The organism is Monashia sp. NPDC004114 (assembly GCF_053603855.1).
In genome coordinates, this window is sequence record NZ_JBSGGK010000009.1 from 56,378 (window position 1) to 113,286 (window position 56,909).

Annotated in this window: 52 protein-coding genes, 1 other RNA gene and 1 pseudogene (2 of these 54 running past the window's edge); 20 read left to right on the forward strand and 34 right to left on the reverse strand. The window is 69.7% G+C overall.

Annotated features, from left to right (window positions below; translation table 11 throughout):
• From ACWEOW_RS13190 to ACWEOW_RS13200, 3 genes are all read right to left on the reverse strand, one after another.
• Window positions 1–538 carry the beginning of a bifunctional metallophosphatase/5'-nucleotidase gene (locus tag ACWEOW_RS13190; RefSeq protein ID WP_452269661.1) on the reverse strand. Its footprint begins 1,316 nt before the window's first position, so only the first 538 of its 1,854 coding nucleotides appear in the window; the start codon lies at window positions 536–538; the stop codon falls past the left edge of the window.
• A 251-nt stretch (window positions 539–789) separates the two neighbouring features.
• Complete coding sequence (locus tag ACWEOW_RS13195) at window positions 790–2,553, reverse strand: DEAD/DEAH box helicase (RefSeq protein WP_452269662.1); 1,764 nt, start codon at window positions 2,551–2,553, stop codon at window positions 790–792.
• Window positions 2,554–2,822: 269 nt separating this feature from the next.
• Window positions 2,823–3,779, reverse strand: a complete 957-nt coding sequence (locus tag ACWEOW_RS13200; protein ID WP_452269663.1) for a zinc metalloprotease — start codon at window positions 3,777–3,779, stop codon at window positions 2,823–2,825.
• A gap of 541 nt (window positions 3,780–4,320) precedes the next feature.
• On the opposite strand from ACWEOW_RS13200, the gene ACWEOW_RS13205 reads away from it, so the two are divergent.
• The gene (locus ACWEOW_RS13205) at window positions 4,321–4,773 is read left to right on the forward strand and encodes a lamin tail domain-containing protein (RefSeq protein ID WP_452269664.1); all 453 of its coding nucleotides are present in this window, start codon (window positions 4,321–4,323) and stop codon (window positions 4,771–4,773) included.
• 317 nt (window positions 4,774–5,090) lie between these two features.
• Here ACWEOW_RS13205 and ACWEOW_RS13210 read toward each other — a convergent pair whose 3' ends face one another.
• From ACWEOW_RS13210 to ACWEOW_RS13230, 5 genes are all read right to left on the reverse strand, one after another.
• Window positions 5,091–5,387 carry a DUF3039 domain-containing protein gene (locus ACWEOW_RS13210; RefSeq protein ID WP_452269665.1) on the reverse strand — a complete coding sequence of 99 codons (297 nt, stop codon included), beginning with the start codon at window positions 5,385–5,387 and terminating at the stop codon, window positions 5,091–5,093.
• Entirely contained in the window at window positions 5,384–6,157 is a 774-nt protein-coding gene (locus ACWEOW_RS13215; RefSeq protein WP_452269666.1) for a glutamate racemase, read from the reverse strand. The genes ACWEOW_RS13210 and ACWEOW_RS13215 overlap by 4 nt, the downstream gene beginning before the upstream one ends.
• 125 nt (window positions 6,158–6,282) lie before the next feature.
• Complete coding sequence (locus ACWEOW_RS13220; protein WP_452269667.1) at window positions 6,283–6,843, reverse strand: YqgE/AlgH family protein; 561 nt, start codon at window positions 6,841–6,843, stop codon at window positions 6,283–6,285.
• Window positions 6,844–6,871: 28 nt separating this feature from the next.
• A complete protein-coding gene (locus ACWEOW_RS13225; protein ID WP_452269668.1) occupies window positions 6,872–9,190 on the reverse strand; it encodes a DEAD/DEAH box helicase in 2,319 nt (772 codons plus the stop codon).
• Between the two features lie 287 nt (window positions 9,191–9,477).
• On the reverse strand, window positions 9,478–9,855 hold the full coding sequence (locus ACWEOW_RS13230; protein ID WP_452269669.1) for a VanZ family protein: 378 nt from the start codon (window positions 9,853–9,855) through the stop codon (window positions 9,478–9,480).
• 79 nt (window positions 9,856–9,934) lie between these two features.
• Between ACWEOW_RS13230 and ACWEOW_RS13235 the strand changes: the two genes are divergently transcribed.
• Window positions 9,935–10,555 carry an SIMPL domain-containing protein gene (locus ACWEOW_RS13235; RefSeq protein WP_452269670.1) on the forward strand — a complete coding sequence of 207 codons (621 nt, stop codon included), beginning with the start codon at window positions 9,935–9,937 and terminating at the stop codon, window positions 10,553–10,555.
• Window positions 10,556–10,627: 72 nt separating this feature from the next.
• A complete protein-coding gene (gene trxA, locus ACWEOW_RS13240; protein WP_452269671.1) occupies window positions 10,628–11,014 on the forward strand; it encodes a thioredoxin in 387 nt (128 codons plus the stop codon).
• A 98-nt stretch (window positions 11,015–11,112) separates the two neighbouring features.
• Here trxA and ssrA read toward each other — a convergent pair.
• Window positions 11,113–11,480, reverse strand: a transfer-messenger RNA (tmRNA) gene (gene ssrA, locus ACWEOW_RS13245).
• A gap of 194 nt (window positions 11,481–11,674) precedes the next feature.
• Between ssrA and ACWEOW_RS13250 the strand changes: the two genes are divergently transcribed.
• Window positions 11,675–15,049, forward strand: coding sequence for a pyruvate carboxylase (locus ACWEOW_RS13250; protein ID WP_452269672.1), 3,375 nt, complete (start codon window positions 11,675–11,677; stop codon window positions 15,047–15,049).
• A 52-nt stretch (window positions 15,050–15,101) separates the two neighbouring features.
• On the opposite strand, the gene ligD is transcribed toward ACWEOW_RS13250, so the two are convergent.
• The 8 genes from ligD to prfB all read right to left on the reverse strand — a co-directional run bounded on the left by ligD (window position 15,102) and on the right by prfB (window position 25,019).
• A complete protein-coding gene (gene ligD / locus ACWEOW_RS13255; RefSeq protein ID WP_452269673.1) occupies window positions 15,102–16,715 on the reverse strand; it encodes a non-homologous end-joining DNA ligase LigD in 1,614 nt (537 codons plus the stop codon).
• Window positions 16,716–16,782: 67 nt separating this feature from the next.
• Complete coding sequence (locus tag ACWEOW_RS13260; protein WP_452269674.1) at window positions 16,783–18,780, reverse strand: DUF2207 domain-containing protein; 1,998 nt, start codon at window positions 18,778–18,780, stop codon at window positions 16,783–16,785.
• Between the two features lie 124 nt (window positions 18,781–18,904).
• Complete coding sequence (gene smpB, locus ACWEOW_RS13265) at window positions 18,905–19,378, reverse strand: SsrA-binding protein SmpB (RefSeq protein WP_452269675.1); 474 nt, start codon at window positions 19,376–19,378, stop codon at window positions 18,905–18,907.
• A 96-nt stretch (window positions 19,379–19,474) separates the two neighbouring features.
• Window positions 19,475–20,959: a peptidoglycan DD-metalloendopeptidase family protein gene (locus ACWEOW_RS13270; RefSeq protein WP_452269676.1), complete on the reverse strand. Its 1,485-nt coding sequence runs from the start codon at window positions 20,957–20,959 to the stop codon at window positions 19,475–19,477.
• A 182-nt stretch (window positions 20,960–21,141) separates the two neighbouring features.
• Window positions 21,142–22,047 (reverse strand): permease-like cell division protein FtsX, encoded by a 906-nt coding sequence (gene ftsX / locus ACWEOW_RS13275; RefSeq protein WP_452269677.1) that lies wholly within the window; start codon window positions 22,045–22,047, stop codon window positions 21,142–21,144.
• Between the two features lie 18 nt (window positions 22,048–22,065).
• On the reverse strand, window positions 22,066–22,977 hold the full coding sequence (ftsE, locus tag ACWEOW_RS13280; RefSeq protein WP_452269678.1) for a cell division ATP-binding protein FtsE: 912 nt from the start codon (window positions 22,975–22,977) through the stop codon (window positions 22,066–22,068).
• Between the two features lie 171 nt (window positions 22,978–23,148).
• Window positions 23,149–23,727: a hypothetical protein gene (locus ACWEOW_RS13285; RefSeq protein WP_452269679.1), complete on the reverse strand. Its 579-nt coding sequence runs from the start codon at window positions 23,725–23,727 to the stop codon at window positions 23,149–23,151.
• Window positions 23,728–23,906: 179 nt separating this feature from the next.
• Window positions 23,907–25,019, reverse strand: coding sequence for a peptide chain release factor 2 (gene prfB, locus ACWEOW_RS13290; RefSeq protein ID WP_452269680.1), 1,113 nt, complete (start codon window positions 25,017–25,019; stop codon window positions 23,907–23,909).
• 201 nt (window positions 25,020–25,220) lie between these two features.
• Between prfB and ACWEOW_RS13295 the strand changes: the two genes are divergently transcribed.
• The 3 genes from ACWEOW_RS13295 (at window position 25,221) to ACWEOW_RS13305 (ending at window position 26,849) form a co-directional block, all read left to right on the forward strand.
• On the forward strand, window positions 25,221–25,442 hold the full coding sequence (locus ACWEOW_RS13295; RefSeq protein ID WP_452269681.1) for a hypothetical protein: 222 nt from the start codon (window positions 25,221–25,223) through the stop codon (window positions 25,440–25,442).
• A gap of 327 nt (window positions 25,443–25,769) precedes the next feature.
• Window positions 25,770–26,423, forward strand: a complete 654-nt coding sequence (locus ACWEOW_RS13300) for an O-methyltransferase (protein ID WP_452269682.1) — start codon at window positions 25,770–25,772, stop codon at window positions 26,421–26,423.
• 207 nt (window positions 26,424–26,630) lie between these two features.
• Complete coding sequence (locus ACWEOW_RS13305; RefSeq protein ID WP_452269683.1) at window positions 26,631–26,849, forward strand: hypothetical protein; 219 nt, start codon at window positions 26,631–26,633, stop codon at window positions 26,847–26,849.
• Window positions 26,850–26,916: 67 nt separating this feature from the next.
• Here ACWEOW_RS13305 and ACWEOW_RS13310 read toward each other — a convergent pair whose 3' ends face one another.
• The 12 genes and pseudogenes from ACWEOW_RS13310 to ACWEOW_RS13365 all read right to left on the reverse strand — a co-directional run.
• Window positions 26,917–27,600, reverse strand: coding sequence for a Crp/Fnr family transcriptional regulator (locus tag ACWEOW_RS13310; RefSeq protein WP_452269684.1), 684 nt, complete (start codon window positions 27,598–27,600; stop codon window positions 26,917–26,919).
• A 371-nt stretch (window positions 27,601–27,971) separates the two neighbouring features.
• Complete coding sequence (locus tag ACWEOW_RS13315) at window positions 27,972–29,600, reverse strand: peptide ligase PGM1-related protein (protein ID WP_452269685.1); 1,629 nt, start codon at window positions 29,598–29,600, stop codon at window positions 27,972–27,974.
• Between the two features lie 13 nt (window positions 29,601–29,613).
• A complete protein-coding gene (locus ACWEOW_RS13320) occupies window positions 29,614–30,825 on the reverse strand; it encodes a response regulator (protein ID WP_452269686.1) in 1,212 nt (403 codons plus the stop codon).
• Window positions 30,822–31,211, reverse strand: a complete 390-nt coding sequence (locus ACWEOW_RS13325) for a response regulator (protein WP_452269687.1) — start codon at window positions 31,209–31,211, stop codon at window positions 30,822–30,824. Before ACWEOW_RS13325 ends, ACWEOW_RS13320 begins: the two co-directional genes overlap by 4 nt.
• Window positions 31,208–33,889 carry a GAF domain-containing protein gene (locus tag ACWEOW_RS13330; RefSeq protein ID WP_452269688.1) on the reverse strand — a complete coding sequence of 894 codons (2,682 nt, stop codon included), beginning with the start codon at window positions 33,887–33,889 and terminating at the stop codon, window positions 31,208–31,210. The genes ACWEOW_RS13325 and ACWEOW_RS13330 overlap by 4 nt, the downstream gene beginning before the upstream one ends.
• 278 nt (window positions 33,890–34,167) lie before the next feature.
• Window positions 34,168–34,695 (reverse strand): pilus assembly protein TadG-related protein, encoded by a 528-nt coding sequence (locus ACWEOW_RS13335; RefSeq protein WP_452269689.1) that lies wholly within the window; start codon window positions 34,693–34,695, stop codon window positions 34,168–34,170.
• On the reverse strand, window positions 34,692–35,171 hold the full coding sequence (locus ACWEOW_RS13340; protein WP_452269690.1) for a pilus assembly protein: 480 nt from the start codon (window positions 35,169–35,171) through the stop codon (window positions 34,692–34,694). Before ACWEOW_RS13340 ends, ACWEOW_RS13335 begins: the two co-directional genes overlap by 4 nt.
• Window positions 35,168–35,539, reverse strand: coding sequence for a TadE/TadG family type IV pilus assembly protein (locus ACWEOW_RS13345; RefSeq protein WP_452269796.1), 372 nt, complete (start codon window positions 35,537–35,539; stop codon window positions 35,168–35,170). Before ACWEOW_RS13345 ends, ACWEOW_RS13340 begins: the two co-directional genes overlap by 4 nt.
• A gap of 137 nt (window positions 35,540–35,676) precedes the next feature.
• Complete coding sequence (locus ACWEOW_RS13350; protein ID WP_452269691.1) at window positions 35,677–35,889, reverse strand: hypothetical protein; 213 nt, start codon at window positions 35,887–35,889, stop codon at window positions 35,677–35,679.
• Window positions 35,890–35,958: 69 nt separating this feature from the next.
• Entirely contained in the window at window positions 35,959–36,936 is a 978-nt protein-coding gene (locus ACWEOW_RS13355; protein ID WP_452269692.1) for a type II secretion system F family protein, read from the reverse strand.
• Window positions 36,933–37,793 (reverse strand): type II secretion system F family protein, encoded by an 861-nt coding sequence (locus ACWEOW_RS13360; protein ID WP_452269797.1) that lies wholly within the window; start codon window positions 37,791–37,793, stop codon window positions 36,933–36,935. The genes ACWEOW_RS13355 and ACWEOW_RS13360 overlap by 4 nt, the downstream gene beginning before the upstream one ends.
• A gap of 8 nt (window positions 37,794–37,801) precedes the next feature.
• A pseudogene (locus tag ACWEOW_RS13365) lies at window positions 37,802–38,161 on the reverse strand (CpaF family protein); the annotation flags it as partial.
• Between the two features lie 136 nt (window positions 38,162–38,297).
• Between ACWEOW_RS13365 and ACWEOW_RS13370 the strand changes: the two are divergent.
• The 8 genes from ACWEOW_RS13370 to ACWEOW_RS13405 all read left to right on the forward strand — a co-directional run bounded on the left by ACWEOW_RS13370 (window position 38,298) and on the right by ACWEOW_RS13405 (window position 43,836).
• The gene (locus tag ACWEOW_RS13370; protein ID WP_452269693.1) at window positions 38,298–39,839 is read left to right on the forward strand and encodes a recombinase family protein; all 1,542 of its coding nucleotides are present in this window, start codon (window positions 38,298–38,300) and stop codon (window positions 39,837–39,839) included.
• Between the two features lie 103 nt (window positions 39,840–39,942).
• On the forward strand, window positions 39,943–40,101 hold the full coding sequence (locus ACWEOW_RS13375; protein ID WP_452269694.1) for a hypothetical protein: 159 nt from the start codon (window positions 39,943–39,945) through the stop codon (window positions 40,099–40,101).
• A gap of 141 nt (window positions 40,102–40,242) precedes the next feature.
• Complete coding sequence (locus tag ACWEOW_RS13380; protein WP_452269695.1) at window positions 40,243–40,518, forward strand: hypothetical protein; 276 nt, start codon at window positions 40,243–40,245, stop codon at window positions 40,516–40,518.
• Window positions 40,519–41,364: 846 nt separating this feature from the next.
• The gene (locus tag ACWEOW_RS13385) at window positions 41,365–42,267 is read left to right on the forward strand and encodes a hypothetical protein (RefSeq protein ID WP_452269696.1); all 903 of its coding nucleotides are present in this window, start codon (window positions 41,365–41,367) and stop codon (window positions 42,265–42,267) included.
• A 116-nt stretch (window positions 42,268–42,383) separates the two neighbouring features.
• Entirely contained in the window at window positions 42,384–42,668 is a 285-nt protein-coding gene (locus ACWEOW_RS13390; RefSeq protein WP_452269697.1) for a hypothetical protein, read from the forward strand.
• Window positions 42,665–42,949 carry a hypothetical protein gene (locus tag ACWEOW_RS13395; RefSeq protein WP_452269698.1) on the forward strand — a complete coding sequence of 95 codons (285 nt, stop codon included), beginning with the start codon at window positions 42,665–42,667 and terminating at the stop codon, window positions 42,947–42,949. The genes ACWEOW_RS13390 and ACWEOW_RS13395 overlap by 4 nt, the downstream gene beginning before the upstream one ends.
• Before the next feature lie 40 nt (window positions 42,950–42,989).
• Complete coding sequence (locus ACWEOW_RS13400; RefSeq protein WP_452269699.1) at window positions 42,990–43,421, forward strand: hypothetical protein; 432 nt, start codon at window positions 42,990–42,992, stop codon at window positions 43,419–43,421.
• A 250-nt stretch (window positions 43,422–43,671) separates the two neighbouring features.
• Window positions 43,672–43,836 carry a hypothetical protein gene (locus ACWEOW_RS13405; protein WP_452269700.1) on the forward strand — a complete coding sequence of 55 codons (165 nt, stop codon included), beginning with the start codon at window positions 43,672–43,674 and terminating at the stop codon, window positions 43,834–43,836.
• A gap of 83 nt (window positions 43,837–43,919) precedes the next feature.
• Here ACWEOW_RS13405 and ACWEOW_RS13410 read toward each other — a convergent pair whose 3' ends face one another.
• Window positions 43,920–45,443 carry an ApeA N-terminal domain 1-containing protein gene (locus ACWEOW_RS13410; protein WP_452269701.1) on the reverse strand — a complete coding sequence of 508 codons (1,524 nt, stop codon included), beginning with the start codon at window positions 45,441–45,443 and terminating at the stop codon, window positions 43,920–43,922.
• Window positions 45,444–45,752: 309 nt separating this feature from the next.
• Here ACWEOW_RS13410 and ACWEOW_RS13415 point away from each other — a divergent pair, with 309 nt between their 5' ends.
• Window positions 45,753–46,070 carry a hypothetical protein gene (locus tag ACWEOW_RS13415; RefSeq protein WP_452269702.1) on the forward strand — a complete coding sequence of 106 codons (318 nt, stop codon included), beginning with the start codon at window positions 45,753–45,755 and terminating at the stop codon, window positions 46,068–46,070.
• Between the two features lie 54 nt (window positions 46,071–46,124).
• Here the strand turns inward: ACWEOW_RS13415 and ACWEOW_RS13420 are convergent, their stop codons facing one another.
• The gene (locus ACWEOW_RS13420; protein ID WP_452269703.1) at window positions 46,125–46,760 is read right to left on the reverse strand and encodes a hypothetical protein; all 636 of its coding nucleotides are present in this window, start codon (window positions 46,758–46,760) and stop codon (window positions 46,125–46,127) included.
• 74 nt (window positions 46,761–46,834) lie between these two features.
• Window positions 46,835–47,866, reverse strand: coding sequence for a CpaF family protein (locus ACWEOW_RS13425; RefSeq protein ID WP_452269704.1), 1,032 nt, complete (start codon window positions 47,864–47,866; stop codon window positions 46,835–46,837).
• A 268-nt stretch (window positions 47,867–48,134) separates the two neighbouring features.
• Here ACWEOW_RS13425 and ACWEOW_RS13430 point away from each other — a divergent pair, with 268 nt between their 5' ends.
• The 4 genes from ACWEOW_RS13430 (at window position 48,135) to ACWEOW_RS13445 (ending at window position 54,080) form a co-directional block, all read left to right on the forward strand.
• Window positions 48,135–51,467: an FtsK/SpoIIIE domain-containing protein gene (locus ACWEOW_RS13430; protein WP_452269705.1), complete on the forward strand. Its 3,333-nt coding sequence runs from the start codon at window positions 48,135–48,137 to the stop codon at window positions 51,465–51,467.
• Between the two features lie 15 nt (window positions 51,468–51,482).
• On the forward strand, window positions 51,483–52,379 hold the full coding sequence (locus ACWEOW_RS13435) for a hypothetical protein (protein WP_452269706.1): 897 nt from the start codon (window positions 51,483–51,485) through the stop codon (window positions 52,377–52,379).
• 147 nt (window positions 52,380–52,526) lie between these two features.
• Window positions 52,527–53,477: an acyl-CoA thioesterase gene (locus tag ACWEOW_RS13440; RefSeq protein WP_452269707.1), complete on the forward strand. Its 951-nt coding sequence runs from the start codon at window positions 52,527–52,529 to the stop codon at window positions 53,475–53,477.
• A 123-nt stretch (window positions 53,478–53,600) separates the two neighbouring features.
• The gene (locus tag ACWEOW_RS13445) at window positions 53,601–54,080 is read left to right on the forward strand and encodes a hypothetical protein (protein WP_452269708.1); all 480 of its coding nucleotides are present in this window, start codon (window positions 53,601–53,603) and stop codon (window positions 54,078–54,080) included.
• 207 nt (window positions 54,081–54,287) lie between these two features.
• On the opposite strand, the gene ACWEOW_RS13450 is transcribed toward ACWEOW_RS13445, so the two are convergent.
• On the reverse strand, window positions 54,288–55,493 hold the full coding sequence (locus ACWEOW_RS13450; RefSeq protein WP_452269798.1) for a glycosyltransferase: 1,206 nt from the start codon (window positions 55,491–55,493) through the stop codon (window positions 54,288–54,290).
• Window positions 55,494–55,834: 341 nt separating this feature from the next.
• Window positions 55,835–56,909: the 3' portion of an FG-GAP-like repeat-containing protein gene (locus ACWEOW_RS13455; protein WP_452269709.1), read on the reverse strand. Its footprint extends 1,112 nt past the window's final position; 1,075 of the gene's 2,187 nt are visible here — the last part of the coding sequence; its start codon lies beyond the right edge, outside the window; its stop codon occupies window positions 55,835–55,837.

Below are 56,909 nucleotides of genomic sequence, written 5' to 3' on the forward strand. Positions count from 1 at the left end.
GCGGGAAGTTCAGCTGGCTCTCGAAGGCGCGCAGCGTCTCGATGCCGTAGTTGAACTCGTGGTTGCCCAGGGCGGCGGCGTCATAGCCGACCTGGTTCATCGCGGCAGCCATCGGGTGGGTGGAACCGCCCGTGATCGGGTCGATCTTGGCGTAGTAGTAGGCGAGCGGCGTGCCCTGGATCGTGTCACCTGCGTCGAGCGTGATGCACGAGCCGGCACCGAGGTCGGCGCGCCGCATCTTGATGATCGATGACGCCTTGGCGATGCCGATGTCGTTGCTCTTGCTGTCGTTGTACTCGGCGTTCTTGAAGTAGTCCCAGTTGTAGACGTTGCCGTGCAGGTCCGTGGTGCCGAGCACCGTGAGCGTGACGATCTCACCGTCGGTGCCGGGGCCGAGCCCAGCCGCCCCGGCCGGCGACGCGGCGGCGACCGTGGCGAGGCCGGCGCTACCGACAGCGGCCATCGCCAGGAGCTGGCGGCGGGTCGTCGGGGAGGAGATGAACGCTGGGGTCTGGTTGCTGTGCGGGTCGGTGGTCATGTCGTCCTTCGGTACGCGAGGGTGGTCGCGGGCGGTAGATGCAGACGGTTCTCGCCTGCCGTCCCCGAGTGCATGGCAGTGCCCCGCGACCGGGGCAGGCACCAGACCATAGCCCGCCCGACCATGAGTCTGGGGTCGTGGGGGCGACCGATTCGTGAACGGGACCTTCCACGCCGCAGAATCCCCGGTCGATGTACTGCCGCGTCCTATGCGTACCGGCCCTACATCGAAGGACGAGTCTCAGGCGAGCCCTAGCGGCGACCGACCAGCCACAGCCGGATCTTGTCGATCCGCTGGGTCACCTCGTCGGACGAGGCCGCGGCGAGATCGGGCCCACCGCAGGCGCGACGGAGATCGACGTGGATGGTGGCGTGCGGCAGCCCCTTCTGCCGCGCATACGCGGCGACGAGCTTGTTGAGCTCCTTGCGCTGCGCGGCCAGGGCACGGTGGGCCGCGATCGGCTGTGCACCAGCGGCACCGGCGTTCTTCGGGGCCTTGCGCACCTGCTTGGTCTGCCGCTCCTGGAGCAGCGCGGCGACCTGGTCGGGCTCGAGCAGCCCTGGCAGGCCGAGATACTCCTGCTCGTCCTCTGACCCGACCTGGGCGTGCATCCCCCACTGCTGCTTGTCGAACAGCACATGGTCGAAGTGCGCCTCGGACTCCAGCGCCTCGAACGAGCCCTCATCGAGGCCGACGGTGCCTGACTCGCGGTTGGCCTCGTCGATGAGGGACTGCTCCTCGGCCCACATCTCGCCGATGTCGTCGGGGTTGGGCCTGCGGTCGAGCGCGTGGTCGCGCTGCTCCTCGAGGCGGGCGGCATGGTCGAGGACGACCGGGACCGAGGGCAGGAAGACCGACGCGGTCTCGCCGCGGCGACGGGCCCGGACGAAGCGCCCGACTGCCTGGGCGAAGAAGAGGGGCGTCGAGGTCGACGTCGCATAGACGCCGACACAGAGTCGAGGGACGTCGACGCCCTCGGACACCATGCGGACCGCGACCATCCACCGCGACGCGCTTGCCGCGAACTCCTCGATCCGCTGGGAGGCGCCGGCGTCGTCGGAGAGCACCACCGTCGGGCTCTCACCCGTCAGCGCCCGGAGGTGGGCGGCATACGCCCTGGCCTGGGTCTGGTTGGAGGCGATGACGAGGCCGCCCGCGTCCTCGACATGGCGCCGCACCTCGGTGAGCCGGGTGTCGGCGGCCGCGAGCACGGCGGGGATCCACTCCCCCTTGGGGTCGAGCGCGGTGCGCCACGCGTTGGCGACGGTGTCTTTGGTCAACGGCTCCCCGAGCCTGGCCTCGAGCTCGTCACCGGCCTTGGTGCGCCACCGCATGGTGCCGCCGTAGGCCATGAACAGCACCGGCCGGACGACGCCGTCACGCAGCGCCTCGGCATAGCCGTAGGTGTAGTCGCTCGAGCTGACGAGCGTGCCCTCGTCGTCGAGCTCGTAGCGCACGAACGGGATCGGCGAGGTGTCCGACCGGAACGGCGTACCCGTAAGGGAGAGGCGCCGGGTCGCCGGCTCGAACGCTTCCCGTATGCCGTCGCCCCAGGTCTTGCTGTCCCCGCCGTGGTGGATCTCGTCGAGGATCACGAGCGTCGGCCGCGACGTGGTGAGCTCCCGGTGCAGCGACGGACGCGAGGCGACCTGGGCGTAGGTGACGGCCACGCCGTGGTAGTCCTCGCTGTGCCGCCCGACGCTGTTGCTGAACCTCGGGTCCAGGCTGATCCCGACGCGGGCCGCGGCATCGGCCCACTGGGTCTTGAGGTGCTCGGTGGGCGCGACGACGGTGACGCGGTGGACGATGCATGCGCTGAGCAGCTCGGTGGCCACGCGCAGGGCGTACGTCGTCTTGCCGGCGCCAGGCGTCGCGACAGCGAGGAAGTCGCGCGGCGAGGCTGCCAGGTAGCGGTCCAGGGCCTCCTGCTGCCACGCGCGCAGCTTGCTCGCGGTGCCCCAGGCGGCCCGCTCCGGAAAGGCGGGTGGAAGGTGGAAGGCGGCCCCTGAACTCATAGGCCGTCCACGGTAGCCGTTGCGCCCGGACGACATGCCGGGGCCCCGCCTGCTGGCGGGGCCCCGGTCGAGATGGTATGCGGCAGAACCAGTTTCACATGCTTTTGGCGCCTCGCTTCGCTGCGGCGCGTGCCGCGGCGCCCAGTAGGCGTTCCCTTCCTCCGCTCCGCTCGCTCGTTCCTCGCTCGCTGCGCTGCGTCCAGGCAACGCCGGCGCCACGGCATGCTTTTGGCGCCTCGCTTCGCTATGGCTTTGGCGCCGCGCTTCGCTCAGTTGCCGGCGCGGTAGGCCGTCCACTGGGCTTGCATGCGCGAGACCTGTCCCGCGGTGAAGGTGTTCATGCAGCTGTCGTAGGTGTAGTCCATGAAGTTCTTGATCGGGTCGAGGCCAGGGCTGGTGCAGGTGTCGCGGCCGGTCGGGCAGCCGTAGGCCGGGCTTGCCTCGGCAGGCGTGTCGGAGACGTAGTCTCCGTTGCCATGACAGCCACCCTGGAACGTGTGGTACAGGCCGACCCAGTGCCCGACCTCATGAGTTGCCGTGTCGCCCTCGTTGTAGTTGGTTGCGCTTCCGCCAGGCAGTGACGCCGTGAGCACGACGACGCCGTCCATCACGTCGTACGACTTCTTCGGGAAGGTCGCCCACCCCAGCAGTCCCTGCCCGATGTTCGCCGAGTAGAGGTTGAGGTCGGCCATGGTGCCCTTGCGCAGGGCCGTCTTCATCGCACGCTCGGTCGACGAGCCGGGGGTGACGGTGTACCACGACGCGTTGCTCGTCGAGTCGGAGCCGGCGAGGGAGAAGCTGAGGCCCGTGCCGCTGTAGGCGTTGTTGAGCACCGAGATCTGGCTGTTGATCGTGGAGCTGCTCACGGCTCCTTGCGAGCCGTTGGTGATGGTGTGCCAGTAGACCTTCACGGTCGCGGAGACGAAGGCGCCACCGCCCGGGCTGCCCTTGGACCCCATGGTGACGACGTTGCCCGCCGAGTCGCGGGTCAGGCCCTTGGCGGCGAGGGCCTGCGTCAGCGCCGCCTCGTTGGCCCTGACCTGTGCGTCCGTAAGCTCGTTGGGGTCCTTGGCGGTGCCGTGCATGCTCCGGGCGCCGACCGTTTCAGGGTCGAGGCAGGGGGAGGTGCCGAGGCCGTCGGCAACGGGTGAGGCGAGGGCCGGCGCGCCAAGCGTTGCGGCGGCCAGGGCAAGGGGCGCGGCGAGCGCCAATGAGCGGAACTTCATGAGTTGACCTTTCTCGACCGACTGGATCCCCCGGTCGGGGCGTCGTCCTTGGACTGTAGGAACGACGCGGTCAGCGCGAAGGCCACTGCAGGTAAAGGTTGCGTAAGAAAAGGCGCGGGCCTGGCAGATCGCGAGATCGCCGGCCGCACGTACGGGACGTGGTCACGGAAGCAGCTCGTCCTCACGCTTGCGAACCAAGAGGGCGGAGCGCACGTGGACGCATCCTCAACGACAGATATGAGGCGCTGGCAAAGAGGAACGGCATTGGCCGGGTCGGACCTGGTCCCGCTTTTCCGTCCTCTCGATCATCTGGGTGATAACGGCTCTGATGTCAACTCTCGCCCTCGACGGCATCGGCGGCTGAAGTGCCGTCGTGCCCATCCCCCACCACATGGCGATTGACCACCTGTGAGATTCACCACCAATTAGCCGAAACCGCCACCAAGATCGCAGATGGATCCATACGCTCCGCTCGACTGTCCAGAACAGTCCCTCGGGGGGAGGACCGCCCGAGTAGGTCGATATGGGAGAAGCACGCCACATGAAGAAGAGATGGATGGGCCCGCTTGCGGTCATGGCGATGGTGCTGGGGGGCATCCTCTCCGGTGCCGCGCCCGCGCAGGCTGCGACGGGGATGCAGATTACGCGGGTCTACTACAACTCGCCGGGAGCTGACACCGGGTCGAACACGAGCCTCAACGCCGAGTACGTCATGCTGACCAACAAGGCGAGTTGGCGGATGAACTTGAAGTACTACACGCTCAAGGACCGGTCGGGTTACACCTACCGCTTTAGCACGGACTTCATCATCTCGCCCGGGGCCAGCGTTGTCATCCACACGGGCAAGGGGACCAACACCAGCACCCACCGCTACTGGGGTCGCACCTGGTACGTCTGGAACAACACGGGCGACACGGCGTACCTGCGCAACGCCGCAGGCACGCTGGTTGACTCGTGCACCTGGGGAAGTACCGGGAGCTACACCAACTGCTGACACGGGTCGCGTCGAAAGCCCGGCGGTAGGGAGCCGCCGGGCTTTGACGTTGGCGCCGATCATCAGCACGCTGCGGCCACTTTGCCGTCGAACGGTGGCACTCCGCCGTCGTAGTAGCACAACGGAGTAGATCACCGTTGTACGGCCCGCTGCCCGTCTACCGGCTGACCATGGTGCCGCCCATCGCGTGTGTCTCGCTACTTTGTGGGCATGTCCTTACGCATGTACATCGCGTGGGACAGTACGTCACGCATCGACGAAACTCCCACCCAAAAGGGTGGGATATCCCGCACTCGTGGGACGAAGAGCCGGGGGCGTCAGTCGCCGTCCTCTGGCTGCCTCAATCCGTCGTAGATCTCCTTGCAGATCGGGCACACCGGGAACTTCTGGGGGTCGCGGTTGGGCACCCAGATCTTGCCGCACAGGGCCACGACCGGCTCGCCCGTCAGCGCGCTCTCGAGGATCTTTTCCTTGCGCACGTAGTGGGAGAAGCGCTCGTGGTCGCCCGGCTCCTGAAGCTCCTCACGGACCTCCTCGCGCTCGATCGTGGCCGTGCTGGTGCTGCGCAGCGGCTGCGGCTCGTTCTCGAAGGGGTCCGGAGGCATGGTGCTCATGTCGGGAGTGTATGCCGCTCGGCGACGGTTGCGAGGAGCCGCTCCCCCGCGGGGTACGCCCGCACGACCCGGGGCAGCGTGCCAGGCCGGCCACTGAGGAGCACCGCCTCGACCCCGCCAGGGTATGCCGTCTCGTCGGGTTCCAGCCCGATCCTCCGAAGCGTCTGGCGGGCTACAGCGACGGGCGAGTCGAAGATCGTGACCGCATCGCCGACAGCCCGCGCGATGCGGTCCGCGACGAGGCCGTAGTGGGTGCAGCCGAGTGCGAGGGCGCGAGAACCTTCGGGGGTCTGGGCAGCAGCCGCCGCGATGCAGGCGTCAACCTGGTCGAGGTCGCCGGCCTCGATGGCCTCGGCGAGACCGAGAGCAGCGACGGCATACGTCTCGGTGTCGGCGGCGAAGGCGTCGACGAGCCCGCGCAGGTAGGCGCTCGAGGTGGTCGCAGCGGTCGACCAGACGGCGACCGGCCCTCCGGACGCGGCGGCCGGGCGGATGGCGGGCACGGTGCCGATGACCGGCACCTCCGGCTCGAGCTCGGCCCGCAGCGCATCCAGGCCGTGCACCGAGGCGGTGTTGCAGGCGACGACGACGGCGTCCGGCGCGTATTCGAGCGTCGCACGCGCCGAGTCGAGGATGAGGCGCCTGACCTCGTCCGGTGTACGCGGGCCGTAGGGCATGTTGTCCGGGTCAAGCGCGAGGACCAGCCCGAGGTCGGGTCGAAGCGTGTGCAGGGCGTCGGCGTAGCTGAGCAGCCCGATCCCGCTGTCCACGAACGCGACTCGCCGCGCCGCCGCGCGGCGCCGCACCCGGATGGAGCCGGCGCTCTGCGCCTGAGGGTCAGCTCCCGATGGTTCTGGTCCGGAGTCTGCAGTGTCCGGGTGTGCCGCGGGAGGCATCAGTTCATCGACGGGTCGTCGGGGAAGTTCGCCACGAAGGCGAGGCTGTCGCGCTGGCGGCGCAGGACCTCGCGCCACAGGTGCTGCGGGTCGGCGGTGAACGCGTCACGCACCTCGGCGTCGACGACATACCAGTCGCCCCGCCGGATCTCGTTCTCGAGCTGTCCCGACTCCCAGCCGGAGTAGCCGGCGAAGATGCGCATCCCGGCGAGCTCGGCGGCGACGACCGGCGTCGGGACGTCGAGGTCGACGAGCCCGATCGAGCCGAACAGGCGCTTCACCCCGAGCGGCTCGGGCTCGTCGCCCGGCACGGTGACGATGCCCAGCGCCGAGGAGGTCGACACCGGCCCGCCCTGGAACAGCACGTGCGGTGCCGTCACGACGCGCTGCCAGCCGGGCAGCACCGAGTCGACCTCTGCCGACAGCGGTTTGTTGAGCACGACGCCCTGGGCGCCGCCGTCGTCGTGATGGAGCATGAGGATCACCGAGCGGTGGAAGACGTCGCCCCCGACGGACGGGGTCGCCACGAGGAGGCGGCCGGTGTGGAACGTCGAGCTCACGGCCCAAGCCTTCCACACCGGCAACCCATCAGAAGCGCGCCCCGCGGCGACCGCGCTCGTCGTCGCCCCAGCGCGAGACCAGCCGGTCGCCGCCTCGGTCGTGACGGCGCCCACGGCGCTCGTCGTGTCCGGCCCCGTGGTGCGGGCGGAAACCGCCGCGCGAGCCCTGCCGCGGCCCCCGGGCTCCGGCCGGGCCCCGACGGTGCTGCTTCGGTCCGGCCAGCAGGCGCTGGAAGTCCTCCTCGGCGATCGGCACGCCGGACGGGGCGGTGGCCCCGGTGGCCGCGATGATGTCGTCGCCCGGAGCAGCCTTCACCGGCGCGATGTCGAGCCCCGCGTCGCGCAGCTGCCGCTCCATCGTGCGCCGCTGGTGCGGCAGGGCAAGCGTGACGACGGTGCCCTTGTCACCGGCGCGGGCGGTGCGACCCGAGCGGTGGAGGTAGTCCTTGTGGTCTGCCGGAGGGTCGACCTGCAGGACGACCGACACGTCGTCGACATGGATGCCACGGGCGGCGACATCGGTCGCCACGAGCACGGGAAGGGTCCCGTCGCGGAAGGCGCCGAGCACGCGGTTGCGGGCGCCCTGGTTGAGGCCGCCGTGCAGCGCCGCAGCCATGACGCCCTGCTCACGCAGCTGGCCGGCGACCCGGTCGGCGCCGAGCTTGGTGCGGCAGAAGACCACCGTCCGGCCGGGTCGGTTTGCGACCTCGGCCGTGATGACCTTCTTGTGCATCGGGTCGATGAGCAGCACGTGGTGCTCCATCGTCTCGACCGAGGCCGTCGCGTCGTCGGTCGAGTGGACCACGGGGTCGGACAGGTAGCGCTCGACGAGGTTGTCGATGCCGTTGTCGAGCGTGGCGGAGAAGAGCAGGCGCTGCCCGCCCTCGGCCGGGATGCGGTCGAGGATCGTTGTGATCTCGGCCATGAAGCCCATCTCGGCCATGTGGTCCGCCTCGTCGAGCACCGTGATCCGGACTGAGCCCATCTCGACGGCGCCACGCTCGAGGAGGTCGTTGAGACGACCGGGGGTGGCGATGAGGATGTCGACGCCCTTGTTGAGCGCGTTGATCTGGGTCGTGTAGCTCAGGCCCCCTGCGACGAGCTTGTGGCGCAGGCCGACGACGTGGACGAGGGGCTCCAGCGCGTCGGAGACCTGCATCGCGAGCTCACGCGTGGGCACGAGGACGAGCGCGCGCGGGCGGCGCGCCTCGCGCTGGTGGCCGTCCTCGAGGAGGCGGGCGATGAGGGGCAGACCGAAGGCGAGCGTCTTGCCCGAGCCGGTCTGGCCACGGCCGAGGACATCCTTGCCGGCAAGCGCATCCGGGATGGTCGCGGCCTGGATCGGGAACGGCGAGGTGATGCCGTCGCGCGCGAGGCGCTCGACGACCAGCTCGGGCAGGCCCAGGGCAGCGAAGCCGTTGTCGGCCCCCACCTCGACAGGGCCCTCGGTCACCGGGGTCCGGGTCGCCTTGGTCCAGGTGTCGGCCTCGATGCGCTCGGCCTCGGCGTCCTCGAACGACGCCGGAGCGAACCGGTCAGCGTCGCGGTCGATGCGCGGCCGACCGAAGCCACGGTCGTCGCGGCGATCGGACGAGCCGCGGTCATCGCGCCGCTGGTAGCCACGGTCGTCGCGCCGGTCGAACGAGCGGCGGTCGTCGCGACGCTGGAACCCGCGGTCGTCACGGCGCTGGTAGCCGCGCTCGTCTCGCTGGTCGTCACGGCGCTGGAAACCGCGGTCGTCACGGCGGTCGAACGAGCGACGGTCGTCGCGACGCTCGAAGCCACGGTCATCACGGCGGTCGTACGAACGACGGTCGTCGCGGCGCTGGTAGCCGCGCTCGTCACGACCGTCGAACGAACGGCGGTCGTCCCGACGCTCGAAACCGCGGTCGTCGCGGCGCTGGTAGCCGCCGTCGTCACGACGGTCGAACGAGCGACGGTCGTCCCGACGGTCGAACGAGCGACGGTCGTCCCGACGGTCGAACGAGCGACGGTCGTCGCGACGCTCGAAACCGCGGTCGTGGCCGCGGTCGTCACGCCGGTCGTCACGCCGGTCGTCACGCCGGTCATCTCGGCGGTCGTCTCGGCGGCCATAGCCACGGTCAAAGCTGCGGTCGTCGCGGCGCTGGTCGCCGCGGTCGGACGAGCGGTGCTCGTCGCGCGGGCCGCGCCACTCACGGCCGCCGACGTGTGCCGTGGCAGCCGACGTGGGACGCGAGCTCTTGCCGGCGGTGCCGGGCTTCTGGCCGCGATGCGGCTTCTTGGCCGCCGCGGCGGCGCGAGCCTTCTTCTCGGCGGGGGTCCAGCGGGCCTTCTTGGGCGCGCTGGAGTCAGACTTCTTGGACATGCGTGTTCAACTCTTTCGACTCGAGCAGACTTCGTCTCGAGCCGTGAGTCACACCACGACCATGCAGACGAGCCTCAGGCGCAGTGACTGCGCCCGTGTGTACCGGTGCCCGGCATCTGTGCCGTCCGGTGATCGGATCCGCTCCGCGTCGGTGCCGGGCCGCGCCGGTGGCGCGATCTTCCGGTTGGGGTGTCACCTCGTCGGACGCCACGCCCACCGGGCATCAACCGGCGCCGTCTCGTCCGTCGTGATCCGAGGGGACCTCGGAGTCGGATTCACCGATTCTATCAGCGCCGGCGCGGTGCCCTGACCATCAGCGCGGCGGCCCCGAGGGCCACCCCGACCAGGTCGAGCACGGCGTCCCACACGTCGCCGGTGCGGCCGGGCAGCAGGAAATGCTGGATGAGCTCGCTGACCGGGGCGTGGATCGCGAAGACCACCACCGCGAGCCGCACGGACCCGAAAGCCCGCCCGACGGCATACGTCGGGATCGCGAACACGAGCGCATGGACGACCTTGTCGGTCCAGCTGACGGGTCCCTCGACGGTGACGACCGGCCAGTAGAGGACGAGGAGCTGGGCTACCACAGCGGCGACAGCGAGGCCGCGGGCGAGACGGCCGGTCGGGGCGGCCGTGGCCGACCTGGCGCTGGTGGCACTCGTCATGGGCTCGCAGTGTAGGTAGGTTTCCTTGGGACGGTCCGGCATTCCCCGCGACCGCGCGCCAGGAGCGAGGGGACCACTCATGGGCAAGCGAACCGTAACCGTCACCGGCACCGGAAAGGCGTCGGTCTCGCCCGACGTCGTGCGGCTCGACCTGCGCGTGGGCCATGACGCCAACGACGTCGCTGCCGCGCTGTCCGGAGCGGCCAAGGGCATCGCGGCCGTGGGCCGGGTCGTGCGGGACAAGGGCGTCGCCGACGCCGACATCCGCACCCTCGACGCCGGGGTCAACCAGCGCTGGGACAACACCGGCGTGGCCGTCGGCTTCACCGCTCAGCAGCGGATCGCGGTCACCGTGCGCCGCCTCGAGGCCGTCGGCGAGATCCTCGAGGCCGCCGCGGCAGAGATCGGCAACGCGCTGCTCGTGGACCAGGTCCGGCTCGACGTCGCCGACCGCAGCGAGGGGCTGGGCCAGGCACGTGACGCGGCCTTCGCCGACGCGAGAGCCAAGGCCGAGCAGTATGCCGCCCTGTCGGGTAGCGAGCTCGGCGCAGTTCTCGGGGTGGCCGAGTCCGGGGCGATGCCGCTGGCCGGCAGGCGGATGAAGACGATGGCGATGGCGATGGACGCGGGGGGCATGCCCGTGGAGGGGGGCGACCTCGACCTCGTCGCGTCGGTCACGGTGACCTGGGCGCTCGCCTGACGGCATACCCCGCCCGTACCGTGGTGAGCAAGGTCACGGAATAGCGCAACCGGCCCAACCGTTGGGAGATACATGGCTACGACTGAACTGACCGCTGAGACGTTCGAGAAGACCGTCCTTGACAACGACATCGTCCTGGTCGACTTCTGGGCGTCCTGGTGCGGCCCGTGTCGCCAGTTCGCGCCCGTCTACGACGCCGCCTCGACGAGCAACGACAACGAGGGAATCGTGTTCGGCAAGGTCGACACCGAGGCCGAGCAGGCGCTCGCGTCCGCGGCGAACATCACCTCGATCCCGACCCTCATGGCCTTCAAGGAGGGCGTGCTCGTCTTCGCCCAGCCCGGGGCGCTGCCGCAGTCGGCACTCCAGGACGTCATCGACCAGGTGAAGGCGCTTGACATGGCTCCGATCAAGGAGCAGCTCGCGACGCAGGGTTCCGGCTCGGCCGCGGAGGCCTGACCGACGCTGCGCAACGCACAGACACGAGAAGAGGGCGCCTCCCGATGGGGAAGGCGCCCTCTTGTCGTACAGCTGGGACAGCGCGATGTGGGCACAGGTGGTGGAGGTGGCGGGAATTGAACCCGCGTCCGATGGCAAGACACCAGGACTTCTCCGGGTGCAGTGCGCTATGGCTTTTCTCGGCCCCAGGGCTCGCGCGCACACGTTCCCTGACAGGCCCAGTTGAGTTGGAGTCCCACGCAGCCCCCCAAACATGACTGCGCAGCAAGTTTCCTAGCTGATGCCAGGCACTGAGTCGGAAACTACCTCAGGCTGACAGACCTCGGGGCTCGCTCAGGCGGCGAGGGCGAGGTCGGTGCGCTTAACGTTGGCACCTATTGGTTTGCAAGGAGCGTTTACGAGATAACCCTGCATCCTCGACCCGCTTCCCCTGATGCGTCGACCACCGTCGAAACCGATCACCCCCATGAGGGTGTCCACATCGCGCTGTTCACTTGTCAACTGGTTCTGCTGCTGCTGCGAACCACAGTATGCCTGAGGAACGTGTGGGCGGTCCAAGCCATTCCCGCAGGGTGCCGTCTCAGAATGGGTCGCTCCCCGCGGACGAGCGGCCCGCGCCACTAGGCTGCCAGCGCACGCCCCCACACCCCTGGAGGTCTGATGTTCCGCAAGGTCCTGGTCGCCAACCGAGGCGAGATCGCCGTTCGTGCCTTCCGGGCCGCGACCGAGCTCGGGGCACGCACCGTCGCCGTCTTCCCGTACGAGGACCGCAAGTCGGAGCACCGGATGAAGGCGGACGAGGCCTACCAGATCGGCGATGCCGGCCATCCCGTGCGCGCCTACCTGGACTACGAGGCGATCGTGGCCAAGGCCGTCGAGGCCGGCGCCGACGCGATCTACCCGGGCTACGGCTTCCTCTCCGAGAACCCGCTCCTGGCCGAGGCGTGCGACGCCGCCGGCATCACCTTCATCGGACCGCCGGCATCGGTGCTGCACCTCACCGGCAACAAGGCTCGCGCGATCGCCGCCGCCCGCGAGGCCGGCCTGCCGACCCTGCGCGGGTCCGCCCCGAGCACCGACCTGAACGCCCTGGAGTCGGCGGCCGACGGGATCGGGTTCCCGGTCTTCGTCAAGGCCGTGTCCGGCGGCGGCGGTCGCGGGATGCGCCGCGTCGAGACCCGCGACGGGCTGCGTGAGGCCCTCGAGGTCGCCAGCCGCGAGGCCGAGTCGGCGTTCGGCGACCCGACCCTCTACCTCGAGGAGGCCGTGGTCAACCCGCGGCACATCGAGGTGCAGGTGCTGGCCGACGGCACCGGCGAGACCGTGCACCTCTACGAGCGCGACTGCTCTCTCCAGCGGCGGCACCAGAAGGTCATCGAGATCGCTCCCGCGCCCAACCTGGACCCGGCCCTGCGCGAGCAGATGTGTGCCGATGCGGTGACCTTCGCCCGGTCCATCGGCTACGTCAACGCAGGCACGGTCGAGTTCCTCCTCGGAGAGGACGGCCGCTACGTCTTCATCGAGATGAACCCTCGCATCCAGGTCGAGCACACGGTGACCGAGGAGGTCACCGACATCGACCTCGTGGTCACCCAGATGCAGATCGCGTCGGGCGAGACGTTCGAGTCGCTGGGACTGCGGCAGGCGGACATCCGCACCAAGGGCTTCGCGATGCAGTGCCGGATCACGACGGAGGACCCCGCCAACGGCTTCCGCCCGGACGCCGGCACGATCACGACCTACCGCTCCGCCGGCGGCAGCGGCGTCCGCCTCGACGGTGGCACGGTGTTCGTCGGCGCCGAGATCAGCGCCCACTTCGACTCGATGCTCGTCAAGCTGACGTGCCGCGGCATGACGTTCCCGATCGCGGTCCGGCGGGCGCAGCGAGCCCTGGCCGAGTTCCGCGTCCGGGGCGTCTCGACGAACATCCCGTTCCTGCAGGCCGTGCTCGACGACCCGACCTTCCAGGCCGGGCTGGCCACGACGTCGTTCATCGACCAGCGGCCCGAGCTGCTCGGCGCGCGCGTCCCGGCCGACCGCGCGACCAAGCTGCTCACCTACCTCGCCGACGTCACCGTGAACCAGCCGAACGGTCCCGTGACGACGCGGATCCGGCCGCGCGCGAAGCTCCCGGCCCTGCCCGGCACGCCGGTGCCCGAGGGCGCCAGGGACCGCCTGCGCCGGCTCGGACCGGCCGAGTTCGCTGCCCAGCTGCGGGCGGCCAAGGACGTCGCGGTCACCGACACGACCTTCCGGGACGCCCACCAGTCGCTGCTTGCGACCCGCATGCGCACCCGCGACCTCCTCCACGTCGCCAAGCACGTGTCCTACCTGACACCGCAGCTGCTGTCGATGGAGGCCTGGGGCGGCGCGACCTACGACGTCGCGCTGCGGTTCCTCGCCGAGGACCCGTGGGAGCGGCTCGCCGCGCTCCGGGAGGCGATGCCGAACATCCCCCTGCAGATGCTGCTGCGAGGTCGCAACACGGTCGGCTATACGCCGTACCCGACCCAGGTCACCGACGCGTTCGTGCGCGAGGCCGCGGCGACCGGCCTCGACATCTTCCGGATCTTCGACTCCCTCAACGATGTCGCCCAGATGCGTCCGGCGGTCGAGGCGGTCCTCGAGACGAACACCGCCGTGGCCGAGGTGGCGCTGTGCTACACCGGCAACCTGCTGAGCCCCGACGAGACGCTCTACACCCTCGACTACTACCTGCGTCTGGCCGAGCAGATCGTCGCTACGGGCGCCCACGTCCTCGCGATCAAGGACATGGCCGGACTGTTGCGCGCCCCGGCCGCGACCCGCCTCGTGACGGCCCTGCGCGAGCGCTTCGACCTGCCGGTCCACCTGCACACCCACGACACCGCAGGCGGCCAGATCGGCACGCTGCTGGCGGCGATCAACGCCGGGGTCGACGCGGTCGACGCCGCGACCGCGACGATGGCAGGCACCACCTCGCAGCCCTCGCTGTCCGCGCTCGTCGCGGCCACCGACGGGACCGACCGCCCGACCGGCCTCGACATCGAGAACGTCTTCGCGCTCGAGCCGTACTGGGAGGCGGTCCGCCACCTCTACAAGCCGTTCGAGTCCGGCCTCGACTCCCCCACCGGACGGGTGTACTTCCACGAGATCCCCGGCGGCCAGCTGTCCAACCTGCGCCAGCAGGCCATCGCGCTCGGCCTCGGCGACCGGTTCGAAGCCATCGAGGACATGTATGCCGCTGCGAACCGCATCCTCGGCAACGTCGTCAAGGTGACGCCGAGCTCCAAGGTCGTCGGCGACCTCGCGCTCGCCCTGGTCGGAGCAGGCGCGGACCCGGACGACTTCGAGCAGGACCCGCAGAAGTACGACATCCCCGACTCGGTCATCGGCTTCCTCAATGGCGAGCTCGGCGACCCGCCCGGGGGCTGGCCCGAGCCGTACCGCACCAAGGCGCTCGCCGGCAGGCAGACCCGGCCGCGGCTCACCGAGCTGACGGCCGACCAGGAGAAGGCACTCGTCGACGACCCGCGCCGGGCGCTGAACCAGCTGCTCTTCCCCGGCCCCACCCGCGAGTTCGAGAACTCGCGAGAGTCCTATGGCGACCTGTCTGTGCTCGGCACGGTCGAGTTCCTGCACGGCCTGGAGCCGGACGAGGAGTACGAGGTCGAGATCGAGCAGGGCAAGCGGCTGCTGCTCGGCATCCAGTCGATCAGCGACGCCGACTCCAAGGGCATGCGCACGGTCATGTGCACCCTCAACGGCCAGTTCCGACCGATCCAGGTGCGTGATCGTTCGGTCGAGGCCGACGTGAAGTCGGCGGAGAAGGCTGACGCCGGAGCCAAGGGCCACGTCGCAGCGCCGTTCGCCGGGGTCGTGTCCCTGGCTGTCGCCGAGGGCGATGCCGTCGAGGCCGGGGCGGTCGTGGCCACCATCGAGGCGATGAAGATGGAGGCGAACATCACGACACCCACGGGTGGCACCGTGTCGCGCGTCGCCATCGGCACGCACCAACAGGTCGAGGGTGGCGACCTTCTGGTCGTCATCACCTGACCCACCATGACCGAACACCGCGTCCGGATACCGAGTTCAGCGCCGGTCGTGGTCAGTGCAGATGCGGCAGGGTCTGGTCGTGGAGCAGTGCTCCCCGGAAGAGGTCGCCCTCGCGCTCCAGGCGGTCCAGGATGGTGCGGATCGTGAAGCCGTCCGGCCGCAGGTCGGGGTCGTCGAGCTCGTCCCAGTCGATCGGGGCCGACACGGGCGCGCCCGGTGCCGGTCTCGGGCTGTACGGTGCGACCAGGGTCTTGTTCACCGCGTTCTGGGTGTAGTCGAGCCGAGCTCTCCCCCGGCGCTTGCTGGTCTGCCACTCCCAGCTCACGACCTCCGGCGCGACCGCGCCGACCGTTCGCGACACGCCCTCGACCCACTCCCGAGTCTCCTCGAAGGTCGGTCCCCTCGCGATCGGCACCCACACCTGTATGCCGCGCCGGCCCGTCACCTTCGGATAGGCGCGGACCCGGAGATGCTCGAAAGCAGCCCGGTGGAGCCGGGCGAGCGCGAGGACGTCCTCCCACGACGTCTGCTCCCCGGGGTCGATGTCGAACAGGGCGTAGGTCGGCGAGGCCGGCGCAGCCGTCATGGACGTCCATGGGTGCCACTCCAGGCCGCCGAAGCCCGCGGCCCACACGAGCGCGGCCGGCTCGTCGACAACGAGGTATGTCCGAGTCTCGCCCGGGTCGGCGTCGGGGTTCTCCCATCGCGGGAGCCACGACGGAGCGCGATCCGGAAGTGCCTTGTGCCAGAAGCCCTTCGACGCAGCACCGTCGGGATAGCGGTGGAGGTTGAGCGCGCGGCCACGCAGGTACGGCACGACGACGGGCGCGACTCGCGCGGTGTACGCCAGCAGCTCGCGTTTGGTCACCGGAGGCTCACCGTCGCGGCCGGGGAAGAGCTCCTTGTCGAGGTTCGTCACCCGCAGCCGACGCCCGAAGACGGTCCAGGTGCCCTCCCGCTCGAGCCGGCCCAGGGCCTCGAGCTCGTCCTCGCTCGGCCCGTCGACCGTCTCACCGATGACGATCTCGGCCTGCGCGGCAGGAAGATCCGAGCGCCAGAGCCGGTCGGGCGCGGCACGGACCTGCTCGTTGGTGCGTCCGCTCAGCACCGAGGTCGCGTGGTCCTCGGCATCCCACCCGCTGACGGCGAACCGGTCGTGCTTGTGGAGCAGGAGCCACTGGTCCTTGCCGCTCCGGTCCCCGTCACCGTCGCTGCGCACCAGGACGAAGCGGCCCCTGAGACGCTCCCCGTCGAGGTCGGCGTGGAAGCTGCCGTCGCGCACCGCGGCCGCGGGATCATCTGTGCCGTAGGGCTGCCAGGTCCCCCGGTCCCAGACGATGACATCTCCGCCGCCATACTCGCCCGCCGGGATGACGCCTTCGAACATCTCGTACTCGATCGGGTGGTCCTCGACGTGAACCGCGAGCCTGCGCACATCGGCGTCGAGCGTCGGGCCCTTGGGCACCGCCCAGCTGACCAGCACCCCGTCGATCTCGAACCTCAGGTCGTAGTGGAGCCGGCGGGCGCGATGCCGTTGCACGACGAAGCGCCGCGCGCCCTCCGCCGACGGTGCGACAACGCCCGCCGGCTCGGGAGTGCGGGTGAAGTTGCGCTTGCGCCGGTAGAGCTCGAGCGGGTCGTGCGGCGGGTCGCCGCTCCTGGGCATGCCTGACCATTACCCCAAGCCGTGCCCGGTGGCAACACACCCCGAGACCATCAGTGGCGGGCCCCGGTCACCACGAGCCGGATGACGAGCCGCCGCCTCCACCACCGGAGAAGCCGCCGCCGGAGAACCCGGACCCGCCCGATGAGCCGGGCGTCGACGTGAACGTGCCGGTCGAGGTCGTCGAGAACGAGTCGACGCCGCTGGCGATGCTCGTGAAGTCGGGGAACGTGGCGCCGCTCCACACGTACCAGGTGGGCATGAGCAGCGGCTGCCCGGCCGCCTCGGCCGCCGCGGCGACCTGGGCGAACGTGCGAGCCCACCGGTCCGCGACACCGAACACCACGGCATACGGCAGGTAGCGGCTGAAGATGTTGCTCGCCTCTTCGAACTCGATCTGCCCCGCCTCGGCCGTGGTGAGGTACTCCTTGAAGCCGAGCGACTGAGCGAGCACGGCCGAGCCCTCGGCCGTCTTGGCCGCCATCTTGCCGCCGAGGAACCACACGATGCCGCCCGCGACCACGAGACCGACTCCGAGCGCGATGCCGCCGGTGAACTGCGCGCCGAGGATCGCATCGAGAGCCGCACGGCCCCAGAAGAGGATGACGCCACCGATGACGGCAAGGATGATGCCGAGGCCCTGCCACACGCCGCGCTGCGCCTGCGGCGAGCTGCGGAACCAGTGGCGGGTGACGACCTCCTTGTACATCAGCGACTGGATCGACTTCAGCGTGCTCGCGAAGGTGTTCTTCAGCTCGGACAGCTGCACGACGTCGCCGCGGCTGCTGAAGATCCCGTCGAGCAGGCGCCGCTCATAGGGCAGCAGCCCCTCGTTCGCGGGTGGGGCCAGCCGCGTGAGGGTCCAGTCGGTCCGGCTGAACATGCCGCTCGAGTCGTTCTCCTCGATCCGCAGGAACCCGCGGACCGCCAGGTCGATGACGGTCGCGGAGACGTCGATGGGGTTGGCGGTCTCGTCGATGATGACGCCAACCAGACCCGGCTGGACCCCAGCCGGGGGCTGGAACTGCACGGCCACGGTCGGCCGGCCACCGCGGACCGTCGCCGCCGCGGGCGTGCCGTCGCCGACGGCTCCGGTGCCATATGCCGGAGACAGGCCCGGAGTGAGGTCGGCGTAGCGCTCGTCACGTCCGCGCGTCCACACCAGCGTGCCCATCACGGCCAGGGCCAGCACCGGTGCACCGATGCCACCGACCCAGGCGGCAGCGTTCGCGGCCGGTGCAGCGTCAGAACCGATCGAAGAGCTCGCGTCGCCCTCACGGACGTCCGGGTGCACGTTGCCGAAGGCCGAGGCCGGGTAGGACGCCACCACCGTCATGGCATCGCCCGATGCCAGGTTGCTCGCCGAGAACAGCGCGGGGCTGCCCGAGGCGGCCGAGCAGGGATCAGTCGAACCACTCGGGCCCTGGAAGCAGCGGACGGCCGTCGAGGCCGCCGGCGCGGTGACCGTGACGCGGACGTTCTCGCGCGGCGTCAGCTCGTTCGTGCCGAAGACGTTGTAGAACAGCTCGACCGTCTGCGCCGTCGCCTGGCCGGTCGCCGGCTTGCCGTCGGCCGTGATCGGGTTGAGGACGTTGTGCAGGGTGTACTTGACGACGTAGATCTGGGTGCCGCTCGTCAGCTCGTCGGGGTTGCCGATCCGGATCTGCTTGGCCGCGCCGATGTCGCTGACCGCGAAGTCGGCCGGCGCGCCGCTGGGGCTCGACGCGTCGACATCGGTCATGTCGAAGTAGCGGTACTTGCCTTCCTCGTTGTTGTAGCCCATCCGGACGACGATGTTGCGCACGATGCCGTGCCGCTGGGCCCCCTGCGGGAAGCGCCATGTGATCTGCTCCGTGACCGCGACGCTGCCGTCCGGCTTCAGCTCGAAGAGGGCGTCGTACTTCTGCATCGCCTCGCCGGTCGACTCCGCCGCGTGCGCCGCACCCGCCGGCAGGACGAGCAGCACCATCGCGGCGACCGCCAGGCCGAGCACGCCGAGCACGGCGAGAACCCCGCGTAGCCCGCGCTGGCGCTGGCGCTGCGTCCGCAATGCGGTCGATCCGGTCATCGGTACCCCTTCACGTCGAGGGATGTGGCGTCCGGCCCGAGGCGGTCGAAGCGCTGCACAGTGCATCCTGACACCGGACGCGCCAGACAGTCTGCCGGTTCCGCAGTCGGGCTCGGTTCGTGGCTCAGCGGCGGCGGTTGGCGGCGCTCATCGCGCGGTCGGCCTCGCGCCGGTCCTGCCGCTCGCGCAGGGCGTGCCGCTTGTCGTACTCCTTCTTGCCCGTCGCGAGCGCGATCTCGACCTTGGCCCGGCCGTCCTTGAAGTAGAGGGACAGCGGCACGATGGTGCGCCCGCTCTCGCGCGTCTTGTGCGCGATCTTGTCCAGCTCGGACCGGTGCAGCAGCAGCTTGCGCTTGCGTCTCGGGGCGTGGTTGTTCCACGTCCCGTTGAGGTACTCGGGGATGTGGACGTTCTCGAGATACAGCTCGTCGCCGGTGAACATCGCGAACCCGTCGACGAGCGAGGCACGGCCCATCCGGAGCGCCTTGACCTCGGTGCCGGAGAGCACGATGCCGGCCTCGAACGTGTCCTCGATGAGGTAGTCGTGGCGAGCCTTGCGGTTGCTCGCGATGAGCGACCGCCCCTTCTCCTTGGGCACCGGACCGTCCTTCCTGACTCGTGCGGCGTGACAGCGAGGCCAACCGTACCCCGAAGGTGCATGCCGCTCAGAGCCAGTTTCGCTGGTCGCGCCGGGTCAGAGCCACTTCAGCGGGTTGACCGGGGTGCCGTCCTCGTAGACGCCGAAGTGCAGGTGACAGCCGGTGGAGTACCCGGTCGTGCCTGAGTAGCCGATGAGCTGGCCGCGGTTCACGTGCCCGCCCCACTTGACGATGCTCGACAGGTGGTTGTAGGTCGTGACGAGGTCGACTCCCCGGTGGATGCCGTGGTCGATGACGACCTGGTTGCCCCACCCGCTCGCGCGCCAGCCGGCGCGGATGATGTCTCCCGGCGCGGCGGCATACACCGGCGTCCCGCAGGGGATGCCCCAGTCGAGACCGTCGTGGAGCATCCACTTGTGCAGGATCGGGTGCCAGCGCATGCCGAAGCCGGAGGTGGTCGGCCCGTTGGCCGGGCGGCTCAGGTAGTTCGAAGGGGTCGAGTCGCCGGGCACCGACGGCGGGATCCTCGGGACGTAGACCTGGCCCTTCCTGCGGGCCGCGGCCGCCTTGGCCTGCTCGGCGCGGATCTTGGCGGCCCGCTCGGCGCGCAGCTTGGCCAGGCGCTGCTGCTCACGGATCTTGGCCTGGCGGGCGCGCTCGACGAGGATCGCCTGCAGCCGGGCGGACTCGGCCTGCGCGGCGGCGAGATCCTCGGCCACGTTCTTGCGCTGCTGGGCGAGGTCGGCGGCTTGCGTCACCTGCTGCGCCTTGAGCTGCTGGAGCGACGTCTGGGCGGCGACCGCGTTGCCGGCCGCGGTCACCGCGTTGTTCTTCGCGACGATCGACTGGTTCTTGGCCTGGGTGGCTGCGGCGGACGCGGCTTCGGCGTTGCGCAGGGCCACCTCGGCCTGGCGCTTCAGCTCGGCGATCTCGGCACGCACGGACGTGAGGTAGGCGCGGGTCGAGACGTTGTCGGCGGTCATGGCCGCGAGCTTGTCGATGGTGTCGCTCGCGACCGCGCTGGCGGTGTCGGCCATGACGAGCCGGTTGGCGAAGTCCTCGGGCGAGGTCGAGCCGAACACCAGCCCGAGCTGGGACTCCTGCCCTGAGCCCTGGAAGACTTCAGCGGCATACGAGTCGAGGGCGTCTTGGCTGCTGACCAGGTCGGATGAGCTCTTGGCCAGTCTCTCGGAGGCGCGCTGCTCGTTGGCCTGGGCGACCGCGAGCTTCTGGGCGACGTCGTCGTTGTGTGCGCGTGCCCGGGCCTCGGCATCGATGGCACGGGCCTCGGTGGCCTCGGCCTGGGCCTGAGCGGCCTCCGCTTGGGCCTGCGCGGCCTGCGCGGCCGAGACGCGCTGCTGCGCGACGGGGAGGGCTGCGTTGGTGCGCTCGAGCTTGACGTAGGCGCGAGCGAGGGCGGCGTTGGTGCCTTCGAGCTGCTGGCCCAGGGCGGCGATCCGGCGGTCGGCCTGCTTCTTCTGGTCAGACACGTTGTCGGCGCGTGCGCTGAGCGCAGCTCCGGCCGAGATGGTGCACAGCATGACGAGGCTCGCGGCCGTCAGCTTGGTCGCGAAAGACAACCTCTCTCTACGCCTCAGGAGCCACATATGTTCCATTGGTACCACAGGTCACGTGAGTTGGGGAGAGTTCCGGGCAAATCACCCCGATCTGCCAGCCTGCGTCGAGACGACGACGACTGAGAAGAGTGGCCTGCGGGAGCGGTCGTTCACGCAGTGGTCAGGGCGATGCCGTGCAGCCGCTCTCAGACGCGCAGGTAGCGGCGCAGCGTGACCCAGGAGGTGACCGACGCGAGCACGATGACGCCCGCGATGATGAAGGGTGCCACGTAGTAGACGTCCGCGACCCCGATGAAGGCCGTGTCGGTGAGCGCCTGGGACAGGAAGCCCACGACGCCGTAGCGCACCGTCGCCCAGAGCATCACCATCGCGAGCACGGCTCCGGCGACGCTGGCGAGGACGGTCTCCATCACGAACGGGAACCGGATCGTGAAGTTCGAAGCACCGACCAGACGCATGATGCCGGTCTCGCGGCGTCGGCTGAAGGCGGTCTGCCGGATCGTCGTCGAGATGAGCATGACCGCGGCGAGCACCATGAGCGACGACAGGGCGATGGCTGCCCAGGAGACGGTGTTCATGAAGGTGAAGAACTTCTCGAGAAGCTTCTTCTGGTCCTGCACGTCGGCCACGCCGGGCATGCCCTTGATCGAGCTGGCAACGACGTCGAACTTGTTGGGGTCATTGAGGTTCACGCGGTAGGAGTCCGCGAAGTACGACTCTCCAGCGCGGGCGAGCGGTGAGTTCTTGTAGGTGTCCTTGAACCGCGAGTACGCCTGGTCGCGGGTCTCGTAGAAGACCTCCCTGACCGTCGGCTTGAGCGCCTCGAGCTCGGACTTGATCGCCTGACGCTGCGCGTCGGTCGTCGGCTCACCGGCGCAGTTCGCGTAGCGGGTCTTCTCGGCGCAGAGCAGCACGGTGACCTGGACGCGGTCGTACCAGTAGTCCTTCATCGTGTCGACCTGCCGCTGACCCATGAGGCCCAGGCCGAGCAGGTACATCGAGATCATCGTGACGATGACGACCGAGACGGCCATCGACAGGTTGCGCCGGAGGCCGTTGCCGATCTCGCCGAGGAGGAACTGGAGTCGCATGGGTGGGTCTCCTGGGGCTCAGCGGTGGCTCGGCTCGACGGCGTCGGTCCTGCGGATCCCGCCGCGTGGGCGTGGCAGGTCCGCGTCCCGCCCGATCGGGGGCAGCGCGTCGGGGTCGTCAGGCTCGTCAGTGTCCTCAGCCCTCCCCGCGTCGCCGGAGTCGACGCCCTCGCCGTATGCCGGGTCGTGACCGCTGGACTGCCCAGCGCCAGTTCCGTTGCCGTTCAAGCGAACTGGTGCGATCGACCCGGTCGTGTAGTCGCTGGCCTCGATGTCGCTGACCATGACGCCGTTGTCGAGACGGATCACGCGCTTGCGCATCGCATCGACAGTGACCGTGTCGTGCGTGGCCATGACGACCGTCGTGCCGACGCGGTTGATGCGGTCGAGTAGCTGCACGATCTCGAGGCTTGTGTCGGGGTCGAGGTTGCCGGTGGGCTCGTCGGCGAGCAGGATCTGTGGCCGGTTGACGAACGCACGGGCGATCGCGACGCGCTGCTGCTCGCCGCCCGAGAGCTGGTGCGGCAGGCGTTTCTCCATGCCTTCGAGTCCGACCAGCTCCAAGGTCTCTGGGACGGTCTGGCGGATGCGGGCGCGGCTGCTGCCGAGCACCTGCAGGGCATAGGCAACATTCTGGAAGACGGTCTTGTTGGGCAGCAGACGGAAGTCCTGGAAGACACAGCCGATCTCGCGGCGAAACGCCGGCACCTTGCGGTCCGGGAGCCGGTCGAGCTCACGCCCCGCGACCAGGATCCGGCCGGAGCTGGCGTCCTGCTCGCGCATGACGAGCTGCATCAGGGTGGACTTGCCGGATCCTGAGGTGCCGACGACGAAGGCGAACTCGCCGCGCGACACCTCCAGGCTGACGTCGTCGAGCGCCGGACGGGTCGTCCGCGGGTAGATCTTCGTGACGTTCTCGAAGAGGATCATGCGTCGGACCTCGACTCGTACACGGGTGCGGCTGGGTAGTGCTTGTGGGCTGGGACCCGGGCTGCCGGCATACGGCGTGGAAAAGCACTGGATCGGCTACGAGGCTACGGCTCCGACTGGTGGTTACCGGGGGAATTCGGGCGCGTGGGCGTGGCGCGCCGCCGGTGGGTGTCAGCAGACGAGCGTGGTCAGCCCCTGGGCTGACTCGCTGCCCGCGCGGAAGATCTTGCCCCAGCCCTGCGTGCACAGCTGGGTGGTCCGGACCGGGGTGCTGTAGCTGGTCTGCTGACGGTTGGCGCTCGTCGAGAAGCCACGGGCCTCGGGCTCGCCGCGCACGACGACGCCGGAGTAGACCCAGTAGCTGAACCCGCGGTTGTGGTACTGGTCCCACACGTAGACCGACGAGAAGTTCATCCACGCCTGGCCGCGCGAGTCGGAGCACCACCCGATGAACTGGCGGACGGTGAAAGCCTGCATGCCGAGGTCGGACACGACCTTCTTGTCGCCGATCTGCGAGATGTGGCTGCAGGGCACGACGGCGGCCTCGACAGCGAGAGCGGCGGCAGGGCCGGCGGCCGGCGCGGGCGCCATCGTGGCACTAGTGGCGGTAGTGGTTGGGGCAGTGGTTGCGGCGGCGCGTGCGGCGATGGGGGCGGCGGTTGGGGCGGCCGTGGCCGGGGCGACGGCGAGACCGGCTGCGGCGCCGAGGGCGGCGAGCGAGGTCAGGGTGCGGCGGAGCAGAGCAGACATGCGGCGAGTCCTTTCGGGGCGGTCGGAAGGGTGCATCCGACCGACACGAGGTCAGGGACCCGCCTCCCGCGGACCCCTGCTCGCCCGGTCAACCCACCCGACGCGGTAGTTCCGCGCACAGGTCTACCGGGTCACGGGCCCGTTGTCCTGTTGGATTCGCTGGACCAGGCCCGAGTTGCTCAGCCCTCGGACTTCTTCTGGGCGATCTGCCAGCGGATCCCGGCCTCGATGAACGCGTCGATGTCGCCGTCGAAGACCGCGGTCGGGTTGCCGGTCTCCTGCTCGGTGCGCAGGTCCTTGACCATCTGGTACGGGTTGAGCACGTACGAGCGCATCTGGTCACCCCAGCTGGCCTTGATGTCGCCGGCGAGCTCCTTCTTCGCGGCGGCCTCCTCGGCCTTGCGCTGCACCAGCAGTCGCGACTGCAGCACTCGCAACGCCGCGGCGCGGTTCTGGATCTGCGACTTCTCGTTCTGCATCGACACGACGATGCCGGTCGGGATGTGCGTCATCCGAACGGCGGAGTCCGTCGTGTTGACGCTCTGCCCGCCGGGGCCGGAGCTGCGGAAGACATCGACCTTGATCTCGTTCTCGGGGATGTCGATCGAGTCGTCGCTCTCGATGAGCGGGATGACCTCGACGGCGGCGAAGCTGGTCTGGCGGCGACCCTGGTTGTCGAACGGGCTGATCCGCACCAGGCGATGCGTGCCGCCCTCGACGGCGAGATGGCCGTACGCGTAGGGGACGTTCACCTCGAAGGTCGCCGACTTGAGGCCGGCCTCCTCGGCGTAGGACGTGTCCATGACCTTGGTCGCGTAGCCGTGACGCTCGGCCCAACGGAGGTACATCCGCAGCAGCATCTCGGCGAAGTCCGCGGCGTCGACGCCACCGGCGCCGGAACGGATGGTCACCACGGCCTCGCGGTCGTCGTACTCCCCCGACAGCAGGGTGCGGACCTCGAGCTCGCCGACGTCCTTGCGAAGCGACTGGAGCTCCCGCTCGGCCTCGTCGAGGGTGGCCTGGTCGCTCTCCTCCTGGCCCATCTCGACGAGCACCTCGAGGTCGTCGATGCGGGCGTCCATGCCCACGACCCGGTCACGCTCGGAGTTGGCCCGGGACAGGGCACTGGTCACCAGCTGGGCCTTCTCGGGCTCGTCCCACAGGTCGGGCGCGGCTGCCTGCTGCTCCAGGTCGGCGATGGTCTTGCCGAGGGCGTCGAGGTCGGTGACGCCGCGCACGGAGTCCATCGTCGTGCGCAGTTCCTTGATCTCCTGGGTGAAGTCCACAGCCACGAGGGAACAGCCTACGGCAGCACGAGCGTATGCCGTGCACGCGCCGGGCGAGCCCGGCCCTGAGTGTGCCCCGGCTCTGAGCGTGCGCCCGCTCTGCTGGGTATGTCGACTGATGCACCGGAGTCGCAGAAACAGTCGGGCGATCGCGCGACCCGGGGGCGCCGTCATCCGGGCGGCGCCGAGCCTCCACGAAAGGTGACCATGAGCGTCCGCACCAGTTCCCGAGTCAGCGTCGGCACTGTCGTCGTCCTGATCTGGCTCCTCATCGGCGTGATCGCGGCCTTCCAGCGCGGCTACTTCGGCTCGGCCTCACCGAGCTGCAGCCGCGTCGGGACGACCGCCGTCACGATCATCGCCGGTCCGCTCAACTATGTCGGCCTCAACCCGAAGATCGGCTGCACGACCCCGCAGCCGTCCGGCTGATCGGGCCGGTCCGGCTGAGCCGGCCGACCCGACCGAGGGCCCGTCCGAATCGGACGGGCCCTCGGTCGTGTCTACGTCGTGCTGGCCACCGGCCTTCAGCAGTAGCGGTACCCGGCGCCCTTGGTCGTCCAGGCGCAGGTGTCCATGAGGCGTCCCGACGCGTTGCGCAGGTATGCCGTGTCACCCGGGCGTGAACCCTCGGTGGCGGTATGCAGTCTTTGCAGAGTTTCGTGACGTTTTGGGAAAGTCTGTCTGGTGTCGAGTTGGCGGACAGACCGGCCGCCCTGCCACCTGCGCCGACCGCACCAGGTGTCGTAGCGTCGAGGGGTGCGTAGCTTTCTGGTGACAGACCAGGTCCGCTCGTATGCCGTGGACCACAGCAGCTGGAGACCGGACGAGGTGATGCGTGGGCTGCGAGCCGAGACCGCCGCACTCGGCGACCCGGCGACGATGCAGATCGGCGAGGACCAGGGCCAGCTCCTGACCATGCTGACGAGTCTGGTCGGCGCCCGTCGGGCCGTCGAGATCGGCACCTTCACCGGCTACTCCAGCCTCTGCATCGCCCGCGGCCTCGCCGACGGGGGGTCGCTGCTGTGCTGCGACATCAGCAGCGAGTGGACCGCGATCGGGGCACGTGCCTGGGCGGCCGCCGGCGTGGCCGACCGGATCGTGCTGCGCATCGGGCGGGCCCTGGACACGTTGCGGTCGCTGCCCGAGGACGACCTGTTCGACCTCGCGTTCATCGACGCGGACAAGCCGGGCTACGTCGCGTACTGGAACGAGCTGGTGCCGCGGGTTCGCCCGGGCGGCCTGCTGCTCGCGGACAACGTGCTGTGGAGCGGGCGCATCGCCGACCCCGCCGACACCGACCGCAACACCGAGGCGCTCCGTGCGTTCAACGACGTCGTCGCCGCCGACGACCGCGTCGAGGCTGTCGTGCTGACGGCATACGACGGCCTCACCATCGCCCGCCGCCGCTGACGCACGCTCACAACAGGCGAGCCCCGCCGGCGACGTGCCGCAGCGCCGCGCGTCGTCACGACGCGCTCGGCCGGGCGGCACGCCGGACGTGTCGCATGGTCTTCGGCGAACCTGCCCGTTGTGTAGCCGCGGGCACAGACTGGCGCACTCGATGGCGCGATCGTCGTGGTGATCAAGCAGTCCCACTCCTCCAGGAGGTCGATCCCCATGATCCCCACGACTTTTGGTAACAGCCCCGAACTGCTGCTGCAGGTGCTCGCCATGCAGAACGCCGAGGACATCGCACGAGCCCAGCGCGCGAGCCTTGCCCGGGCCCAGCGGGCCAAGAAGCGGGAGCACAGACGCCGGGTCGGGGCGTTCCGCTTCTGGGTGCACCGGTCGCGGCACGCCTCGGGAAGCGAGACAGCGTCGCAGCGTCTGGCTTAGCCGAACCCTGGGGCAGCGCAGCCGCCGCCCCGACAGGTCGTCAACGGCTGCATCCCCATTACTCCACTCAGGCCCGGGTCGAGCCATCCGCGGCGGCGCGCAGCGCCGCCGCGTCGACCACTGTGATCGTGCCGCGTCCCAGCTTGACGATCCCGGCGGACTCGAGGCGACGCAGCACGCGATTCGCCGTGGGTCGCGTGACGCCTGCCAGCTCGGACAGCTCGGTCTGCGTGATCGGTAGCGGGAGCGCGGTAGGTCGGCCGCCGTCGCGGGCGTAGAGGCCGAACAGGTCGACGAGCCGGCGCACGACGCGCAGGTCGGCGGGCGTGTGCAGCGCCTCCATGAGCGCCTCGGTGAGGCGTCCGACCCTCGCCGCCAGCAGACGGGTCAGCAGCCGTGCCACGGATGGCTGCTCAGCGCACAGCCTCTCGAAGTCGCTGAACGTCAGGACGAGAGTCGTCGTCGGCTCGATCGCCTGGATCGTCGCCGTGCGCCGCCCGTCGCGCGCGAGCATGGCGAGCTCGCCGAACGCCTGCCCGGGCCCGATGACGGAGTAGGCCACCCGGTCGCCCTCGGCAGAGAACCGCTTGGCGACCACCCGGCCCTCGACGAGGAAGTGGAGGGCGTCGGCGAGGTCACCCTCGTGAAACACCACCTCACCGGCGGCATACGTCCGGCGGCGCATCCGGGCCAGGACGCGCCGACGCTCCTCCGGCTCGAGGTCCGACAAGAGGCCGACGGAGATCGTCACGTGCCCGCTCCCCCGCGGATCACGTGCCCTGGAGCACGGACGGTGTGTCGCCCAGCGCACAGACGCGGAGCCCGTGATGGGAGATCGTCGAAGTGGTCAGTGAAAGTCCTTGCGGCACAAGGGAAGGAGCCCACGATGAGCTTCACGGAGAAGCCTCGGCATCGCACCGATCTCGCCCACCACCATCCGCGCGTGAGCCGCGTGGCGTCAGGCCGACGCACGAGTTGGACGTGGGAGTGCAGCTGCGGAGGAACCTCAGGACGCGCGTCCGCCACAGCCCTCACCTGGCACCAGGCCTTCGTCGGGGCCCTCATCCACTCGGCGTCGATCGCCCCGTGAGCAACGACGTACAGCCCGCGAGACATGGAGCATCACCGAGGCACGGGAAGGGGAGACAGGGAGTCTCGTGCCTCGGCGAGAAGCGCCGACTCCGCCCGGTCGAACAAATCCTGGGCGGAGTCAGGCATGTCCGCGATCGCCGTCATCCCGACCTGGCCGCACTCGGTGATGGAGCTGATCATGTGGAACACGACGCCCTGCTGCCGCGCATGGTCGTAGTGCAGGCCGGCTCGGGCAACCACATCGAAAAGGTCAGCGACACGCAGGCCATGAAGTGACTCGGCCTCGAGGTGGTCGGTCGCGACGAGGTACCTCACCGCCCCCGAGGGCGTGACGAAACGTCCCTCGTCGGGCTCGTAGCGGCCGTCGGTCAGGAACTGAAGCGTGAGGAACGGGTGCGTCGTCCCGCCCCTTCGCAGGTTCACCTCGATGGCATAGGCCTCCCACTCCTGGCCGTGCCGCACGACGACGAAGTCGAGGGCGAACCGTCCGATGACTCCCTTTCGCGCGAGCGCCATCCCCACGGCCTCCGCCGCGCGCGTGATGGACACCGCGTATGCCGGATCGGCCGGGAAGCGCGCACCGAGGTACAGCTGACCGGTGGGGCCACCAAGGATCTGGTCGTGCGTCGAAAGGATCTCCAGCTCGCCGCTAGGCAGAAGACGCATCTGGACGCTGGGACTACGCACCTCGTCGCCGACGATCCGCTCTTCGACGATCCCACCGCGCTCGGCCAGCTTGTCGAGGTATGCCCCGAGCGTTGCCGTGCTGTCCTCGAACGCCATCGCGCCGACGCGGTCCTCGACGCGTGCGCGGAGATCGTTGCCGTATGCCGGCGAGCTTGCTTGGCCGCCAGGCGTCCCCGCGTCGTCGGGTCCCTCGAGGCCACGCAGGTCGACCACGGCATTTCCCGATCCGGACGCGCCCTCGTTGAGCTTCACCATGGCCCACTCAGCCTGTGGCCGCTGCGCGTGCAGGTCGACGAGGGCGTCGACGAGCTCGCCGACACGGTGGATGTCCTCGGCACCGGCTGGGAACTGGACGCCTGCCTCGGCGAACAGCTGGCGGCAGCCGGACTTCGTGCCGAGGTGGAAGTGGCGCGGGTCGGCGGCATACATCGGGATGCCCAGCTGGAGCGCCAGGTCACGTTCACGCGTCGTGCTGGTGTACGGGATGAGGTGTGAACGGTTCCTGTCCGGCACCCGCGCCGAGATCTCGGCGAGCACCCGCGGACGAGCGAGCAGCTTGTCGGTCAACGGGATCGGTGAGGAGTCTCCCACCGCGATGAGGGACAGGCGGGCCCGGGCGTGGCTCGGGATGACTCCCGACAGGAGCGACAGGTAGTACTCGATGATCTGGGGGTCGATCGGCATCGAGGTCACATACACCATGCGCAGCCGTGGTTGGCGAAGGAGCAGCAGCAGGAACAGGAACCGTTCCTCGAGCGCCTGGTTCATGGCGGCGGCCCGGGGGCCGAGCCGGTCGACGGTCATCGACGGGACGACGACCACGGACTCGCCGGGCACGGCCCTGCCCTGCAGGCTCCACACGTCCGGAAGACGGGCCTGTAGCCGATCGAAGGCGTCGTACCTGCTCGCCTCGTCGAGATCGGCAAGCGTGAGGGCGAGGGCTGAATCTGATTGCTGGACAGGTGTGCTCATGTGTGCTCCTTGATCACTCCCCCATGACCCCTGACTCCTCGGCCATCGGCTCATCGGCGAGCGGCCGGTCGACTTCCGAGTCGAGAGTCGCGGGCTCTCCGTTGGGTGACTCCCCGATCACGGCGTGGACCTCGATGCGGCGCGCGAGGCCCCGAAGCTCGACAGCGCCGAGCGACTGTGTGGTGAAGCGGTCGCCGAGAGCGCTGCGTACGCGTGGAGTGACAAGGATCTGACCCGCCTTCGCGGCGGAGCACAGACGCGCCGCTACGTTGGTCACCGTGCCGATGGCCGCGTAGTCCCAGCGCCCTTCAAACCCAACGCGTCCCAGCGTCGCGTAGCCCTGGGCGATGCCGACGCCGAAGCCCAGCTCGTGCCCGCGGCCCTTCCAGGTCTGACCCAGCGCTGCGACGCGCGTGCGCATCTCGAGGGCCATGCAGACGGCTTGCTGCGGTGCGTCCGGGCACGGCGCCGGGTCGTTGAAGAAGACCATGAGCCCGTCACCCGCGAAGTGTTCCAGCGTGCCTTCGTACTTGAAGACCAGCTCGCCAAGCGTTGCGTGGTACTCCCGGAGCACCGTCATGATCTCTTCGGGCTCCGACGTCTCGGCAAAGGCGGTGAAGCCACGGAGGTCCGTGAACACCGTGGTGATCTCACGGCGGTGGCTCTCGAGGAAGGAGTCGTCGCCCGACTCGACGATGAGGCCCGCGATCTGGGGCGACAGGAAGCGGCGGAGCCGACCAAGCCGCTCGAGGTCTGCGACCTGCTCCGTGACTCGCGACTCCAGCTGCGCGTTCCACGCCTCCAGCGCGCTCGCCTGCTCGACGACGGTGTCGTGCAGCCGTTTCATCCGCGCGAGGGAGCGGACCCGGGCAAGGAGCTCAGCCTGGTCGAACGGCTTGGTGATGAAGTCGTCAGCGCCGACTTCGAGAGCCCGGAGCCTCTGCTGCTCCCCGCTGGCAGTCACCATGACGACCGGCAGCATCGCGGTGCGCGGGTCGGCCTTGATGCGGGCGCACGTCTCGTAGCCGTCGATGCCAGGCATGAGCACGTCGAGCAGGACGACATCGACCGTGCTGCCCTGGAGCACCTCCAGGGCCTGCTCGCCGGATGACGCCGACAGGACTGCGAACCCGCGTGGCTCCAGGACCGCGTGCATGAGCTTGACGTTCTGCGGCACGTCGTCGACCACCAGCACCCTGACCCCTTGGGCCATCGAGATGCTCACGGTCCCGCGCCGTCATCCGGCAGGTGCCGGCGCACCTGAGTTGGGAAGTCACGCACGCTGATCGGCTTCTCGAGGTACCCGTCGAAGCCCGAGGAGATGACTCGCTCGCGGTCGCGAGCCATCGCGAAGGCTGTGAGCGCCACGACGGGGATGGCCGCGGTGGCGCGGTTGCCGCGGATCTGCGCCAGAGCGGCATACCCGTCGATACCGGGCAGCTGGATGTCCATCAGGATCAGGTCGGGCATGACGGATGCAGCAAGCGCCACGCCGTCCTCCCCCGAGCTGGCGACCGCGACGGTGAAGCCTGCGTACTCCAGGACATCGCGGGCGAGCTTGAGGTTGCGCGGGTTGTCCTCGACGACCAGGACGAGGGGTCGATCGGTCATGGGACACCACCCGCGTCGGGCTGGTCCGACTCACCGGCGGAGGCCACCTCGGCGAGCCGGCGGGCCAGGCTCGCGAGGTCGATCCCGGCCTTCTCGGCGACGAACGAGATCCGTCCTTCGAGGCGCGATCGATCCTCGGGCGTCAGCGACTTCGCGGTGAGCACGACGATGGGCGGCCCGGTCGTCGTCGCGTCAGAACGGAGCTCGTCGATGACGGCGAAGCCGTCGACGTCCGGCATGAGCAGGTCCATGATCACGACGGAGGGGGCGATCGCCCGAACGAGGTCGGCTGCGTCGAGCCCACCTGAGCAGGTGTGAACCGTCCACCCGAGGGGTTCGAGCGTGCTCCGCACGAGCTTGAGCGCCAGAGGATCGTCGTCGACCACGACGACACTTCTCCCCTCCGGCACACTGCCGCCGAGTGCCGCGGCTCTGGACTGCGTCAGCGCCCGGCTCACGGCTGCGAGCAGGTGCTCGCCGCGGACGGGCTTGACGAGGTATTCCGATGCGCCCAAGGCGAATCCGCGACCTCTCTCGGGTTCGACGCTGACGACGACCACAGGCACCGCTGCGGTGGTCGCGTCGGCCTTGAGCACGTCGAGCACTTCCCACCCCGTCATGCCGGGCAGGTGAATGTCCAGTACGACTGCGGCGGGTCCCAGCCGCCTCACGGCTTCGAGGCCGGCCTCGCCGGTGCCGACGCTGACGGCGTGGAGTCCCGCTGCGCGCAGGTGCAGCTCGACGAGCTCGGCCGATCGGGGGTCGTCCTCGATGACGACGACGGTGGGCCCGGTGTGCGACAGGTCGTCGGCCAGCCACGACGCGTCCTGCGACGAGGGCTCGTAAAGGGCTTGCGGGATCGTGAGGCCGAAGGTGCTGCCCTCGCCTGGGGCGCTGTGGACCCAGAGAGAACCCCCGTGCAGCTCGACGATGCGCTTGCTCAGCGTCAGACCTAGGCCTGTGCCCTCCGCCGTCGACGCCGAACGGCCACCCTGCTGGAACGAGTCGAAGATCCGGCTCTGGTCCTCGCGCTCGATGCCGATACCGGTGTCGGTGACCGTGACGGTGATGTCGCCCGCGTTTCGCACCGCGCGAACAGTGACCGAGCCTCCGTCCGGCGTGAACTTCACCGCGTTGCTGAGCAGGTTGACGATCACCTGCTTGAGCCGGAGCTCGTCAGCCCTGATCGAGCCGAGTCCGTCGGGAGTCTCGAGCGTGAGCTGGATCCCGTGGACCGACGCCCGCTCGCGCACGAGTGACAGCGCCTGGCCGAGGATGTCCAGGATCGGGAACGTCGTGACGTCCAGCTCCATGCGGCCGGCCTCGATCTTGGAAAGGTCGAGGATGTCGCCGAGGAGGGCGAGCAGGTGATGGCCCGCGGCATGGATGTCCCTGAGGTAGTCCTCCTGGCGCTCGTTGAGGTCGCCGAACATCCGCTCGAGGAGCACCTCGGAGAAGCCGATGACCGCATTGAGCGGGGTGCGCAGCTCGTGCGACATGCTCGCGAGGAACTCAGACTTGTGCTTGCTTGCCTCGGCCAGCTCGACGCTCTGCTGCTCCAGCTGCTGGTAGAGGCGCGCATTCGTCAGCGCCACCGCGGACTGGTTGCCGAAGGCGGCGAGCAGGTCGCAGGTCTCGCCACTGAACGAGCCGGTGCGCTTGCGGCGCACGACCAGAGCGCCCACCACGCGGTCGGGCCTGGTGAGCGGGATGGCGACCAGCGACTTCCAGCCCGACCCGTGCAGGACCCGCAGGTGTGCGTCGAGCTCGAACTGGTCCAGGTCCGGGATCTGGAGGACCTGCCGGGTTCGCGCCGCCCTGCCGACCCACGTGCGGTCGATGTGGATTTCCGCCGCATGGAGCGCCGTGACGACGTCCTGGCTGGTGCCGTAGACCGTCCGCACCCGAAAGAGCCCGCTCGACTCGTCGTACTCCATGAGGGACCCGCCGTCCGTGCCGGACAGCTCCACGGCGTGGGTCACGATCGTGGTCAGCACCTCGTCAGGCACGAGGGTCGAGGTGATCGCGGCGCCTACGTCGGCAAGTGCCTCGAGCTGGTCGACCTTGCGGGCGAGCTCGGCGGACCGGGTCTCGAGCGCCGCGAAGAGGTCGACGTGACGGAGGGCCAGGGCGGCCTGCTCGGCGAAGGTGGCGAGGAGCCGCTCGTCCACGTCGTCGAAGGGGGCGACCTGGTTGCGCCAGACCGAGATGGTCCCGACCACCTCGTCGCCCACGATCATCGGGGCGCCCATCATCGATCGGTACCCGCCCACCCGCTGGAAGTCGGACCGGCCGTACTCCGGGTCGGTGAGCACGTCAGGGATGTGCTGGATGGTGCGGTCGATGGACACCCGTCCCACGAGGGTCCCGCGGTCGCGCCTGAGCGGATGTGCCTGGACGAACTGGAGCAGCTCCTCGGACATCCCGCTCTGCCGGGCGAGGACATACGTCTCACCCTTGACGAGGTAGATCTGCGCGACTGCGGCGTCGAGGAGACGGCGGGCGTTGTCGACGACCGCGTCGAAGACGCGACTCGGCTCCGAGGAGGAGCTCGTCAACACCTTGAGGATGTCGCTCGTGGCTCGGAACTGCTCCTTGACCTGTGCAAGACGGGTTGCGAGCGCGGCCCTGCTCATCACGGCGACGCTGTCGTCACGGACCTCCTCGAACCCGACCATGCGAGTCCCCCATCACCTGTGTGAACGCTGGATGCGTCTCTCGAAGTCTGCTCCGGTCGTATGGACGGTGGTCCCGAAACACCGAATCCCCACAGGAGGGTGCGCAGCCGCCTGAGTCTGCGCTCGGAACCGCCTCGGCCGGAGTCGCACGTCGTGCGCGATCGTCAGCGCAGCGGGGCCGTGCGCGATCGTGAGCGCAGCAGCGCTCTGCGCGCGAGCGTCAGAGCAGCAGCGCTCTGGGCGCGATCGTCAGAGCAGCAGCGCAGTGTGCGCGATCGTCACAGCAGCGGCGCCTTGGCGCGGGAGGTGACCGTGATCGTGACGCTGCCGCCGAGGGACTCCAGGATCCAGCCGGTCATCGGCAGGGTTGCCGTGCCCTGCACAGTGACCACGGCTGTGGCCGGGTCTGCTGCCCCGGTCGGAGGGACGAGCGACCATCCGGTGATGCCGGGCGGCAGCGCTGTCTGCGACAGGTGCGCCGCTGCGGCCGCGCGCACCGAGGTGTCGGTGAGCGTGAGCTTCTGGGGCAGCCCGTGAGCGTAGGCCTCCGGCTCGTCCAGCGCATCGGCGGCATCGAGCGCCATCGAGTCGGCCGCGTCCAGCAGGTGCATCCGGGCCAGCTGCGCCGCGGTGACGTCGATCGTCCCGAGGACGAGCACGGCCACGAGCGCGAACAGCCCCAGGATGAGGATGCTGATCTCGCCGGTGTCGGCAGGGCTTGTGCGTCGCCACGTCCGAGCGCGCCAGCGCACGTGCTCGAGCGCAGCGGCATACCCGTGGACGTAGCGACGGTGAGAGCGGCTCACCGCGCCACGAACCTGTCGACGGTGGACACGCTCGTCGACGAGACCGTCACCGAGCTCGGGACCTGGTCAGCCACGACGTCTGGGACCAGGGGGAGCCGCACCGTGATGGTCGCCGTGGTAGTCACGACGCCCTCGGGCCGCAGGCATGGAGTGCTGTCGCACGACACGCTGATGCGGCCCTCGGACCCGAAGTCGAAGTCCGCGAACGCCAACGCGGCTGCTGCCTGCGCCCGGGCCCGCCCGTCACCATCGGAGGCCGCAGTCACGAAGGCGCGGCCCGCTTCACGTCCCGCCAGCGAGGCCGCAAACGACGCGGCCTGGACACGCGCCGCCGTCAGGACGAGGTACGTCATCGGGAGCAGGAGCAGCACCCCGAGAAACACGAACTCCAGGATCGCCCTCCCGTCGTCGGCTCGGCCGAGCGTGCCAGACCGACAGCGGATCGGGCGCCGGCGGCGCGCCATGGCCCTGGTCACGGCGCTGCACCCGCGATCTGGTCCTCGGCGAACGCCCGGCCGGTCACGGCGAGCGCCCCCGATGGTCCCAGCGGTCCGACGACGGGGAGCGGGGCTCGCACGGTGATCTCGACCGCACGCACGCCGGACTGCTCGAGCACACGGCCTGCACTGACCTGTCGGGCGTACTCCTCGCCGATCGACGACGTGATGAGTGCCTTCGTCCGGCTGACGCCGTCGGCGGGAGCTGCATCCGCGCGCGCGGCCAACCGGGCACCTTCTGACGCGGCCGAGACCAGGGTGTTCCGGACGTAGAGGGCGAGCCCGAGCTGGAAGATGGCGAGTGCCACGAACAACAGCAGAGCAGCAACCATGACGAACTCGGCGATGGCAGAGCCATTTTCGCGATGGTCTGCCGCGAGCCTGCTGGGGAAGCCTGGTCCGGCCCATCGGGCGGCTCCCTGTCCGATGGCCACCCGGCGCGCCGACCGCGAAGAGGTCGTCCTTCCTCGCCCTGGTGGTTGGGTCACGGCCCCTTGACGCTGGAGATCGCGTCGGTGAACAGCTGACCCAGCTGCGGCCCGGCGATCGCCCACAGCGCAGTGACGAGGCCGGCGGTCATGATCGTGATGAGGACCCATCCCGGCACGTCTCCACGATCGTCCCGCCCCCCGAGCCGAGCGACCGCCCGGACCGCCGAACGACGGGCACGTGTGTGTGAGCTGATGATTCGATTCATTGACTACCCCTGACTTGGTGTGACTACTGGATCGACTGGATGACGGTGTTGGGGCGCGCGGGCGGAGCCTCACATCGTGAAGTGGAGGAACCTGACGCCCGGATAGATCGCGAACAGGACGGTGACCGGCAGAGTGAGGAAGACGATCGGGACCATCATGAGGATCTCTTTGCGGCCACCCTGGGCCATCAGAGTGCGACGTCCCTCCTCACGCACGTCCTGAGCCTGGGCACGAAGGACCTCGGCCAGGGGTGTGCCGCGCTCGACGGCGACGATGATGCCGTCCACGAACCGAGTGAGGCTCACGAGACCAGTGCGGTCCGCGAGCCCTTGGAGGGCGGTGGGGAGGTTCGCCCCGGCTCTGGCGTCGGCAAGACATCGCCGCAGCTCGTCCGACAGCTCACCCCTGGACAGCCGAACAACCCTTTCGAGGGCGCCGACGGCCCCCTCACCTGCGCTGACCGCCAGCGCGAGGAGCTCTGCGACGGTGGGAAACTCGGTGAGCATTCGCGCTTCCCGCCGCCCGGCCTCGCGGGACAGGAGGACGTCCCTGCCGGTGACGCCCGCCAGAACGCCGCACATCGCCATCGCGGCCAGCACGGGAACGGGGAACCGGCGCTGGGCTACCGCGACCGCGCCCGTGAGGAGGAGGCCGAGGAGACCACCGAGAGTCCCCCAGAGGACTTGTTCGGCCCGGAACCGCTCGACGTCGGCGGAGCGGCCCGCACGCAGCTGCCGCCGCGCGACGGAGGCGCCGCCCCCCGTGAGGTAGTCGAGAAGCCGACCCGCGCGGGCCGCATACGGGGCCAGGAGCTCACCGAAGCCGAACGGCCCGCGGGGCGCCTCCGGACGGGTCAGCAGGGTCGAAGGACGTGGCGTGTCGCGCAGGTACGGCTCGAGCCGGTCGTCGAGGCTGATTCGTCCGCGAAGTGGGAGCCCGGCAAAGGCCAGCGCCGCGCCCGCCAAGAGCAGGACCCCGGCCGCCGCACCAGTCCACGACCATCTGGACCGCACCAGATCATCAAGGGCCACGAGGACATGCGTCACCGAAGCACCCGGCCCTCGTCGGGAAGCCGACCGATGGAGACCATGAGCCGGTAGGCCACGACGCTTGCTGCAGCCCCAGCCCCCAGCACACCCCATCCGGCGGGCGAGGAGTAGGCCGACAGAGCCTCACCGTTGAACGCCAGGAACCCCAGCACCACCCAGGGGGCACCCGCGGCGAGGCGTGCGGCATTCACCGTCCAGCTCTGCCGGGTCTCGAGCTCGGCCCGGGTGCGGGCGTCCTCGCGCAGAAACGCCGACAGTGTGCGAAGCAGACGCCCGAGGTCGCTCCCGCCCACTTCGCGCGCGATGCGCAGTGACTCGACGATGCGGTCGCCGACTGGATCGCTGAGACGCTCCTTGAGGCGGTCGAGCGAGTCCTGGAACCGCCCACTCGTGCGGTAGTCGTGGGCGAACGCCTGGAACGGTTCCCTCAGCTCAGCCGGCCCACGGACCGCGAGCTGTGACAACGCTTCTGGCAGGGCGAGTCCGGCGCGCACCCCAGACGTGATGTTGTCGACGACATCGGGCCAGAGGTCCCTGAGCTTGCGTCGACGCGAACGAGCCCGCATGCGCACCAACGACACCGGCAGCGAGCCGGCCATCACCGCGAAGGACAGGGCGACGGGGGGCACCCCGGTCATCGCCAGGAGCAGGAGATGTGTGACGGCGAACAGGACCGCCGAGCCCACCAGGACATTGCCCGGCGTCACCGAGGAGTAGCCGGCCTGATGCAGGTGGTCGCCCAGCTCGACCAGGAACCCATGCCGCGGCCTGCGCTGCGGGCTGAGAACGTCTGGTGTCCAGCACGACCAGTAGACGAGGAACGCTCCCGCGCCCAGAGTGAGACCAACCACCATCGGAGAGGTCACGAGACCCCCTGAGCGAGAAGCGTGGTCATGTCATAGCCGGCCCGGTCGAACGCCTCCCGATGGGGTGGAAAGCCATCGGCTCGACGAAGACGGCCTTCACGTGTCGTGAAGAGATCTGCCGTCTCGATGACGTCGCCTTCTGCCCGACCTGGCACCGCGACGATCTCGCGCACTCGCCGGACGCCGTCACGCTCCAGCGCGACGTGAATGACGATGTCGACCGCCGCCGCGACCGTCGGCACGACGAATCGGCTCGACACGTTCTCGCCCGCGAGCAGGGGCAGCGTGCACATCTTGGTCACCGCCTCCCTGGCGCTGTTGGCGTGGATGGTGCACATCCCGGGTATTCGACGGTTCGTTGAGTGCGCTACTGCAGCGCACCTAGCCAGCAGTCGGACGCCGCACGGGGCTAGGTGCGCTTCCCTGTGAGCACGGTGCCCCCGACTCGCAGAGCTACCTAGCAACCCGCCCGCCTGGCCCTAGGAGCACTGCATGTCTCACCCCGCACGCGCCGCCCTCTACCTCCGCCTGTCCGTCTCCAAGGACGACTCCACCTCCCTCACGGTCCAGGAGAAGGACCTCCGGGCACGCGCGGCCGCGGAGGGGTGGGAAGTCACACACGTCATCCGCGAGGACGGCCTCAGCGGGGCCAAGAACGCCGAGTCCACGGCCCGCGCGCTAGACCTCATCCGCCGCGGACACGCAGACGTCCTCCTGGTCTGGAAGTTCGACCGCTGGAGCCGCGCGGGCATCCCGGCCCTGGGCGAGCTGGTGAGGACGCTCCGCGAGGTCCCCTCCGCTCGCTTCGTCGCCCTCAAGGACGCCATCGACTCCGCGATGCCCTTCTGGGAGGTCATCGCCGCGGTTCTCGCCACCATCGCGGAGCAGGAGCGCGAGAACGTCCGTGCTCGGGTCCGCGCATCCATCGCGGAGCGCGTCTCCGTCGGGCGCTACACGGGCGGCACCGTCGCCTACGGCTACACGTCCGCGCCCCACCCCTCCGGTGTCGGCCGGACCCTCGTCCTGGACGACGAGGAGGCGCCTATGGTCCGCGAGGCCGCCGAGCGTGTCCTCTCCGGTGAGTCGGTCTACACGGTTGTCCGCGACTTCAACGACCGAGCCATCCCGACGCGGCGCCCCGTGCGCAAGAGCGGCCCGCGAGCTGGCCAGCGCACCACCTGGACCGTCCAGGCCCTCGCCCAGATCCTCACGTCGGATGCCGCGCTCGGCCGCGTGACCCACTCCGGCCGACTCGTCCGGGACCAGCAGACTGGCGAGCCCCTCCAGGCATGGCCCGCACTCCTGGAGGTCGAGGACGTCCACCGCCTCCGAGCTCGGCTCCAGTACGCCGAGAAGAAGGTTCGGGCCGACGGCAAGAGGACGCGGCGCGCCCGCTCCTCGCGTCTCCTGGCCGGACTCGCGACGTGCGGGGCGTGCGGTATGCCGCTATACGCTCGGAGCAACGGCCAAGGCACCGTCTCCTACGGGTGCTCGGCTCGCTCCAATGGTCGCCCGTGCCCCGGCGTCTCGGTGTCCGCGGAGCGCCTGGAGGAGCACGTCGCGGAGCGCTTCCTGGCCCAGGTCGGCGAGCACGAGATCTACGAGCGCCTGGAGGTCACGACTGAAGACGTGGACCTCGCGGAGGTCGAGCGTTCCATCGGCCAGGTTAAGGCCGACATGGACGACGACGACGCCGACCTACCCGCACTCGCCGCGCAGCTCGGAGCCCTCAAGGCTCGGCGTGCCGAGATCGCCTCGCGGCCCGCGCGGCCGACGGTCCGCCTCGTGCCGACCGGGGAGACCTACGCCGCCGCATGGGCGCGCCTCTCCGCCGCTGGGGACGTCGATGGCCTCCGGTCGCTCCTGGCGCCCAACCTGGCCGTCCTCTCGATCACCAAGGGCAGGAGGGGCGCCCATGGGCTCGACCCGTCCCGCGTCGTTCTGATCTCGCAGCCCGCCCACCCGAAGGGCGCTCGCGCCGACGAGGATGCGCGACCTGGCCGCCTCGTCGTCACCGCAGAGGGCGCCGCGTGATCCCCATCAGGCGCTGAGCGCCGCTCTGCCGCAACGAAACCGGCCCGCCCATCCCAGAGGTGCGGCGGGCCGTTTCATGCCCTCCTGAGGCAGAATGGCGGCCATGACGGACCAGTCGCGCACTTACACGCCCGCCGAGCTCCTGACCTACGCCCGTCGCATCGCGGCGAACTTCGGCCTTCCCGAACCGCAGACCGCCGAGGACGTCGAGCGCATCACCGGCTTCCCATACGACGGCCCGCCGCCCGTCGAGGAACGCTGAGCGCCTCTCTCCCGCAACGAAACCGGCCCGCCCACCCCAGAGGTGCGGCGGGCCGTTTCATGCCCTCCATGCGCCTCCTGGAGCGTCTCCTGGCGCGGTCAGTGGCCGAGCAACCGGCCGATCCTCGCAGACCTCCATGGCATGACCCCACTTCAAGCCCTTGTGGCCCACCACACCGACCCCGAGGAGCGCGCCGAGCTCCGCGCCGCGATGCTCACCACCGGCCGCCTGCGCTTCGCCGCGTATGACCGCGCCGTCGCCGAGGAGGAGGCCGCCCGAGCTGGCATCGTGAAGCGGTGCGGCGCGTGTGAGCGCCTCTTGCCCGCGTCGAGCTACGGCCGCAACGCCGCCCGGCCGGACGGGCTCCAGACTTGGTGCAAGCAGTGCCGCCGCGGCCCGAGGCGGCCCGCGGAGTGAGGCGGGGCGGAGCGTTTACACGCCCTGGCCTCCAGCTCCAGACGCGGGGAGGAGGCCGGAGGCTCAGAAACTCACCCTCAGGGTGGGATTTGCTGGGTTTTTCTAGGTTGGCCTTATAAGAACCTCCTCCTTATAAGGGCAACCTCAGAGAAGACGGGAAATCCCACCCTCAGGGTGAGTTTCCGGCCCCGACGCCGTCCCCGGCCGCCCTGGCCCTGCTCTCTCGCTCTGGATATGACGCGCGTCACACGATTCGGGACGCTCGGAGTGAGCAGAACTGCGAGCGCTCGCAGACCTACAAGTCACAGGGCCGTTCTGCCCTGATCCCCACCTCTCACCCACGAGCTTGCACAGCAAGCACCGGGGTAGTGACGCAAGGATCACCCCGGAGCGGTGTCCCTGATGCTCATGCGGAGCAGCCCGCGCGACGTGCCCTACTGGTAGCCCTCCTCGGAGGAGGGCACGTCGCGCGCCCTCCGCACGCGAACCCAACAGCTCCGGCGCCCTCCTATGTCAGGCGCCGGGGGACGTGAGCGACGGCCTGGCATCCGTCGATTCCTGGGAAGGTCTGCCCGCGGCCTCTGAGCGCCCCTCCTCCTCTTACCTGGATGCCGAGGAGGCCGAGCGCCGAGGCCGCGGGCGACTACCCGGACCTCCTCGCCCCGCCTCTCCGCGTCGTCGGCAGGTCCGCCGACGCTTCCCCTCCCCTCGTCGTCCTGGGCAGGCCCCACGGACGACATGCACCCCACGACGACCTCCGGTGAGCAAGCGCCCCGTGAGTGACCGTCGCCGCGAGTAGCGGAACCCTCACTCACCCGAAATCGCTTCTCACACAAGGAGTTCCACATGCCTACCTCGTTTGACGTCTCCCACGCCGCCACCGTCGCCGCCGAGGCGATCACCCTGGACATGGGTGTCGCCAACACCTTCCGCCGCGACTTCGACGCCGCGGTCTCCGGCGTCGCCAAGGGCCGCACGGTCGAATACCAGATCCCCGGCGTCGTCCAGGCCAGCGTCCGCAACATCGACGACGTCACCAACCCGGTGACCGTCGCCTCCCTGGAGGAGGGCGCGGTGCCGATCACGCTCACAGACCACATCTACAGCGTCGTGGCACTCTCGGAGGGCCAGGTCGCCCTGGACCTCAAGAGCTACGCCGCCCAGGTCCTCAACCCCCAGGCCGAGGGCGTCGCCTTCGACATTGAGTCCAAGGCCATCGCCGCGCTGGAGGCTGAGCCGCTGCGAACCGGCTACACCTACGACGCGACCAAGCCCAAGGCCCTCCTGGTCAAGCAGCGCGCCGCGCTCCGTGGCCGCGGTGTGGCCGACCACCAGGTCATCCACTTCGTGGTGGGCACGGGCATCTACGGGGACCTCATCAACGCCGACGCGCTCGACGGTGAGGGCCTCAAGGGTGTCCCGAACACGAAGGTCATCGAGTCCAACCGCGTCGCCGCGGACCGCTCCTACGCATACGTCTCCGACGCCTTCGTCACGCTCATCCGCGTCCCGGCGCCGATGGAGGGCGCGGGCATGAGCGCCGCGGGCAAGACCAAGGACGGCGACTTCGGCATCCGCTACCTCATGGACTACGACAGCAACGTCCTCGCGGAGCGCTCCGTGGTCTCCACCTTCGCCGAGGTCGCAGCTCTGCCCCTGGTCGTGAAGGCCGCAGGCGCCGACCGCGCCGCGGGCAAGGCCACGCTCATCGTGGGCGGTGGCGTCGAGGCCGTCGACACGGCGGCCTGAGCCACCCCCTCCTGACGCTCCCGGCTGCGTCGCTCAGCCCCTCCTCGCGCTCCCTCTCGGCGCGAGGAGGGGCCTCTCCTTGCCTCTTCGTCCGATCAATCGGAAGGTCCGCCCTCATGCACTGCGCCCGCTCCTCCTGCCCCTCACACATCGCCGACGACGCCCACGCGCGCCGCGCCTTCTGCACCGACGCTTGCCGAGCTCGCGCCCTCCGTGAGCGCCGCGCAGAGGGTCTCGCACTCCTGACCGCAAGCACCACCGCCATGGAGCGTGGCGACGTCCCTGAGTGGCGCCGCCTGGCCGACGCGGGCATGGCTGTCCTCCGGTCGCTCCCCTCCAAGCCCCTCGCCCCCGAGGTCCGCGAGCTCCTGGACGAGCTCGCCCAGGAGGCCCGCGCGTGAGCCTGGTGGAGTACGGCGCCCACGTCATCCACCACGCCCAGGACCCCACGGACCACGGCGTCCCCGCCGCCCTGCTCCCGCGTCGCCGGTGCAGCTCGTGCCAGCTCGCCAAGGCGCACACGGAGTTCCCCCGCCTGGAGGGCGGTGTGCTCGGCCGAGCTCAGCGATGCATCGCCTGCGCCGAGCTTCCAGGCCACCGCCTCCCGCGGATCTACCGCATCGGCGGAGGCAATGGCTTCTGCTTCACCGAGTCGCCCTCGGTGACCGCCGACGAGCTCTAACCCCTTCTCCCGCAACGCCATCCACCACGAGAGGACCCACATGCGCCCCGCCCCTCCTGGCACCGTCGACCCACTCAAGCGCCCCCTGGACCCCGTCTGGCGCCAGCGCTACATCAACGGCAGCGACCCCCTCGCCCGCTTCCGTGGCGGCCTCTCCCGCGCCGCATGGCGAGCCCTCACCAACGAGGACCGTGCCCGCGTCCTGGACACCACCGCCCCACTCCCGGAGGGCACCCCTCGCCCCGACCCAGCCATGCCCGCGCCCGCTCCGACCGCCGCGAGTTCGACCCGCACGACGTCCGTTCTCCTCTGCCACGGGTGCGGGACCTACTTCCCCACACGGCACGGCCGCCGACTTCTGGCCTGGTGCCGAACCACCGCCGCCTGCCAGCCCGGCACCGGCCGCGGTCGCCGCCGCAGTCGACGCCGCAAGGCCGAGCTGGCCGAGGCGACCGCTTGGGCTCACGTCTGAGCTCTGCGTCTGCTGTAACGCTGGCCTAGACATGCGCGATTGAATCTATGGAAGGCGCCGTCGGACCCCCGAGCGACGGCGCCTTTCGACGTGCTGCGACTCGCTATGCCGAGGGGTGGGGGAGGACCCTCCCCCCGCCCCACCCTCCTAGCTCTGTCGGCATAGCGCCTCGGATTCCGTACGGGTCTGGGAAATCGCCTCGCGGCACGTACGGATCCCCAGATTCCACCCTCAAAGGAGCCCTCACCCGATGCTTCCGCCTGACGTCCGCGTCGTCCCGACGCGCTATAACGGCCGCCCCGCCTTCCTGATGATCTGTCCGGCCGATCACCGCTACGTCCGGGACACCGAGGAGCTCGCCGAGGAGCTCGCAGTCCAGCACGCGAGCTGCGGGCGGCGAGCTCGCCGCGTGTAAACGCCCCTGGTCCATACCGTCCCGGTTCTTTCCCAGCGCATGGGACACCGTCCCGGACACCGTCCGCTCCCCACTGGACCAACTCACCCGGCCCCGTCCTCCGCATCCTGGAGGGCGGGGCCTTCGCCGTTGTGGGCGAAGTTGTCCGCGCCACTCGTTACGGCCTGGTGCCTCTTCGCCCGCAGCATCGCCCCCGTGTCGCTCAAGAGGTCCGCATGGTCCGCTATCAACTTCGCCTCGGACCATTGCTGAACGCGCCGCTCGACAATCTCTTGTGCCTTCGGCCCGTCGAATCCGAGCACCATGTGCCACCGCAGATCGAAGAGCAGCTTCGAAATATGGGTCGCCACCACCAACGCACCGCTCGTCGAGCGCAGCACATCACCGGTCCGACCGTGAGTGATCGCGTTGCGCAGCGTCTCGACGTCGTCCGCCCACCCCTTTCCGGCGAGCTCGGACACGACACCGCCCGTCTCCAGATCGGTACGACGTAACCGCGCGGCGAGCGACGGGACGTGAGCGGTCTGAACGCCACGCCGCGCAGCTCGCCGTCGGCCAGAGTTCATGCCCGCCTCCGAGAGGGCAGCGTCGATGATCTCGGCAGCCTCTCGCTGCCATTCCTCCGCCACCTCCTCATGGAGTCCAGTGTCCAAAGCCTCAACCGCCTGCACCGCGTTGAGAAAGCCCGTCTCCCGGCCGGGCAAGCGCTCAGAGCCCGCCTCCGCATAGCGCTCCAGCGCATATCTGTGATGGTCCGCCGAATGAAAGAAAGCGGGGACCTGCGAGTCCAGGTCAAAGTCGCTCATTCGATGACGGCATTGATTGGTTGCCAGCTCCGATGTCTCCGTCGTCGTCCCGTGGAAGCGGACCTTTAGCCACTCCCTTCGATACGCCCGGTCACCCTCGTCGGTTTCGACGACCCATGCCGTGTTCCGGACGGACAGGTCCCGCATGGGCGCCGCTCGCCCAGTCGCTGTCGTGATGAGGAGTTCCAGGGGCGAGAACCACTGATACTGCAGCTCATCTATCGGCAACGCCTCGTCGAGCTCTAGCTCAAGCTGACACCCCGAGGTAAGTCGAAAGGCGTCATCGTCTACTAGCTGTCGCCAAGTCGCGTCGTCCGTGATGGCGAGTGTCCCGCCGTCGCAGCCGATTGAACGCCGCCGTAAGCCCAGATGCTCAAATCGCGGAATCCATGGAGTCTCGCCCTCGTACACCGCGTCCCAAGACTTCCAACCGGCCCAGGCCGCCAAGTCCCGCAGCGTGAACCTGGCTTGATCGAATCGGAGCTCGTGCTCCGCGAGGAGGAGGTCGCCCTCAAGCGCCAGCCACGGCGAAACCTCAATCCGAGACGTATTGCCCAGGCCAGGCAGGGAGGTATGTGCCACGTGCGCCTGCAGTAGCGTCACGGCATCACCCATGACGTCGCCGTGGAGCATGGGCACGGTGCCACCCGCGAGTCCCCTCAGTTCCCCTAGGTTCTTCTGCAACAGCGCTCGCGCCCCGCCGTTCTCTTCGACCCAATAGAGACCATCGACCCTCACTTCCGGCTCCGCTGGCAACCACCAGTGCGCCGGTCGAGCCTTAGAAATCGGAATCTCGTTCATACGCCTTCCCTGTAGACGGCATCGGTCCAACCGGGCGGACCGGCGGACTCGCTGACGTCTGCCCAGATTCTCACGAGGGCTCACGAGCATCCCGTCAAACGCGCCTAGACTCGTCGCGTCCCCGTCCTCGTCGCCTCGCAGGGCCTCCGAGGGCGGGGACGCCTGGAACCGCCACCGAGACGTTCTCGGTTGCAGCACAAGGGAATCCGCGCCTATTGTCACCACGCGGCCCTGAGACGCGGGGCCACAATCGAGAGGCCCTGCGAAGCCATGTACCAGACCGACGCATTCATCCCGACCAGTCCTATCGTGAGGTCGACCGGCAGGGAGGACGCCGAGGAGGCCGAGGCCGCCCTCCTCCTCGCCCGGCTCCGCGCCCGCTCACGAGCGGCCCTCGCCGCCGTCATACGGACCCAGGAGGCCGCCGTGGATCTCGGCCCGATCGGACTCGTCGTGTCCGACGACGGCATGACGCACGCGGCGCCCGACGGCTCCATGGACTCACTCTGCGGCGCCACGGGTACGCCCCTCAGCGCACCAGCCCACGTCGATTCCATCCAGTGTGCCGAGTGCCTGGAGCTCCTGGCGCGCACCGCGGAGCACGTCCCAGACCCGCCTCTCACCTGAGCTGGCCCGCGTGTAAACGGCCCCGTCTCCCATTCCGGGAGGCGGGGTCTTGCGCTACTCCTGCTCCCCGAGCAGAAGCTCCGCACGCTCCGCGCGCGCCTTGCTGCGGTCCACCCTGCCCTCACACCACTTCACTAGCGGAGCGTTGCTCTCGCGTGGTGCCGCCAAGACTTGCGACAAGAAGGCCGAAGTCGTCCTCGCGCAACCGGAGGCGTTGAAGGCTCGATACGCGACGAACCGCCACTCGGTCCCCGCGTCGATCAGCTCGTTGTAGATCGGCTCTCGCAGCTCCGCGGGTGGGTGGACCGCCCAGTCTCGATACTTGAAGATCTCCCGCACCGTCGCTCGGAGCGCCTTCCCTCCGGCGTTGCTGACGCGGAACGTGCGCCGAATCGACTCCGAGACGCGCTTATGCCGCGCGGTCCCGGCCGCAGCCCACTCCTTCTCCAGCGACTCGATCCCCGGCACGCAATCACGGATGCAGGAGAAGAAGTTGTCCAGAGCGAACGCTGCGGCGCAGATGCTCACCATGCCAGCCGTGCACTCTTCGACCAGGAGCGCGCCCTTACGGTCCTCGTCCATCCCAGGATCCGCGGCGAGCTCAGCCCTGAGCTTCTCGCGCGCATCGCGAGCGAGCACCGCGTGGTCTATTGCGACGTCGAGCCACATGGGCCAGACGTCGAGCAGCACTTCGAACGTCATGGGTGATGCGTCCGGAGTTCCATCGAGACCCACGGTGAGGCTGATCCCAGACAGACGGACGGTCATGCCCTCCGAGATGAAGACGCCCGGCACGATGGCCCCCTGTCACTCCGGCTCCGCTTCCGGTCGAGTATCGCCCGAGCCACGCCCCACCGTGACAAGCCACGCGGTGGCGACCGTGTACCGTACCTAGCACCGTCTGGCATGCCGCTGTTGAGGGCGATGAGCAGGTCGAGGCTCTCCTCCTGCCTCACCTCACCGACGATGATCCGGGACGGCCTCATCCGTAACGCCTCCTTGACCAGCCGGCGCAGCGGCACCTCGCCGGTGCCTTCGAGGCTCGGCTGGCGGCACTGCATCGACGCGACGTCACGCTGGGCGATCTTCAGCTCGAACACCTCCTCACACGTAATGACGCGCTCGCGCGGGGGCAGCGCGGCGGCGAGACAGTTCAGCAGCGTCGTCTTGCCTGCCTGCGTGCCGCCTGCGACAAGGATGTTGAGACCGCTCGCGGCTGCGGCATCGAGAAAGACCGCTGCCTGGCGGGTGAGGGTGCCGAGCCGGACCAGGTCGTCGAGACGGTCGGCCTTGACGACGAACTTGCGGATGTTGACCTGCCAGTGGGCGCGGCTGATGTCAGGGATGACGACGTGCAGCCGGGACCCGTCGGCAAGCGTCGCGTCGACGAACGGACTGCTGAGGTCGACGCGTCGCCCACTGCTCTTGAGCATTCGCTCGACGAGGTCACGCACGTCATCGGCGGTGAGAATGGTCGAGGTCAGCTCGGGGACGCCTCCACGTGCGACGAACACCTTGCTCGGCTCGTTGATCCAGATCTCCTCGACGGCAGGGTCGTCGAAGTACTGCTGAAGCGGGCCGTACCCGGCGACGACAGCGAGCACGGATTCGATTGCAGCCTTGGGGTCCCCGAGCGCAGGCATCCCGCCGTGGAGTGAGCGCTGGTCGTAGTCCGCGACGACCTCCTCGACCAGGTGCCGCACCGCCAGGGCGTCGGTGGCCGGATCGAAGCCAGACCGGCGGATGAGCTCACGCACCTCGCCTTCGACCTGGCTCACGGCCTGCTCAGTGGACATCCGCACCCCTGCTTCTGGTGACCCTCGGCCGAGGACGCTCAACCGACCGATCTGACCCGAAGGAACCTAGCGCAAACGCAGGCAATTGCGTGGGAATTGTCCACACCAGAGCGCAGCATGTGGAAACACAGTCACTACAAGGACAGCGCCTGTGGATGAGGCGAGCGAGCCGGTGACCGGCTGGGGTGGGATGGGCTCCCGGCCCCGCCACGTCAGCGGGGTTGCCCCAGCGATCCGAGGACGCACCCGCAGCCACCAGGAGGTAGCCGTGCAGCTCCGACTCACCGTGCTCGACCCGGCTGACCCGGCCAACGCGTCCTTGGAGATCGCCGTCGAGGCGCCAATCGACACGCCGTTCGGGCGTATCCGCCCCCAGCTGGAGTCCTTCACCCACGCGTCGACGTTCTGGGCCGACGGCCGCCCGTTGAAGGACACGGCTCTGCTGGGCCGTGAGCCCCTCGTGCGCGGCGTCACGATCAGAGCAGGTGGCGCACCCGACAGCTCAGCCCCGGCGGCCTCGACCGGCGTGGTGGAGCTCAGCGTCGTCGGTGGCCACGGAGCGGGCCGTACTTTCCAGCTGCGGCGGGGAGACCACGTGGTCGGGCGCGCTACGTCGGCGAGCGTCTGCCTCGATGACCCCGGCGTCTCGCGAGCGCACGCTGTCATCTCCGTCGGCCCGGACGCGGTCGCCATCCGAGACCTGGAGCCGACCAACCGTTCGAGCTTGGACGACGACCTCGTGCCCGAGGCGGGGGCCATCCTGAAGTCGTCATCGAGACTTCGTGTCGGGTCGACGACCCTTTCACTCGCCACGGAGCCCCGCGACGCGGGACACCATCGAGTCGCAGACGGACGGATCCAGGTGCACCGCCCGCCACGTTTCACGCAGCAGCCGGCTCCCGTGGAGATCCGCTTCCCTCGGGAGCCCCCGCGCCCGGACGCCTCTCGGGCGCCCATGCTCGCCGCACTCGCGCCCTTGGTGCTGTCGGCCGGCCTGGCTCTGGCGCTCTCGTCGCCGGCCATGCTGCTCTTCGCCCTTGTTTCTCCGGTCCTGCTCCTAGGCCAGTGGTGGAGCGACCGACGGGCCGGACGCTCGTCGTACCGACGGCTCATGCGGGATCACCGTCAGGAGCTGGAGACCGCGCGTGCCGCAGTGAGGTCCGCGGTGCTGGCCGAGGCTCGACAACGCCGTTCGGAGCAGCCAGACCTTGCAGCCGGGACGGCGGCGGTGCGGTGTCGAACCGCCGAGCTCTGGCAACGACGTCCGGGCGACGCGGACTTCCTGGTCTTGCGGATAGGCACAGCACGACAAAGGGCCCGGATCATGATCGACGGCGCGCCGGAAGAACCGGTTCCGGACGTCGATGACGTTCCGATCGCCGTCGATCTCCCGCGAGCGGGAGTCCTCGGCCTCGCGGGACAACGCGAAGCCGTCCTGTCCATGGTCGGCGCCATGATCGCGCAGCTCGCGGCATGGCACAGTCCACGGGATGTTCACCTCCGTGTCCTCGCTGCCTCCAGGTGCAACGCTCAGGACTGGACCTGGGCGGCCTACCTGCCGCACGCGGCTTCAAGCGACGGCGGAACAGCGGAGGTGCCGGCGCCCGGCGAGCGAACGTTCGCGGACGCGATCACCCACCTGGCTGCCCAGGTCGCGGCTCGGCAGGATGGCTCGGCGACGATGACGCACATCCCCGACCGGACGGTGCTCGTCCTCGACGGTGCGGGCGAACTGTCCGCAACCCCCGCGCTGGCCGAGCTGCTGGCCGGCGGCCCGGCAGCCGGGATACTCGTCCTCTGCATCGACCGGCAACGCGACGCCCTGCCGACCCAGGCCGCAGCCGTCGTCGAGCTCGCCGGCTCGGGCGCCACGGCCCTGTTGCGCACCCAGGAGCACGCCGTCGAGGGCATCATCCCGGACCTGCCGACGACCAGCTGGCTCCACGGGTTCGCCCGCCTTGCGGCGCCCCTCGTCGACCCCACACCGCGAGTCGGCACCGCAGCCATGCCCGACGTCGTCTCGTTCCGCGAGCTCCACGCAGAGTCGGGCCTGGATGTCACGACGTGCGACGGGATCATCGCCTCGTGGGCCTCGAGCCAGGGTCGGTCCAGCGCGTTGGTCGGCCGAACGGGCGACGGCCCCCATGAGATCGACCTCGTGCGCGACGGCCCGCACGCCTTGGTGGGCGGCACCACGGGTGCGGGCAAGTCCGAGCTGCTCCGTGCCCTTGTCGCCGGTCTGGCCGTTCGCTCCCGTCCCGACGACCTCACGTTCGTGCTCGTCGACTACAAGGGAGGGTCAGCCTTCGGTGAGTGCGCCGCGCTTCCGCATGTCCTCGGTGTCGTGACCGACCTCGACGAGGCGCTCACGAGACGTGCGCTCACGTCCCTCGACGCGGAGCTCCGTCGCCGCGAACGACTCCTCGCCCGCGCCGGCGCCAGTGACTACGCCGAGTATGCCGACGCGCCAGATGTATGCCGTTCCCGCCCGCGGCTCGCCCGCCTCGTCATTGTCGTTGACGAGTTCAAGATGCTGTCCGACGAGCTACCGGACTTCGTCTCGGGGCTGGTCCGGATCGCGACGGTGGGTCGGTCGCTCGGCCTTCATCTCGTCCTGGCGACGCAACGGCCCGCCGGTGCAGTGAGCGCCGACATGAGGGCGAACGTCGCGCTGCGCATCGCTCTGCGGATGCGGGACGGTGCGGACAGCAGTGATGTGATCGAGGCACCGGACGCGGCCTCGATCGGCGACCGGGCTCCGGGTCGGGCACTGGTCCGCGGCGGCGACGGCCGGCTCGTCGCCCTGCAGACCGCATACGTCAGTGGTCGGTTCGATGCGGGCGGGACCATAGGTGACGCGCCGGTCCGCGTGCGCGTCGTCGGCCAGTGCGGCCCCGCCCCTGACGGCGAGCCTCGCCCCGCCCCTGACGGCGAACGTCGCCCCGCGCGTGACGGCGAACATCGAAGCTACCCTCATCCGGCCGGGACCGAGCTGGGCGCCGTCGTGCGAGCGGCGCGAGAAGCCGCAGACAAGATTGGCGTCACGATCCCCGAGTCACCTTGGCTCCCAGCACTTCCCGACGTCATCGGCGCTGATCACCTCCCATCAGCCGATGGCTGGGCCGTTCCGCTCGGCCTGGCCGACGACCCGGCGCAGCAGCGGCAGGTCGTGCACGCCTGGGACCTGGACCACGGCAGCCTTGGTCTGGCTGGAGGCCCGCGAACGGGCCGATCCACAGCCCTGGTCTCCATAGCCCTGAGGCTCGCCGGACGGTATGCCGTCGACGACCTGCATATCCACGTCCTCCAGGGGTCACCCGGGCCATGCACCGCGCTGGCGCGCCTGCCACACGCGGGAGCCGTGGTAGACGGGTCAGACCCCGCCCTCGTGCGGCGCGTCGTCCAGCGGCTGGCATCGGACGAGGGCGACACGAACGCCCGGCGACGGACGCTGGTCCTCGTCGACGGCTGGGACGCGCTCGAGCACTCCGTCAGCACCATCGACCACGGGGTCGCGCTCGAGGAGCTGTACCACCTCGTCCGCGACGGTGGCCGCAGCGGCCTCCGATTCGCGATCACCGGCGGACGCTCCATGCTCTAGGGTCGGCTCCCAGGCATGCTGGACGACAGACTTCTGCTTCACCTGCCCGATCCGGTCGACCTCACACTGGCGGGCCTCGACGTCTCGGTCGGGAGGGCGAGGCGACCCCCGGGACGAGCGATAGACCTCCGCACCGGCCTGGACGTGCAGCTCGCGCTGCCCGGGTCCGTGCCATCGGCCGACTCGACGACCACGGCGATCGACGAGGTCGTCCGGCTGGCGTCCGACACGACCGGCGCCCGGCCATGGAAGGTCAAGCCCCTGCCGGACAGCGTCGCCCAGACCGACCTGAGGGTCTCGACCGAGCTGGTGACCGTCGGGCTCGGGGGCGACGACGCCCGCGCCGTCGGGTTCAGACCACACGCGGGCCAGCGGCGGATCCTGGTCGCCGGAGCCCCGAGGATGGGGACCAGCAACGCGCTCGCCGTCATCGGCACACAGCTCGTCGCCGCCGGTCGGGCCGTCGCTGTCGTCGCACGCCACCACGCCCGAATGCACACCTGGGCGTCGGAGAACGGGTGTCACGCCGTGCTGCCGGAAGACGCCGTGACGTTGGTCGAGCTGCGGAGCACGATCCCCGATCTGTGCCTCGTGGTCGACGAGGCCGACCGGCTCGACGGGACGCCGGTCGAACCGGTGCTCCTCGACCACGCGCGGAACCTCGCCGGGACCGCGGGGATTCTCGTCGCCGGTGCCGACCTGTCACGAGCCCTGGCCGCCTTTCGAGGGCTTGTGCCCGAGGTGGCCCGCGACGCGAACGGGCTCATCATAGGAGCGGTAGCCCCCACCGACGGGGACCTCTTCAGGATCCGCCTCGACGCGTCGGGACACCGCCGTCGAGGTCGTGGCTTCCTGGTGACCGACGGCGACGCGGTGCCGGTCCAGGTCGCGCTCGCGGGGCGGCCGCCGTGAGCACCAAGGTCAGCCCGCACCATCGGACGCTGGAGTGACCGTGCCAGCGGAAGCCTGGATTGAGCGGCCGGCCCGACCGACCGATGGCCCGGGCCGCCTGACGGACCATCCGGCGGCATGCCGTGCCCGTCTGTCACGCTGAGGGTCATGCGGGCCGATGCGCGAGAGGTCACCCTGCGGTTCCTCGCCGCCCCGACGGACGCGGGCTACTCGGGGACCGTCGGCGGGGGTCGGGTCCTCGAGTGGATCGACAAGGCCGGGTACGCCGCAGCCGCCGGCTGGAGCGGCACCTACTGCGTCACGGCATACGTGGGCAACGTGCGGTTCACCCGACCCGTGGAGGTCGGCGACCTCGTCGAGGCGACGGCACGGATCATCCACACCGGCACGTCGAGCATGCACATCCTCGTCACCGTCAGCGCCGGCAACCCCAAGGAGCGACAGCTCACTCCGACCACCGAGTGCCTCATGGTCTTCGTTGCCGTCGACGAGCAGGGGCGCCCCACCCGGGTCCCGCACTACGCCCCGCAGACCGATGCCGACCGCGCGTGGCAGGAGTCCGCCGTCACGCGGATCACCCTGCGCAACGACATCGCCCAGGCGATGGCCGCCCAGACCTACACCGACGACGGCACGGCTCCGCGGATCGTCCTGCGGTTCCTCGCCGCTCCGACCGACGTCAACTGGGGAGGCAAGGTCCACGGCGGCATCGTCATGCGCTGGATCGACGAGGCCGCCCACGTTCTCGCCACCCGCTGGACAGGCAGCGCCGCCAACGTCGCCGTGTACGCCGGAGGCGTCCGCTTCTACCGCCCGCTGCGCATCGGCGATCTCGTCGAGGTCGACGCGCGCCTGCTGTTCACCGGCACGTCGAGCATGCACATCAGCGTCCATGTCCGATCTGGCGACCCGGCCGCCCGCGCCATGGACCTGACGACGCACTGCCTCATCGTGTTCGTCCCCCTCGACGACGAGGGACACGCCGTCCCGGCCCGCACCTGGGAGCCCGTCAGCGACGAGGACCTCGCGCTGAGGGACCACGCCCTCGACCTCATCGAGCTGCGTCATCGTGTCGACGTCGAGCGCCACATCCCCTGAGCGACAGGCGAACTCAGTCCCAACATCGTCAGGCCACGGTAGCCACCGAAGCCAGCATGGACCAAACGGTTCACAGGCGATTGGACCGGGTCAAACCGCCGGGCCCGACGTACCGTCGACACCGTGAGCCACCAGCGGGACGGACGCCACGACTTCGACGACGAGATCGGCACGTGGCGTACCGCCCTGGCGGTGCTCCGGCCACCCCTCGGCGGGTCGGGCACGTGGGTCGAGTTCGCGGGGACGACCCACGTCAGCCCGGTCTGGGGAGGCGCAGCGAACCTCGTCCAGCTCGACGCCTCTGGCCCTGCGGGCGAGCTGCACGCGCTGAGCCTGCGGCTCTATGACGAGCAGACCTCCCAGTGGCACGTGCACTTCGCCTCACGAGGGGCAGGTGAGGTCGCGCCGCCCGCAGTCGGCTCGTTCGACGAGGGCGGGCGCGGCGAGTTCCGCTCGCGTGAGGTCGTCGCGGGCCGGGACGTGGACGTACGCTTCGTCATCGAGAGGCCAGCCGAGGACTCGTGGAGGTTCGAGCAGAGCTTCTCGACCGACGGCGGGGCCAGCTGGGAGACCAACTGGGTCGCAGTCGACACGAGGTCGTGACCGGCCGGTCGCTCCCCTCCCACCGCACTCGCAACGACGCACCATCCCGTCGTATGCCGACCGCGGCTCACCGCGCGCCGGCGGCAGGGCCCCCGACTACGCAACGAGCCCCACTCACAGGGCGGGCGTAATGACGCCACCCCCGGCCCGGGCCGCTGAGACGGAGTGACCACTCGACGCGGCAGCCGGTCCGAGACCCCAACCCGGTCAGCCACCTGCGGCGAGCCTCTCGATGGTACCGACGATCTCGGAAGTGCTTGGCAGAGAAGCGATCTCGGCCGCGACCGCGGCCGCCCCGGCCCGATAGTGTGCGTCCTCGAGAAGAGTCGAGACGGCAGACGCCAGGCCTCCCACGGCGGCAAGGCCACCGTCGAGCTGTAGGCCGGCCCCGACGTCCTGCACGTGAGCGGCGTTGACCGCCTGGTCGGTGCCGAAGAGTGGGACCACCGCCTGGGGCACCCCCGCAGCGAGAGCCGCAAGGGTCGTGCCGAAACCGCCGTGCCCGACCATCGCCGATGCGAGCGGCATGACGTCCTCCTGCGGCCACCACTGCTGCACCAGCGCGTTGTCCGGCCAGGGACGAAGCGACTCGGGGTCGACCGGGCGCCCGGTCGTCAGCAGCACCCGCACCGGAAGGTCGGCGAGCGCGTCGAGCGCCGGTCTAAAGACCCCGTTGAACTCGCGGAGCCCACCGGTCACGGAGCCGAACGTCACGTAGACCAGGGGCGCGTCGGGGTCGCCCCAGGAGCCCGGGAGCGAGCCCTCCCGGTCAGAGCCGTCGACGTCGCGATAGCGCCAGGTGGCCCGGGGTTCGGAGACAGCAGGCGCGACGGCCCCCGACCCGTCCGGGGAACCACGTCCTCCCGCCGTGTCGACGCTGGCCGGCACGGACGTGAGCACCGGTGCACCGGCCATCGCCGATGCCAGGCGGCCACGCTCGAGTCCCGTCAGGATGTCGAGCTCCGCGAGCGGCTCCGAGAGATACCCCCGGGCCCACTCGATCATGCTTCCCATCCCGATCGCCACCTCCACGTGCGAGATCCCCTCCCGCTCGGCCACTGCGAGAGAAGCGAACTCGCACGGCTCGCGCACGATCACATCGGGACGCCACGCGGACACGATCTCGCCGACACCGGGCAGGGCGGCCTGGGCATCGAGCCGCCCGAAGATCTCGCGCACGACCGTCGCGTTCGCGTCCTCCATCGTCATCGACCCGAGGCTGCCGAACACCGGCCCGATGACCTCCGGCGGCACGTCGGCGAAGGGCGTATGCACCAGACCCGCCGACTCGACCTGGTCGGCGAAGGACACCGGCGCGGCGACCCGCACCTTGTGACCGGCCGCAGCGCATGCGCGCGCGATGGGGGCGAGCGGACCGAAGTGACCGGCCCCGGCAGTCGTCGAGAAGAGCATGCGCACGTTGGCCTCCAACGGCCGGTGGACCTTGCGACGGTGTAAATTCCGCGACGCCCGACGCCAACGACTGCTTGCACGCGAAGAGCAGCGGCACGTCGTCGGCGACCTGACATCTGTGAGCAGTATCGCCGCTGTCGGGACAGGACACACGGAGTTCACCGGATGGCCAGCGGTGCACAAACCAGCGCGGCCGCACGCACGACCGCGCGCGAAGACGGCGTGGCCGACCAAGGACCGAGCGCGCTGCCGCACGTCCCCTGCACACGTATGCCGCCCAGCTCAGCGGGCCGGGCGGCATACGGTGCGATCGGGCGGGAGCCGCAGGGCTCCGCGGCCCGTCAGGAGGTCAGCAGGAACGGCTTCCAGCCGGTGCCTTCGTAGAGGTAGCCGCCGGACAGGAACTTGCCGTCACCGGTGACCACATAGCCGCGCAGCTCGCCGGCCGACGTGCGGGCCCAGACCTGGGTCGTGCCGTAGGTGACCTCCGTGGCCGTGATGGCGGTGAACCCGCTCCAGCCCGAGCCGACCTGGCGGCGGGCGAGGAACCCACCCTTGCCGTTGCCGGGGTAGAGCCACAGGCGGCCCGCCGTGTCGCGAGCCATGAGGTCGGCCTTGGCGTCGTAGTCGACGTCACCGGTGCCGATGATGGAGTTCATGATCCCCCATCCCGAGCCGATCTGGACGCGCGCCGACAGGGTGCCGCGGCCGGTGCCGGGGTACAGCCAGAGGACGCCCTTGCTGTCACGGGAGATGAGGTCGGCCTTGTCGTCCCCGTTGAAGTCGCCGGTGGCCACGAGGTAGAAGCTGTTCCACCCGGTGCCCAGCTGGGTGCGCGCATAGAAGCCACCGGTCGGCTTGCCGCGGTAGAGCCACAGCGTCCCAGCGGCGTCGCGCCCGACGAGGTCGGCCTGGTCGTCGCCGTTGAGGTCGCCGACGGCGACGACGGCGGTGAAGCCCTTCCAGCCCGAGCCGATCTGCGTGCGTCCGTTCAGGTCATACCCGAGGGAGTTGCGGTAGGCCCAGAGGACGCCGTTGGCGTCGCGTGCGACGAGGTCGTGGTTCGCGTCGGCCACGAAGTCTGACGTGCCCTTGCTCTGGGGCTGCCGGACGTCCCAGCCGAGGATGTTGGTGTCCTCGACCTCCCAGCCGATGCTGGTGATCGCGTCGTCGGCCGCGCCCGTCGCAGCGACCGTGTAGACGGCCATGCTGTAGGCGTTCGGGTCGACCGGGTCGGGCGTGTCCTTCTCGACGTAGAGCGTGCCGTCCGGTGCCACCCGCGGCCAGATGTACGAGTCGGTCGTCGATGAGCGCAGCGTTGCCACCGCGCCGCTCGTGGCCCGGCGCTTCAGCTCGCTGCTGGTGTCGCTGGCCGTCGTGAACCAGATCGTCCCGTCGATGCCGACCTCCGGCGTG

What these genes read in the sequence shown, in the direction of transcription:
- ACWEOW_RS13195 (WP_452269662.1), bottom strand. Translation starts at nt 2,553, where the DNA reads ATGAGTTCAGGGGCCGCCTTCCACCTTCCACCCGCCTTTCCGGAGCGG.
- ACWEOW_RS13200 (WP_452269663.1), bottom strand. Translation starts at nt 3,779, where the DNA reads ATGAAGTTCCGCTCATTGGCGCTCGCCGCGCCCCTTGCCCTGGCCGCC.
- ACWEOW_RS13205 (WP_452269664.1), top strand. Translation starts at nt 4,321, where the DNA reads ATGAAGAAGAGATGGATGGGCCCGCTTGCGGTCATGGCGATGGTGCTG.
- ACWEOW_RS13210 (WP_452269665.1), bottom strand. Translation starts at nt 5,387, where the DNA reads ATGAGCACCATGCCTCCGGACCCCTTCGAGAACGAGCCGCAGCCGCTG.
- ACWEOW_RS13225 (WP_452269668.1), bottom strand. Translation starts at nt 9,190, where the DNA reads ATGTCCAAGAAGTCTGACTCCAGCGCGCCCAAGAAGGCCCGCTGGACC.
- ACWEOW_RS13230 (WP_452269669.1), bottom strand. Translation starts at nt 9,855, where the DNA reads ATGACGAGTGCCACCAGCGCCAGGTCGGCCACGGCCGCCCCGACCGGC.
- ACWEOW_RS13235 (WP_452269670.1), top strand. Translation starts at nt 9,935, where the DNA reads ATGGGCAAGCGAACCGTAACCGTCACCGGCACCGGAAAGGCGTCGGTC.
- trxA (WP_452269671.1), top strand. Translation starts at nt 10,628, where the DNA reads ATGGCTACGACTGAACTGACCGCTGAGACGTTCGAGAAGACCGTCCTT.
- ACWEOW_RS13250 (WP_452269672.1), top strand. Translation starts at nt 11,675, where the DNA reads ATGTTCCGCAAGGTCCTGGTCGCCAACCGAGGCGAGATCGCCGTTCGT.
- ligD (WP_452269673.1), bottom strand. Translation starts at nt 16,715, where the DNA reads ATGCCCAGGAGCGGCGACCCGCCGCACGACCCGCTCGAGCTCTACCGG.
- ACWEOW_RS13260 (WP_452269674.1), bottom strand. Translation starts at nt 18,780, where the DNA reads ATGACCGGATCGACCGCATTGCGGACGCAGCGCCAGCGCCAGCGCGGG.
- ftsX (WP_452269677.1), bottom strand. Translation starts at nt 22,047, where the DNA reads ATGCGACTCCAGTTCCTCCTCGGCGAGATCGGCAACGGCCTCCGGCGC.
- ftsE (WP_452269678.1), bottom strand. Translation starts at nt 22,977, where the DNA reads ATGATCCTCTTCGAGAACGTCACGAAGATCTACCCGCGGACGACCCGT.
- ACWEOW_RS13285 (WP_452269679.1), bottom strand. Translation starts at nt 23,727, where the DNA reads ATGTCTGCTCTGCTCCGCCGCACCCTGACCTCGCTCGCCGCCCTCGGC.
- ACWEOW_RS13295 (WP_452269681.1), top strand. Translation starts at nt 25,221, where the DNA reads ATGAGCGTCCGCACCAGTTCCCGAGTCAGCGTCGGCACTGTCGTCGTC.
- ACWEOW_RS13305 (WP_452269683.1), top strand. Translation starts at nt 26,631, where the DNA reads ATGATCCCCACGACTTTTGGTAACAGCCCCGAACTGCTGCTGCAGGTG.
- ACWEOW_RS13315 (WP_452269685.1), bottom strand. Translation starts at nt 29,600, where the DNA reads ATGAGCACACCTGTCCAGCAATCAGATTCAGCCCTCGCCCTCACGCTT.
- ACWEOW_RS13325 (WP_452269687.1), bottom strand. Translation starts at nt 31,211, where the DNA reads ATGACCGATCGACCCCTCGTCCTGGTCGTCGAGGACAACCCGCGCAAC.
- ACWEOW_RS13330 (WP_452269688.1), bottom strand. Translation starts at nt 33,889, where the DNA reads ATGGTCGGGTTCGAGGAGGTCCGTGACGACAGCGTCGCCGTGATGAGC.
- ACWEOW_RS13350 (WP_452269691.1), bottom strand. Translation starts at nt 35,889, where the DNA reads ATGAATCGAATCATCAGCTCACACACACGTGCCCGTCGTTCGGCGGTC.
- ACWEOW_RS13360 (WP_452269797.1), bottom strand. Translation starts at nt 37,793, where the DNA reads ATGGTGGTTGGTCTCACTCTGGGCGCGGGAGCGTTCCTCGTCTACTGG.
- ACWEOW_RS13370 (WP_452269693.1), top strand. Translation starts at nt 38,298, where the DNA reads ATGTCTCACCCCGCACGCGCCGCCCTCTACCTCCGCCTGTCCGTCTCC.
- ACWEOW_RS13375 (WP_452269694.1), top strand. Translation starts at nt 39,943, where the DNA reads ATGACGGACCAGTCGCGCACTTACACGCCCGCCGAGCTCCTGACCTAC.
- ACWEOW_RS13380 (WP_452269695.1), top strand. Translation starts at nt 40,243, where the DNA reads ATGACCCCACTTCAAGCCCTTGTGGCCCACCACACCGACCCCGAGGAG.
- ACWEOW_RS13385 (WP_452269696.1), top strand. Translation starts at nt 41,365, where the DNA reads ATGCCTACCTCGTTTGACGTCTCCCACGCCGCCACCGTCGCCGCCGAG.
- ACWEOW_RS13390 (WP_452269697.1), top strand. Translation starts at nt 42,384, where the DNA reads ATGCACTGCGCCCGCTCCTCCTGCCCCTCACACATCGCCGACGACGCC.
- ACWEOW_RS13400 (WP_452269699.1), top strand. Translation starts at nt 42,990, where the DNA reads ATGCGCCCCGCCCCTCCTGGCACCGTCGACCCACTCAAGCGCCCCCTG.
- ACWEOW_RS13405 (WP_452269700.1), top strand. Translation starts at nt 43,672, where the DNA reads ATGCTTCCGCCTGACGTCCGCGTCGTCCCGACGCGCTATAACGGCCGC.
- ACWEOW_RS13410 (WP_452269701.1), bottom strand. Translation starts at nt 45,443, where the DNA reads ATGAACGAGATTCCGATTTCTAAGGCTCGACCGGCGCACTGGTGGTTG.
- ACWEOW_RS13425 (WP_452269704.1), bottom strand. Translation starts at nt 47,866, where the DNA reads ATGTCCACTGAGCAGGCCGTGAGCCAGGTCGAAGGCGAGGTGCGTGAG.
- ACWEOW_RS13435 (WP_452269706.1), top strand. Translation starts at nt 51,483, where the DNA reads ATGCTGGACGACAGACTTCTGCTTCACCTGCCCGATCCGGTCGACCTC.
- ACWEOW_RS13440 (WP_452269707.1), top strand. Translation starts at nt 52,527, where the DNA reads ATGCGGGCCGATGCGCGAGAGGTCACCCTGCGGTTCCTCGCCGCCCCG.
- ACWEOW_RS13450 (WP_452269798.1), bottom strand. Translation starts at nt 55,493, where the DNA reads ATGCTCTTCTCGACGACTGCCGGGGCCGGTCACTTCGGTCCGCTCGCC.